Origin of the sequence: Enterococcus sp. FR204 (genome assembly GCF_031143325.1) — a bacterium.
Taxonomy (GTDB): domain Bacteria; phylum Bacillota; class Bacilli; order Lactobacillales; family Enterococcaceae; genus Enterococcus_B; species Enterococcus_B faecium.
Genome location: NZ_JAKZIW010000006.1, coordinates 1 through 57,671 on the forward strand (window position 1 = coordinate 1; position 57,671 = coordinate 57,671).

A 57,671-nucleotide genomic window follows, 5' to 3' on the forward strand; every position below is an offset into this window, starting at 1 on the left:
TGTTGTTTAATGTAAGTGTGTAGGATAAGTCTGCCGAATAACTCCCGGCAGTAGCATCAAATTATGATTTTCAATTTTAGCACTAAGAGCGTACTGCTACATCCCAAGTCAAGGATGTAGTTATTCCCAATTTAGTGTTACCAATCCAAACCGATAGTAACTTATAAATATCCGTCAAATAAATTGACACTAAACTTAGGAGACAGTTTTATGAACAGATACAGATGCTTATTTCTTTTGTGAGTCTCTTTTTGATTTGCATACAAGAAAAAAGTGTTGGCAGAAAATCGGTTTCGATTTTCCACCAACACAAAATATTATAGAACCTTGATTTCATACGCATTACTTAGCCTTGCTCCACTAAATGATACAGATTAACTAGGACACTCGTATCATTTTCTCCTGCGGTTCCCTTCCAAAAAAACCATTAAATCAATATTAATCTCAGAAATTAATACTAAAAAACCGCATCATTTATGATACGGTTCCCCATGATTGATCCACCTTACTTGGTGAATTCACTCTACCAACAATAACATCATTCACCTATTATTCTAACTTGTTTTTATTCAGAGACAATAATTCTCCAATTTCCATCATTTTGTAATTCCAATTCATACTGAAAGTAATTCGTTACTTTTGATAGAGTATCAAGGTATTTTACATCAACTCTCACTTGAATACTTTTTTCATTTTGTGTATAAATTGGATTCACTAATTCCACAAATTTAAGATTCGAATTGATTGGTCGCATAACATCATTTTCTACATAATACTCAAGTTCTTTTTCTGATGCAGTTGGATAAAGCTTGAAAAATGTCTCTAAAAATTCAGTGATTTCTTCCGCTGTTTTGGCATCAATTTCTGAATCACTTGCCACTGGTTTTTCCTCATACTTCACTTTTTCTGGTTTTCCAATCATCGTAGGCAGACTCGTCACAATATGGTTGCCTTTTTTATCTTCAAATATCCTCACTTGATATGCAGAAAAAACCTGTTGTGTCTTTTTCCCCTCTGTAATCTTTTGCTCCACTAAAAATGAAATAACAAATTCTTCTGAGTGCTTCTCAACATCTAGAATTTTTACTACTTGAACTTCGGAACTAGTGGGAATATCCGCTCGAACCATATCTTGACTTAAAGTCACCCCTTCCTCAGTCAGATATTGTTCAAGAGTAGTCATTCTCTTTTCGATGGCTTCTTTGTCATTCTTCCAAGAAAAATACTCCTTCGCAAAATCAATCGTAAAGTTCTCGACACCAGAAGTATTCACTATTTTTTCTTTCACAACCACTTTCTCATGAGTCGTGTGTCGGTCAATTGCTGTGAAATTTTTGTATATCCCAAAAGCGAGACTACAAAACAATAAAAACCAAAGGACAAGAACCATTTTTCGATGCTTGCCCACTGAAATTACTCGTTCTTTCTTCTTTTTTGGAGTCTTCTCCTTCTGACTTCGTTCAATTTTTATGTTCATTTTCCATTCCTCTTTTCTATTGTTTGTATCGACCGGCTCCGATAAGATGTTGCTGCCAATAGGGTTCGGTAAGATTCGTCCAGCCCACTGGATCTCCCGCATGGAACATCTGATTCTCTCCTGCATAAATGCCGACATGAGTCACGTAAGTACCAGCATCATAAGTTGAGTGAAAGAAAATTAAATCTCCTGGCTTGGCATCTTTTAGGTCAATATGACTCATGGCATCATACTGATCCTGTGCCACCCGTGGAAGTTTCAGACCAACTTTGGCATAACACCATTGAGTTAAGCCACTGCAATCAAAACCCGTTGCGGGACTTGATCCACCAAATACATAAGCCATTCCTTCATACTTAAATGCCTCGTCAAAAATCCCTTGGACTGTTTTATCATCAAACTGTATCGTGGTCAGATATTGTTTCACCAACAAACAATAAAACATATTTCCGTAGTTGTAGCGCCACCCGCCATTTTCTTTAATGGCGATTGGATTGGGGTAATCAACTTTTTGACCACCTGATTTTTCTTTTGAAAAGGATTCCGCCAAAGCAAAACTATGCTTCTTTCCATTTTTTGCGACATGATTTATATAGCCTCCACCATAATTATAGGCTTGGATGATACTATCTTGATCACAGCCTAACTCTTTAGCTCGTTTAACCAGAGAAGCAAAATAGAAACACCCTTGTTTAATGGATGCCTCGGTATCTAAAGAATTAGGTGGTAAGCCAGCTGATTCAGAGCTTTGCATCACGTCTTTTGCTGTACCACCCGACTCCACTTGAATAATCGCCAAAAGAATCGGTACATAATCTGAAATGTCCGATTCCTTGGCATACTTTTCTACCAGTGACCGATGTTTTAATACTTCTTCTGAGACACTACTGCCACCGGGAGAGGTACCAGAACTGTTGCTTCCTTCACTATCCTCACCAAATAATAAGCCGACACACATCAAGATGCCCATGAAAGAAATCGTCAGGATTGCCAACGAGATTGTACTCAAATTTCTTATGGTCATTTAGTCTCACCCGGCCTTAGTTTTGGAGGATGACTCACTCTTTTTTGTACTTTTCGATTGCCTGCTTTTGCAAGAATAGATCGCTTCTTCGCCTGTTGGATAGGAGTCACTTTTCTTACTGGTTGATTATTTTCTTTCGTACTCAATTTTTGATTTGAGAGTCTTCTTTTGATTTCAGGATTCGAATTCATTTTTACAATTCGATTGGCTGGTACATTCTTTGGTATCTTACTTTTCTGAGATTTGGATTCCTCTTTTATCGGAACATTGCTCCTACCTTTTCTATGACGATTTGCTGAATTTCCCAATACTTTCCGCTTTTCAGCCATTTTTTCATCTCTACGTTGTCGTTGTTTTTCTCGCAACTCCGCTCGATTCGCTTTTTCTTGGACAAGTCCACGCTTGAATTCTTCTGGTGCTTTTTTCGTCTTTTCGATTTCTTTATGCAGATTGTATTTCAAATTAGTTGGTGTATTCCTTACTTGATCCTTTACTTGTTGTGCTTTGGCTTTTACCATTGATTGGGTATCTAGTACCTTGCCGATTTTTCTTCCGGCCAAATTCATTCGAGATTGTTTCTTATTTTTTGAGATTGGATTTTCCTTATTCGGGTCAGATATTACCTCTTTATTGTTAGATAATGATGGATTCTTTCGTGGAGAACAACCAGAAGACTTCGATCTGGTTTTTGATTGATCTTTTGCTAGTTTCCCACCAACTGCTGCACCACCACCAAAAGCCAATGTTCGCCCAACATTTCGATTAAGTTGCCGTAGTTTACGATTCATCAACATTTGCGGTTTCCGCATGACACGTCTGCCCATTGACTGGCTATCATTGCTTTGGAGGTTGAACATACTCATAATGTCCCCCAATTTGAAATAAATCCCGGCAAAAGTCACAATTTGCAGAAATGCTACCATAAAGAAGGGATAGGTCGCTGAAATATTGAAAAACATGGTAGAAATACTGAATGCCGTGGTGATAACCAAGGTCACTCCCGCTCGCATCATAATCGTATTGAATAAGCGAATAATCGCCTTTTTCCCCAAACTTTCATAAGTTGGCAACATCGACAATAAAAAGCTAATAGGTAGAAACATCGCAAAGATAATGAAGAGAATTTGTGAAAACAACATAATTCCTGTCAGAAGAAAGACAAAGAAGGAAATCCCAATATTGAACAGCACCAAAAAAATCACGGTCCCTAAGCGGCTCATGGTCTTGGTTATACTTAGATTCGCATTGTCATTGTCTTCAATCTCCGCTTTGACCGCTTCTTCCCGATCCTTGCCCTTGTTTTCATCCGGACTCACGGATAGAATCTTGTTGACCCGATCTTCGCCAATTTCCTCTATATTGGAATCATCAAATTGCAAGAGTAACCAAGGCTGCTGGACTTGAATTGAAAACAAACTATCCCGAATCAAATCCACGCTATCTTTTCCTTGGCTTTTTGAATTGGGTACAACAATCTCGGTCCCAAGGCTAAGAGCCGCTTCACTAACATCTGAACTAAAGTCATTAATTTTTGTGATATAGGTAGGCGCATACGCAATAAAAGAACCCGAAAGTAGAAAAATCATCACAAAATTAATCACGGCTCGAACTGCTTTCGTGGTTTCTCGTTTTAATAATCCGGTATACGCCACATACACCCCTAGAGCTAAAATCATCAATAATAGAAACCCAAAATAAAATCCGGAGGTCTGGAGTCCATTTTCAGTAATACCAGCCAATGTTTGGATATTCTTTCCAATACTTTCAGCCGTATCCGAAATGAAATCTAGTTTATAAGCTTCTTGAACCACATAACCCGTGGCGTTCGACAAATACAAACTCACCGTCCAAATGAAATTAGTAATGGCATAAAGACCATACATTACGCTCTTTCCTAAGCCATCGCCCCAATTCCACGGTAGCCAATCCCATGAACTATCCACAAAGAAATCCAACTGATAGTTACCAAGTGAATATTGGGAATAAAGATTTCCGGCTTCAACTGTATCATCAACCAGACCAGTTGCCTCAGCTATCGTACCGACTAAACTCAATAGAACTGTCAGAGTGATGATGCTAATAAAAACGATTCCCACAATCCGAAAAAGTTTCTTTTTCATCCCCTCACTCCATTCTCTCATGAATAGGTGGACGGGTATCAAAAGCATGGAAGAGTTCTTCAAAGACTGGATGAACTTGAACCACACCTACTCGCCCATACAAATCTTGCATTAAACACTGACCGTTTTCCAAATCTCTCAGGCGTTTTTGATTGCTTTCATCTTCTCGATCCAAGCCAAAGAATTCCAAGGTTTTCTTGATTTCATGAATATCGGTACTGCGAAACGCAAACTTCAACCCGATATTATTCTTCAAGCGTTCATCCAGTAAATCATCACTATTTTGCGTAACAAAATAAACTCCGGCATTCATGGCCCGCCCAGCACGAACGAGCTTATTCGATAATGTTTTTCCTTGTGCCACTTGAAGAAAACTCCAAGCCTCATCCAAGTCCACTATCTTGAAAATTTCTCGGTTGCTATGGATGAAGTCCAAAGCAAAAGTGGAAATGACGATTAGCATAGAAACACTAAGCAACTCCATGGTGGTATATTCTTCAAAAGTGGTTTCTGCATCTGGTAAAACTAAATCCGCTACTTGAATGATATTTAACTGTTTATCTAAACTAATCGACTGGGTAATCGAACCATCTGAGAAAAGCAAATGGGCAAAATCATAATCGGTAAAGGACTCGATATGATCGGCGATATTTTCCGCAACTGTTGAGCCCTCTTTTCGAAGCTCATTAATAACTTGTAGTAACCCTCGTTGATCACTTTGAGTAACGGTTCGAATGGCTTTGCGCAAAACAGGAAACTTCTCCCCATCCCGACTAGAAATTCCTGTTAAAAAAGTCAGGATATCAATCGCTAGACTTTCTGAGTCTTTCTTTTTCTTCATGATGACATAGGGATCAAGTAAGCCTTGATTTTCTGGCTTACTAGTCAAGTTGAGAATATTAATTTCATCCGCAATTTCTGGCAAGGTTTCTTTCCATCCACCACGTTCCCCTTTTGGATCGACAATCACAGCTTGACCACCAAAAAGGACGGCATAATAGACTAAGAGATTATTACTAAAGGATTTACCTCCACCAAGAGAACCAAGAAAAGCTGCGGCAAGTGCATTGGTAACTGACCCCTTTACCCCTTGTGAAGCCAATGCCGGTTTTAGATAAACATTGCGCCCCGTATCTACATTGTAACCAAAGTAAATGCCTTCCAATTCTCCTAACATTTGAGTGGCGCCAAAACCAAGTCCTGCTAAAAAATCAGACGTAACATATTGGATATAGTCATTCATATATCGCTTACTAGAAGGTAAGAATTCTTCATGTAGACCCATCATATCGCCAAAGGGCCGGACTATTTTTACATTGGTATCGTCATAAAAATCCAAGACTTCGTCACAGCAGCGTTTTAGTTCATCAACTGATTCTGCACTCACTCGAACCACATAGCTCAATTTGTACATGGATTCCTTGGACTGATCCAAGGTGGTTTCTAGTTCATCTACTGAATCCAAAGCGTCCAAAACATTCGAATTGGTCTCATTGTCGGATTGATAGGCGTGGTTGTCTAAGTCTTTCAGTTCCTTTTTCTTGTTGCGAACGGTGGCAAGTGCCTTTTTATTGGTGACAATCTCTACATTCATACTCGTGTCGATAGGAAACGTGAATTGTTGTTGCTGGTAATAAAAAAGTTCCGAGGAAGGAAATTCCATCTCTCCCACAATCGTGTTGATTGTTAGATACGCGACATAAGACTCGTGATTTTCATGTTCAATCCGTAAGTAACGGGACTTTTCTTCAATCAAACAACGACTGGGACGTAATAAGTCATAACGTTTCACCAGCGTTTCTGATTTCAGCTTTTTCTTTGGCAGCTGAAATTCATATTCTTCAAATGGTGTACCTTTTTCACCATAGATATGTTCAATCAAGTAAGTCAGATCACTCGGTGTGACTCGTCTGACTTTAAATCTCCGAGCTAATTTACTTTCCATTAATTTTTCAAGCTTAGTATACCGGCGAATTTCTTCATTGGATAAAGAAACAAAATCCCCCATCAAATGATGATTCACCCCATAGACAAATTCTTGAATCCCAGAAAAGAAAGATTTTTTGAGACTTTTTAGATTGACCTCTTCATCTGTCGCAATCAGTTTGAAGCCAATAAAAAAGCGATAATCAATCTGACTATCGCCAATCATAGATACTAATGCATCTGTCTGTAAATCAATTCGTTGTAATGCAACTTCTTTGAGTCGCCCGGTAATCTCTTTCTTCGATCGTTCTTGCGTGGCCCGAATACTACTTTCTGTGGCAATTTGTAAGGCATGGATCTTGCCTTCTCTGTTCTGGGCAATCAATTGACGAAAGCTATCGTGTACTTGATATTTCTGTTCAGGTGATAAGAAGGAATAGTTATAAGGCACTAATTCATAGTAGGCAAAACACTCGCCTTCTTGGTTAAAGACAAGATTATTCTCGATATACTTAATCGGGTACATAGTTTACACTCCTTACCAAAGTGACAGGTTCATCCCATCGTTTCTTCTTTTCTTTGACTTTCTTTCCTGCAAAAGTAACCTTAAACCGCAAGTGATAACTGATAAAGGACCGTAAAAATCCCAATGGCTTCTTGCCGTCAAAGGTCTTTTGCGACATAAACCACATAACCGCCGCCGGTATGCCCAAGTATTTTAAAAAAGCCCCCTCTATCATAGACAGCGGAGGCACATGGGCAAATACGATGACAAACAGCAAGGACAAAACAAACCAAGCCATCTGGTTAAAGGTCACAGGAAAAGGCAGCTGAAAGTCATTAATCGCGTATATGACTTTTTCAACTGCCCAGATACTAGTATAACTTTTTATTTTCTTCATCAAATCATTCCTTTAAAAAGAAGGATAGTTTAGAAATCAACTACCCTTCAATAATTTTGTTAATATGGATACTCAAAAACACCTCGACTCGTTACCAAATAATTTCCCCCAATCTCCAAGTCTCGACCACACGCATCAAAATCAATATACGTCTTCAAGTGTTCTGGTACTTCGCCAAAATCACCATTTTCAACAATCAAGAAATACGCTACATCACTCATATCATCACAGTCCGGATAATAGACAATATCATCCACATGCTCTACCATTTCTTCAAAAGAATTAAAGAAAGCGTGTTGAATCTCTGAAGCAACTTCACCAACTGGTGTTCCTTCAAGTTCCTCCGCTAAGCCACACAACCGATTAATTTCCTCAATTGGCGTATATTCATCAATCTCAAAAGGCAGTTCATAATCATGAATCGCATATTCTTCATATTCGTCATTTAATCCAATCCGTTCTTTCACTTCATCAAAATCGATAGGTGGGGTAAACCACGCCCCCACCAACTCACCTTCATTGTATTTTCCAAGATTCGCGATATAAATACGCATCTGTTCCATCATGATTCCCCCTTATGCACCGACGATTCGATTAAACAAATTCAGTAAGACATCTTTCACACCAGAAGCATTAAAGACTAGACCTACCGCAATCAAGGCAACCACCAAAAAGCCAATCAGTTTAGAAAACTCTCGCTTAAATCCTAAAAATAAACCAATGACTACAATCGCCAGTAAGACTAAAGATTGGGCGTTGGTCAAAAACCATTGATACAAATTTTGTCCGAAATTCATTTCATCACTTTCCTTTCTTTTCCATTGCTTGACCCGCCACTACCACCAAAAACCAATAACATATCTTTCCAATTTCCATCAAAATTCCTCTTTTCATACAATCAAGTTTTCAATTGCCATACTTTGTTGTTCTAAAATCTTTTTGTGCCGTTCAGATAATTCGGCGTTTAATACCATGTCACTAATAAAAGAGGTTCCTCTAATACGATCCAATTCAATCGTCATTTTTAAAGTAGGGGCGACTTGCCTTCCTAACCAGTTGTAAGTTCGTTCTATCGTGTACGGCTTTGGCTCTGAGGTCAATTGAATTTCTTTACGATTTCGACCGACAAATCGGCCCCACTTTTCATTAAGAGGCCAGTTGGTTCTTCTTTTTCCTTGTACCTTGTCTGCAATTCGCATGTAGCGAGTAATGATTGAAAACGTAGTGCTCTCAATACTTCTCCCTTTCATCAAATCCATAATTGCGTGATAAGCACGTTCATTTTTCAACCGAATTTCAAACCGATTCTTCGTTTCTGTCTGGTCGAGAGGTATCCCTAGTTTGATATATTGCTCATAGTCTTTTTCATAGAGACAAAAATAAACCTCACTTTTGAGACTGCCTATATATAAGGTATTCCCCATGCCATCCTTTTCATCAGCTTTCAACAGCTCCCCCGACCGATAACTTTTAAAGGTTCGGAACAAGGAAATACATTCTTCGTTTTGGCATTTTTTGGTTAAATAGGGAATATTCAGTAATCCTGCACGGTCATTGATTGCCAAATCCAATCGTTTCATCACGCCGCCTAACTTTAAACTTGTCTCAAAAAAATCATACCAACTTCTTTTTTGCGCAAGTAAAAATGTTTCGAATTGCCGACAACCACGTCCTTTCATTTCAATGAGAATACCTTTGTCTTCTTCCTGAGATACCATCACTACAATATCTCCCATAACATATTGTTCTTGGTAAGAATAAAAGGCATAATCCTCATGAAGCATATAATCAAAATTTAGATGCAAAACCTCTTGTATAATTTTTCGTGCGTTTGTAGTTGGAAATCGAATGCGTACATAATCAAATAGCAAAGTTAAAGGTAAATCAGGGTTGAACGTTTCTAGCTGTTGAAAAATCTTTCTCATGACACTTTTAGCCGGAACCTTCTTTCCCGACTCAATTTTATTGAGATACTCTCGTGATAAATCACAAGCTATTGCCAATTTGTTTTGAGTGACCTTATACTCCTTCCTTTTTTCCTTCAATAGTTCTTTTGTAAAATTTCTTCTCATTGATGATTCACCACCAAATTTCAAAATGTGAACTATCCAACTTGAGTTCACATTTTCTAAAAATACTAATTATCCTTGATATACCAGCAATTCTTAATCGTTGCTTGCTTATTTTTTGTGTTTTTGTACCCCCCTGTTAGATACGGGGGGTGAGACATCATGGCCGGCTGGCGCCGTCCATGAACAGGCACAGCACCACGGAGGATTTCTGCTTCGCAAATCCTCCGCGGTCAGCGCCTATCAGTTGGTTTATTTGGCGGTTACTCCTCGGCAATGCCCCCAATTTCCAACTCTGCCTTAATCTCAAACAAGTCTTGACGGATATTCGATTCTTTTGCATGATCCGCAATCCGTTCCAATTCACTGATGACTTGATTCAGCTCAATTCGAGCATCGGTTTCCTCGTCCATTACATATGAATCACCAGGGACTTTCACCCCATTTTTGCAAATATCAAAATTGAGCCGGCGTAATTCTTCTTCTAGTTCTGAATCTGACTGAATCTTACCAATCACCCAGTAGATTTCTCCAATCAACTCATCATAAATCATGCCTATCCACCTCCTTTAATCTTCTGGCAATATCAAAAATGACCGGAACTATCACAGAGTTTCCGGCCTGTTTGTACAATTGACTATCTGAATTGACTTGAGCTGCCCGATCAAAAGCACAGTCTGGAAAGCCCTGAAGCCGCCAGCACTCTCTAGGTGTTAGCTTCCGAATCTGATACTGATTTGTGACGACTGCTTGTTGGTCTCCTGTTAATAAGGTATGCACACTTTGTTTTCCCAGACGTCCTCGGCGACTTGTGGAATTAGGAAAAGCCAGGTTCACACTGTCCCCTGGCTTCACCTCTTGATATTCTGTTTTATTTTTTCGAATCATGATCTTCGTTCCACCTTGTTTCGTTGACAAAGTGGGAGCTGTTCCGGTCACCTCGTAAACCCGATTACCTTGTTCAAAATTTCCCGGCAACATACCGGCTACTGAAATCCCCTCATTTACCGGCAATGCGATTTTGATTCCTTCATCGCCTGTTAAGGTTGGTGCTACACCATCTGAACCATAGACTTGGCCCCCCATTCCACGATTGGAAGGATTGATATTTACTAAGTTTCTGATGTTTTGATCAGATGTTGGAGACGATCCAATGATAGGAAATACCTGTTCGGTACATGCGTCTCGAGAATGTCCGATAAGGAAGACCCGCTCGCGACTTTGGGGAACGTAGGCCTTTGAGTTAAACACCTGCCATTCCACATCATACCCCAATCCATCCAGCGTTCGGAGGATTGTCTCGAACGTAGCCCCTCCTTCGTGATTGAGCAACCCTCGGACGTTCTCAAGGAATAGAAACTTAGGCGAACCGAGCGATTTCAAAGAATAAAGTACCTCGAGTATCGGAAAATCCTTGCCGCTTTCCCGCAATTGAAAAAGCTTGGCACGGAAATCCGCCGCAAAGGATGTCCACTGGTCCGAGGGATTGAATAAACTCGTCTGATATACTTGTGATGTCATGCATTTCCACCTCCTCTCTAGTATCATGAATTGCCTTATAACTACGCCTAGCAAATTCATCAATTTCACAAAAGCCGATACAGTGATGGCCCGCTTGTTCCATACCTAAGCGAAAACCACCAATCCCGGCAAATAAATCTAAAAATGTCATAAATCACCTCATTCATTGCAAAGAAAAAAGCCAAGAACATTTTTTGCTCTTGGCTACTAGGCTATTCACTTTGTCACATTTTCTATCCAAATATAATTAATTTTTTTGCTAATTAAGCAAACTCATTCAATATTTTTGCTAAAGTTTCTTTGTCATGTACGCCAACAAGCTTGTCAACAACCCGACCGTCTTTTTTTATCATTAATGTTGGAATACTCATCACACCGAATTCACTAGCCGTAACTGGATTATCATCCACATTCAATTTAAAAATTGATACCTTATCACCCATCTCAGCTTCTAATTCATCCAAAATAGGAGCCTGCATTTTACATGGACCACACCATGGAGCCCAAAAATCGATTAATGCTAATCCCTGACTTGTTTCTTCTTTAAATTGTTGATCATTAATTTTTTTCATTTCTTCACCTATTCTATACATTTATTTTTGAGTTTTCTTCAATATATTTATATGCCTCTTGACCTGCAATACTTCCATCACCTACAGCTGTTGTAACTTGACGTAATACTTTTTCCCTCACATCTCCAATAGCATAAATACCAGGAATGGTAGTCCGCATTCTCTCATCCGTTCTGATCCATCCATTATCATTTACAATTTCTAAGCTTGTAAATGGTTGGGTAATAGGATCTAAACCGACATAAATAAATACTCCGTCAGCAGTAATTTCTTTCGACTGATCGTTTTTTGGATTTTTTAATTGAACTGAGGTCACTTTCATTTGGTTTCCCTTAATTTCCTCAATTACAGCATTCCATTCAAAAGAAATTTTTTCGTTATTAAAAGCACGTTCTTGAAGTATTTTTTGTGCCCTTAAGGTATCTCTTCGATGGACAATTGTTACCTTAGAGGCAAATTGTGTTAGGTAAATAGCTTCCTCCACCGCAGAGTCTCCACCACCAACTACTAATAGTTCTTTATTTCTAAAGAACGCGCCGTCACATACCGCACAATACGATACACCCATTCCTGAATAAGAATCTTCACCTTTTACTCCAAGCATTTTATGAACTGCGCCTGTGGCAATGATTATCGTTCTGGCTTGATACATTTCATTTAAGCCATTAATAATTTTTATACTGCCACCATTCTCAATTTTCTCAACAGTATCATGCTTTAACTCGACACCAAATTTTTCTGTACCAGCAAGCATCTTCATGGATAAATCTGGTCCTAGAATAGATTCAAATCCTGGATAGTTCTCAATCTCTGCAGTATTGTTCATTTGTCCTCCAGGAAGCCCCTTTTCTAACATCAACACTGAAAGATTTGAACGTGCTGCATATAAAGCAGCGGTCATACCTCCGGGTCCTGCCCCAATTATTACTACATCATAGATCATAGGTAACCTCCTTTAAAAATTTATCACTTTAGATTCTAATTTAATCATGATTTTTTGTTCCTACGTTACCACGATTACATCTAATTCCATTTACATTCCTCCACAATTTCTAATTCAAAACCTATTCAACTAACGAGTTGAATACTAACATAAATATATTTCTCTGGCAAAATATTTGTATCAAGAAAAAAACCGCCTAATTAATAGGCAGTTTCAATTTCTTTCTATCAATGAGAGATATGATGTAAATTCCAATCATTTACACTTTCGCTAAGTCGAACAGCCTGTCGACCATGTTTTTCTAAAATCGCAATTGCCTCTTTTGCCATCAAGCAATGCGGCCCACGGCAGTAAGCAACGATTTCTTTATCTTTCGGTAAGTGATTAATCATACTTTCCAACTCTTGCACAGGCATCGAAATAGCACCAGGAATATGGGCAGTTAAGTATTCCTCTGAAGGTCTTACATCAATCAGTACAACCTCTTTTGCCTGAATCTTTTCTTCTAAATCTTCAATCGTCAAAATGTAATCGTCTTCTTTAGGATTTTCAAAATTTTGCTTAATCACATTTCGCTTAACAAGCTGATCTTGGGCGGTTTCAAAAAAGAGCGTCAACATATTCTCAATGTTCACATCAAAAACTTGATAATAAATATAATTTTTATATTTTTGATTTTTAACTAAGTGAGCTTTCAAAAGGGTCTGTAAATGTTTGGAGACATTCGCAACAGATAAATCAGTATCTTTTGCAATATTCTCAACTGTTTTTGGAGATTGCATAAGAAGGCTCATGATTTCCAAACGATTTGAATTAGCTAAAGCTTTCCCCATCAAAGAATATTGTTCAAATAACTCTTTATTAGTGTGATTCATCTCAATTTTTCTCCTTTAAGATTTTCAATCTCTTCTACTAAAATAGTTCAATTAATAAGTTGAATAGTATCCATTTAATCACGTATTGTCAATTGCTTTGAGTTTTTTACTTTCAATACTGTTCTCCTGTTTGACATAAATTTATATCTTGTTTTCTAGAAATTCATGATATTTACCTTATCTCTAAAAATAGATTAAGAAAATAAAACAGATTAAATGTCGGTTTGTATTTTAGCGTTATTCTTTAGATTTAAGATTTACTTGTATTATGTCCTGAATGGCATCTAAAAAGTTATAACTCTTTGGAACTAAAGGAGTATAAAACTCACTAATCACACTCCCGCCTGTATCCACATAACCTCGTCCTTTGATGCGTTTCATAAAGAAGTTTTTTTCAACCTCACCAAACATCATGGAATACCCGAGTTCACTCATCCTTCCCAAGGCCACACGGAAGTTAAATTGATCCCGAATCCCATCTCCTAAATATTTCGCATCCGGTCTTTGACAAGCTAAAATCAGAAAGAAACCAGATTGACGACCTAACATCACGATTTGCTTGAGCTTATTCAAAATCACCGCACTTTCCTTCGTTGTTAACATCTCCATATAAGCCACGTATTCATCAAAGATTAAAAAGTTGGGCGGAAGTCCCAAATACGCATAATTCTCTCCTGTTTTGTAGTTTGGCATTTCTTTCATCGCCACACTACGAGCCATCATGCGTTCATAGAAATCCTCCACACAAGTAGAAATTTCATCTTTTTGGGAGTATACGTGAGTCATTACCGTGCTTAAATCGGCTAAGTCCGCATTTTTTGGGTCAAGAACAAATAGTTCTGCATCAGATTTCAGCAAAGCCTCGATAATGGTGAGTAAGAAATAGGTCTTCCCACCACCAGTGCCACCTGCGATTAACATATGAGGTAAGGAATCATACGCCCACACTTGATTTTTCATCAATCGCAAAGCTCCATTTTCTGCCACCACCTCCTCAATTCCAATTCGATTGGCAATCATATCGTAAAGCAAAGTATATTCCACATAAGAATCCTTGAGTTCCTTTTCCACTAGCTCACAATACAGCCCACTCTCCAACTTCTTTTCTAACTTTAAAAGCTGATCCTGATACTTTCCTAATGATATTTGGACACGAATGGAAATCAAGCCGTTCTCCATACGGTAATAGATTTTGGGGAAGTAACTGATGGTCTCCTTCGTTCGGCTCCTATCCAAATCTTTGAAAAAGCCTTCACTCTGGGTTTGTTTCACTTCGTACCAATGATTTTCCAGAATCATCCGGGCTAGCTTTTGTCGATGCCACAGACTTCGCCAGTGATCATGAAAAAAATGAATATAAAATAACATTAGACTTCCCGAAAGCGCCAGACTTCCAAGCAGACGGACTGAATCTTTCATAGCCCAAGTGATTTCAATAGTGGAAAGTGATAGCTTAGAAATATCTAGCTGCCTAAGCTCTTGAAAACAAAAGATGCTCATCCAGCCAATGAACAAAGCGATTAACCATCCAAGAACAAAGTGATAAATTAAGTGTTGATCGCTTGCTCGTATCCGATGTCCTTTGTACAATTTGATGTTTTCCACCTCCAATCGAAAAAAGCCCAACAGAAATTTCATTGGGCTAATTTCAACAAGTTATGCTAGTCATTTACTGCTATGGGGAGTTGCTTGGTTTCAACTAATTGCTTTAAAAAACTTTCAATGGCATCCGGCATTTCCACACCAATCTCTTCTAATACGGATTCGGCTTCCCGACACAAGCGTTCATCTACTTCCACAACCATGAAGAAAGAGCCTTCTTCATCTAACCAATCCAAGACATCGAACTCTTCTTCGTCTGGTTCAAGAAAATCTTGATGCATAATCAGAAATACTTTTTCGTTCACCGTCAGAGCTTTGTTCATTTGTTCTTCGGTTAGCTCTCCTTTGCCATATTGTTCCAGACAATCCATCATATGCTCAACATCAATTTTCATCCTCTTCACCTATTTCTTCCCTTCGTTTTGATTGGTAGAAGTTCCTTGATTTTGCGGGCGTTTCAGTACCAAATCATCCGCTTTAATGAACCAGTTGACGGTGGTCCCTTCTCGGAAAACATAATTGGCGACAGTATCCACAATTGGATTCACCAAATCGACTTCTGCATCATAGGCAAACTCACGTAATGGAACATTTGCTGGAATACTGACTTGAATCATTCGACCTTGAGCCGAGGATTTCAAATTATAAGTCCGTTCTTTGATCTCATTACTAATCGTTCCATCCTCATTTTGTTTGCGAACTTCCCGGCGCAATGCGGAAAACCGCAATTTCCCAAACGTTAATCCGGAATCTACAACAATACCTTCTGTTAATCTCATATTCTTTTCCTCCTATGCTTTCACTAAATCATCGACATGCAACACGTAATCGGTAAAACCACGGTTCTCGATTTCATAACCCTTGGCAACTAAGTGGGGATTGACAGCCTTCAATGGTTGATCTTGATCAAAATCCTTTTCCCCGGCTTCCGCTGCGACCACCACTTCAATATCATCGGCGCGTTGCTTACTGGAATATAAATGATAACTACGACCAATCACCGTAGTATACCGCCCATATCCTTCTGTTAGAATTTCGCCTTCACCGGCATAACTTATCTTTCCAAAGGTTTCGACCATATTTGGTACGACAAATTTTAATTCCATATTTTTTTCCTCTTTTCATTTTTAGTTTGGATACAAAAATAGCGCGACCACTTTTTTAGGAGGCGATCGCACACATTGGTTTTTACTATTTACTTGTTTCATCTCATCACCTTAGTTTCGGCGATTCCAGAAATAATACCCAGCAGTCGCAAAGATTAAGGTAAACCTAATGAATAGGAGAACGTTGGAATTTTTCTCCCCAGTTTGAGGGAATGTCTTTACTGTGGGACTAGATTCTTGAGAGTCACTTGGAACAGTTGGTGTTTCCGGTTGGTCTGGTGTACTAGGGGTTGTCGGAACTTCTTTTGGTGTTAAGGTTTGGGATTTTTCTTTCAGATCTTCATTGTGTTTGCCATTGATATTGCCATCTTTGTCGTAATTGATTTCCGCAAAGGTAAACTTAGTTCCTTCTGGATATTTGCTGGTATCGACTTTTTCTGCAAGCACGGTTTTGGTGAATTCTTTGTCATTCACTTCATAATCAATCTTGCCAGATTTCCAAATTTCTTTGTTTGTACCATCTGGTAATAAAGCATACAAAATGGTTTCAAAGGCTTCTTTTGAGCCATCCAGAACATCATGGGTAATGGACACATCGTCAAACATATCTACCACATCACCATGAGTAAAGGTCTGAGATCCGTCTTCTAAGTGCGCTTTTGTTTGGATGGAAACATGACGTTCCACTGTACAATTGACAGTTTGTGCTTGATTATTCAAACTAGCATCTTTTGCGACTGGCTCATCGCCCGCTTCAAAAGCTTCCTTGTTTTCATACACATAGTTGAATAAGACAATGGTTTTATCCAAAACTTGTTCGGCGGTTAATTTATGCAGAATTTCCCAAGTTCCTGTTTTCTCTTTGTTCGCCAAAGTTGCGGTTGCTTCGGCAATTACGACTGGTCTCGCTTGTTCATCTTTTTCTTGGTCAGCTTTTGTGGCTTCCACATCGATTGCTTGAGCCACCACATACCAATCGTCTTTGATTTCATGCAAGTTGTAACTCAATTTATCAACTAGCTCTGTAGAATCCAGAGTTGTCAATTCTTTGTTTCCGTCTTTCCAAGTCGCTAGAGAAGTTAAGCTGTCTTCTTCCTCAGGCAAATCATAAAGCATTAAACGGTTCAGACTAACAGAGAAATTCGTATTGGTTAGCTTCTCATAAGGTACTTTCACTGTTTTAATCGGCTGCTTTTGTCCTTTTTCGGTAATGGTAAAGACATATTCGATCTTAGCATAGTCTTCTTTATTTTCTTTGAAAGTAGAATGGATTTCTAGCGGTGTAATCTTTTGGAATCCTTCTGGTGCTTCTACTTCTTCTAGTAAATAATCCCCATAAGGCAGATTTTCAAATTTGCCATAACCATCAAAGCCTAGCTGTTCATTGTAAGCTGTGGTCGCTTCATCCTTAGCACCGGTAATTTCCTCGGTTCCTTCTAACGGTGTTACCTTAAAGGTTAAATCATTAAAGCCCGTTTCGGTAGTCCCGGCAGCAGATCCGGCAAACTTGAAGAAATCAAAGCCGAAGCGGATTACTTGTTCCTTTGCCGTAACATCTCGGGTAATCACGGCATTTTTTTCGTTATCATCCACTTTTTTGATGGAAACAGGGTACTTGTTTCCATCTAAGGCGTAGCCTTCTGGCGCTTTTGTTTCTTGCCAGTAATACTCATTAATTGCTAAGTGTTTAGCAGCAATTTGATTCTTTTCATCTAAAGTCAAAGTCACTGTTTCATCAGAAGCTTTCGTTCCTTTCACTAGTTCTGGTTTAAAAGCCTCACCCCATTTAACAGTTTGACCATCTTTTGCAGTAAAGAGAGTATATTCAGCTCCTTTAAACTCCGCTTTCCCTTGGGTTTCATTACCGGCATCTTTGTCTTCTTTTGTCAAAGTGGTTTCACCAGTGATTTCTTGATTTTGCCCTTTTATGTTACTGGTCACAAGGTCCACCGTCTGATTGGCATACTTCAATTCAACTTTTACGGGTTTGAAAGTATTCACGAAACCATTAGATGCTTTGGTTTCGGTCACGTAGTAAGTTCCCAATTCCAACGCATTGGCAATCTCTTTTGGTGTTTCCGCATGGCCTTTTTCGTCAGTTGTGATTTCTTGGACAATTTCACCAGTTGGGCTATCTTTCCGTATAGCAAAAGCATTGCCAGCTAGTGAGTAATTATCGTTCCAAAAATCACTACCTGTTTCAACTCCAGTTTTATCCAGAATAATCTGACCTTTTTCTCGCGTATTTTTTGAAGTCACGGAAATTATTTCGCCCGCTTTAATGGTGGCAGTCAGTGGTGTGGTATCAATCGTATAAGGCGCCGGCACCGATTTTTCAGTAATGGTTACTTTCGTGCCATGAGGAATCCTATCCAATATCGCAATTCCTTCTTTATCCGTAGTCACGTCTTTTTCAGGAAGTACCTTGCCGAAATCTAAATGAAAAACTGTCCCAGGTACCACGTCACCAGATTCTTTATCGATTTTTTTGATCTTCAAAGAGCCCTCAGTTTCCACGTCAATTTTGATAGTGTAGGTATTGGGCTTATCAATCGCCCCCGCCATCAAAGTTTGTTGGCCAGCCATTTTATAAGCTACCGGTGTTCCTGTATTAGCGGATTTCTTTAAGGTTAACACACCGCTTTCTTTTGAATTGGCATTCGGGGTAATCACTAATTGATTGCCATTCACCCGATAATCAATGTTTGCGGTATTTTCGATAACCTCATCAAACTCCGATAAATTCAAGCCATTCGTATCGGTTACAGTCGTTGATTGACCTAACACGGTTTTCACTGTGGAATTATGAAAGCTTGGTTTCTTCTGATAGTCGGCAATTGCTTGATTAATTTTTGCCTCAATAGCCGCAATATTTACTGCACTACCATCGGAACGTTTGATAGAGTGAAGTGTATAGCCATTGACTTCTTGCCAGATCATCTTTTGAGCAACAATATGAGTATCCACATCCGTACCCGCTTCTTTCCATAAAACCGAAACTAGTTTTGCTTTTTCTGACATATCCGGTAATGGATTTTTCTCATAACCTGGAGTGAATGCATTGTAAATTGGCACTCCTGGTTCAATACAGAAAATATCTTGTTTCACACCATTGTAAACTGCATAGTGCGGAACGGTGACTTCTGACATAGGACGCCCATCACTAAACGTCCCTTCGACAGCATACTGGTGAGCCAAATCCAATTCAACCGTCACTGTTTGTGGATGCGTAACTTCCTCCGCAAAAGCAATCGTTGGCCCAAGTGATCCACCGATTGTTTGACATAATAGGCCCAGTGTTGCAAGCAACCGCCAATTCTTAAATCTTGGCTTTTTCATAAAATAAATCTCCTTTCGTTTTTGGGTAATAAAAAAAGACGTCCAAATTTCAATTTTGAACGTCTGATTTAGAGTGCTACTATTTAGTTTTCTTTGTCTTGGATAGGTTGTTTCTCTGCTTATAGATTTTGATTCTTCGATAATCAAATCCTATCTCTGTCATTAATTCCTCCCAATTTTTGTTTGTTCTTTTCATGATTGTATCAACTGACGGTAGTTTTGGGGATTGAACTAATTTTCGAAACTTTGTCATTGATAAATCATCTTGTAAGTCCAAGCGGATTATTTCATTTTTTAGTTCTAACAGCAGTTCAAAATCAGTAAAACTAGGTTTCTCATTTTTCACTTTAAAAAGAGGCCGTATATCTCCTAACCGCTTTTTAACAGTGCTAAGTGAAGGAATGTCCTTCTCTACTGATTTTTTTTCGTACATTCGCTGAGAACTTATCTTCTCACACTTAATAAAAGATTCTACTATTTCCAATAATTCTTGTTCTGACATTCTAGACCATTTTCCATAATCAGTATTTTCTTTTCCTATACTAATCAATAAATTCTCCCATGATCCATATTTTTTGTTAATGAACCACATGCTTGGTGCAGAATTTGGATTTTCTGCTAGCTTTTTCTGGTATTGACGGCTAGATTTAATTCCGTGTTTTTCGATGAATTCATTAATTGTTAAAATCAGTTTTAAATCACTTTGATTTTTCCAAATGATACGTCCATCATTTTGCTTCACGATAAAAACTCCTAAAATTTATTTAGATAGAAGCCTATCACATCAACTTTTTAGTAGAAAAGCACATGTTTTGCCTTTTTTGCTAATAGCTGACCCTTTAAGAAACTCGGGTTCAAAAGTTGCTAAATTCGGTAAATGTTTTGGTATTTTTCGTATTATATTTGTCGTCAAGCTGACTACTAAATTTTGCCCTATTTTGACGACACTGATAGTCAATGTCGGACAATCTAGGACAATTCGGGGGAATATGAGTGAAAAATGGTCCAAAACAGCCAAAAATGGCTAAAAACTGTGATAGAGAAAAAAGAAAAAGCCCTTGATATACAAGGACTTTTCACAGATTTCAGATTTCCAAGGAAGTTTTCCGTGTTTATCTTCTGATTTCTTTGATACGAGCAGCTTTTCCGTGTAATGCACGTAGGTAGTACAATTTCGCACGACGTACTTTACCGTAGCGAACTACTTCGATTTTTGCAACACGTGGTGTGTGCAATGGGAATGTACGCTCAACGCCCACTCCGTTAGAAACTTTACGTACTGTATAAGTTTCGCTGATTCCAGCACCGCGGCGTTTAATAACAACACCTTCAAATAACTGGATACGTTCACGAGTACCTTCGACAACTTTTGCGTGAACACGCACAGTGTCACCAGGGCGGAACGCTGGGATGTCAGAACGTAATTGGTCTTTTGTTAATTCTTCGATTAATGGATTCATGGTTTTCTTCTCCTTATTCCAAATATTCTTATGAGCTTCTCTCACAGCGGAATATCGTAATAGTTAAGTGCTTGTGCACTCACCATAAAATACTAACATACTATCAATCTACTGTAAAGAAGATTTTAGAAAAAGTTACTTGGCTACATCTGCTGTTTTTTCTTGCTCTTCTTTCTTGATTTCTTCTAAAAATTTCGTCATTTGAGGCGTCCATTCAAGTGTTTCCAAGAGATCAGGTCGGCGTTGATAGGTTCTTCTTAGCGACTCTTTTAATTGCCATTCTTCAATCAATTTATGATTTCCATTTGTCAATACTTCTGGTACTTTCATCCCTTTATATTCTGCTGGACGAGTATATTGGGGATGTTCTAATAGACCAGTTGAATAAGAATCGGTTTGGGCAGAAGTCTGATTGCCTAACACATCTGGCAACAGCCGAACTGTTGCATCGATCATGACCATCGCACCTAATTCTCCCCCAGTAAGGACATAATCCCCTAAGGAAACTTCATCTGTCACTAATGTGCGGATACGTTCATCATACCCCTCGTAGTGACCACAAATGAATACCAGGTGTTCTTCTTGTGAAAATTCTTCTGCCATTTTCTGATCGAATCGTTTACCAGCTGGATCAAGAAGGATGACTCGTTTCTTGACATCAGGTGCAGCTTGTTCAATTGCTTGGATATTATCATAGATTGGCTGGACTTTAAGCAACATACCTGCTCCTCCGCCATATGGATAGTCGTCTACTGTCTGATGTTTATTATCTGAATAGTCGCGGAAGTTAGAGATATTGATGTCTAATAAACCTTTATCTACAGCCTTGCCGATGATGGATTCACCCATAGGACCTTCAAACATTCGTGGAAATAAAGTCAATACATCAATCTTCATCGTCAATCAGTCCTTCTGGGATTTCTACACGGATCACTCCAGCTTCTAAATCAACTTCTTTGACGACAGAAGCGATATATGGAAGCAAGATATCAGCCTTTTTCGGACGTTGAACGACCCAAACATCATTAGCGCCTGGTGACAAGATTTCTTTTACTTTACCTAGTTCCGTTCCATCTTCTTCCACCACACGCAGACCGATGATCTCGTGGTAATAGAATTCATTTTCAGCTAGATCTACAGAGTCGTCTTTTGACACTTTCAATATGCCATCCCGATATTTTTCCACATCGTTGATGGAAGGATGACCTTCAAAACTCAATAAGTCAAAATTTTTATGTTTACGATGACTTTTGACCGTTAATTCAATAGGTGCTTTTCCATCTTGGAATAATGTCAGCACCGTCCCTTTTTTGTAACGTTCTTCTGGGAAATCCGTTGTTGAGATCACACGGACTTCACCTTTGATACCTTGTGTGTTTACGATTTTTCCTACATTCAAGTATTCAGTCAACTTATATCCCCATTTCTTTTTTGTCTGTTTTATTTTAGCATGTGCGGAGAGGCAATTCTAGTTTTCTTTTAGGGTATTAAGCCAAATTTATTGCAAAAATGTGGCGTACTGTTTTTGATGACTTCTTATTTCTTGAAGCTCAGCACTTCTGTCATGGCTTCTTCATAGAAACTGCCATCTTCAATGCAGCCATAGGGTCTTGGCGAGTGATCGTATAGACATTTTTCGGTTCTTGCCAACTTACTTCTACGGCTCGATTCGTCGTATCTCCCATATCAATAGTTATCTTACCAAATTGTTCAGGTGCTGGCAGCCTGTTTTCTTCCAAATAGGCTACGATTTCTTTAGCTAACGGCAAGGGTTCTTGACCATCAATATTATTCCCACGGATCCGAATACGCCAATTTCCTTCTTGCCATTCAAGGTAGCTTGAACCTGCTGCTCCTTGCTGATACCCCGTGATTTGATGACCTAAATCCATTTTCTGCCCATTTGTATCGATCTCAAATGGCTGCAAGACTTGTATCGTTTCTTGACTAGAAGCAAATCCATATTGATAGAGATAAGTTGCAATAGGCGTTTCTTGATTCAATTCGTCAGCATTCAACCTGAGGGGACGATCTGATCCGTAATATAAAATAGAATAACCTTGCTTTGTTTGTGCCGCTGCGACATTGAGATAGCCAGAAGAAATCGGTACATCTAAAGGCATGGGCACGTTTGGTTGTTGTTCTTTCAATTGGTTTAAAGCAGTCTTTTCCTCATTACTTGAGGTAGCCCTTGTTTGTTCAGTAGATGAAGCCATTTTAGTACTACTTTTTTCTGTACTTGCAACAGTTTCAGATGTACTGCTTGATGGTTGCGTATTGTCTGATCTTTCAGTAATCAAACTGCAGGCGCTTAACAATAAGACAAACGGAATAAATAACATAGTATTTCTCATTATCTGCTCACTCCCTCCTATTATAAGGATACGTTTTCTTGCTTCTTTTGCCAAATAATCATTTCTTCAATTAATAAAAAAACAAAAAAGCTGTACTCGGAAATTCGAGTACAGCACGTTTATTTACTTTTCCTTATCATCGATGATATTCAAACGCACTTTTTTTGGTGCATTGATCCGAACACCGTAAACGATTGTGCGGATTGCTTTGGCAACACGCCCTTGTTTTCCGATGATACGGCCAATATCTTCAGGTGCCACTGTTAGGTTGTACTCGTAAAAATCTTTCGACTCTACGACATCTAACTTGACTTGATCAGGATAAGTGACTAGCGGACGAACGATTGTTAAGACTAAGTCGCTTAAATCTTTCATATCCGGTCACCTTATTTCTTTGAGAATTTAGCTTCGTGGTGTTTTTGCATAACGCCTTCTTTTGAAAGGATATTACGTACAGTGTCAGAAGGTTGTGCACCTTTTGATAACCAGTCAAGAACTAAGTCTTCTTTTAAAACTACTTCTGCAGGGTCTTTCAAAGGATTGTAAGTACCTACAGTTTCGATGAAACGTCCATCACGAGGAGAACGTGAATCAGCTACGACGATACGGTAAAAAGGACTCTTTTTAGAACCCATACGTTTTAAACGGATTTTAACTGCCATTATTTATTTCCACCTCCATTGTTTTATTCACAAGATGTAGTGTAACAGTTTTTTTTTACCCTGTAAAGCTTTTTTTCTTTACAGCTTGATTAAATTCGATTTTTTTAGGAAATAGCAGATTTTAGACTTCTTTTTTGTTAAAAACAAGCCACCCAGCTACGATGGATATGACGATAGAACAACATGACACTGCTAATGACTGAGTATAATCTGTAAGGTGGATTTCTTTCGTAAGATAATTTGAGGAAGAAATCAAATAAGTCGGTACATATTCTGCTACTTTAGAGAACAACCCAGCACCATAACTCAGAATGACCGTTCCCCCACTAGCCAACAGAACCGCATAATTGGAAGAAAGAAAAGCTGAATAAAATAAAATCAATGAATAAAGCCAACAGCCAAAAAAATAATAAGTAAAACTGATAAATAAAGGATGGGAGATAATCGACTGGTCCCAATAATAAATCGTGTATGCTAGCGTAATACTATAACAGCACCAATAGCTGACACTCCAAAATAGTATACCCATGATCCATTTCGACAGAAATATCTTCCATCGCTTCATCCCTTTTGTCAGCAAGTTGATGATTGTTCCGTTTTGGTATTCGCTTGTCAATATCCCGCTGAATAAAAGAAGAAAGAAAATCAACAGCATCGGAATATTTTTATAAAATTGTGTCCATGAAGTCGTTGCATCAACTATGATTTTCTGAACAGAAATCCCTGACTCTGCCAGAGTTGTTGACATAGCTTGCACTAAATAAGGAGTCAATTTAGCTAGCAATGGATTCATTATACCGAAAATCACTGTGAGCGCACTTAGCGTGATGATTTTTCCAGTACGCCAGTTTTCCTTTAGCTCCTTTTTGGCGAAGGCAATGAGTTGTCTCATGATTGAACGACCTCCAAAAAGAGTTTTTCTAGCGTAGGTTCTTCCATCTGGACTGATTGGACTGGCAATTGATATTTGGCTAGCAAATCCATAGCAAAAAGCATTTCTTCTTTACTTTTTTGTGGATAAGCTATACGCAATTCACTTCGGATCATCCCTCCAGGTAAAAGCTCTTCAAATTGTTCGCGCTCTTTTTTGGAAAAAAATACGATCTCAAACCCACTAGCATTTGTTTGCTTTTTCAATTCGTCCACTGATCCAGACAACACGATTTTTCCATTATCCAAAAAAGCAACTTTGTCACAGATACGCACCACATCAGATAAAATATGAGTTGAAAATAAAATCGTCGTTTGCTCTTTCACAGAGGATAAGATACCTAAGATTTCTTTTCGACCAACAGGATCAAGAGCAGAAGTTGGTTCATCGCAAATGAGTAATTTGGGCTCGTTCAACAAGGCTTGAGCAAGCCCTAAACGTTGTCGCATCCCTCTGGAAAATTTTTTGATCCGCTTCTTTTCATTCGACAGACCGACAAGTGACAACAGTTCATTGGTTTTTTCCTTTATCCGCTGTTTAGGCATTCCTGTGAGTTCGCCGCAAAAGATCAAATACTCGGAAGCGGTCATATAATCATAAAAAACCGGTACATCAGCTAAATAGCCGATTTCTTGATTGGTCGTTGTTTGTCCGTACTCTACTTCTTTTCCGTTCACTCGGATCGTTCCGCTGTCTTTTTTGATAAGACCTAAGATCAGTTTCATAGTTGTCGTTTTTCCAGCACCGTTTTTACCGATGAAACCAAAAATCGTCTGTTCTTCTACAGAAAAAGATAAATCATCCAGCAATTTGTTTGTACCAAAAGACTTTGAGACTTTTTCAAGTGTCAAGATAGCCACTACGCATCCTCCTTGCCAAAAATCAAATAAAGGACAGGACCGATGAACTGCATACCAACAATAACATTAATCACCCATATCATTCGATTTCCATGTTTATATGCAGAATGTGTAAAGATATGATGAAGTACATAAATAAGTAATCCAAACTGTACAATGATTAAAGGAATTAAAAACGGAAGAAATTCTTTGATGCTCATATTACTCGCCCGCCAATCGTTTTTTTAGTTTTACAATTTTTGATTTCTCAATTTGTTGAAAAATCGGATTTTCTAATGCACTCAATGCCCCTTCCCTAATGATTTTCGTGTCTCTTATTTGCTGTACCCCAAGATCTGCTCCTTCAAATATCTCATTTATCTCATCAAAATACCTATCACCATGAAGGATCCTGCCTTCCTCGCTTAAAAGTATAAGTGTCAAATCCATAAACTGTTTTAAACACTTTATTACTTGTTCTTCTTTTTCATGTTTCGCATAAGCACAGGCTGCAGCGTAAGAAAATTGAGCACAACTGTTGGGATGGACCGCCGTCAGGTTGAATGCTTGGATCACAGCATCTATTCTATTGACAGTTTCTTCTATAACCGGTAATTGAATGATTTGGATCAATAGATAATGAGTGGCTGAAGATACGAGATTGATTAAATGAGAAAACATGCTGAATTGAGTATAGCTTACCGCTTTTTTTGTTTGACCAGCGGCTCGGTACGCTTGGATAAGTAAGGTGTCGCTTTGCTGGGCAAAACGATAAGGGTCCGCTTTTTCTTCGATTTCAGATAAAGCTTCTTCTGGTTTGCCTAACTGGAGCATGACCGCTACTTTTAACAAAGAAGCATTATTGCATAGAGATAATTCTGTTGATTCTTCAACGATTTTCGTACATAACGCTTCTGCTTCAGACAGAATTGCTTGTTGTTCCTCCAGATCCTTTGTTAGCATAAAATGATTCAACCACAAAACGACTACTTGTAGAAGAAAAGGATAACATGAGTAATATTGTTTGACCGCTTTTCTACAGTCCTCCATCACATATTCAAAGGGCTCTTCAGAAAAAGCGGTGGTCCACTGCTGATAAAAGTGTCTGATTTTCTCTTTCGTCAATTGAGGATGATAGCCGAGCAGTTCATCAACAGACACATCAAAAAAACTGGCTAATTTAGGCAATATGAGTACATCAGGCATACTTTGGCCTGTCTCCCATTTGGAAACAGAAGCTTTTGTCACACCTATGAATTCAGCTAGAGTTTCTTGAGTCACGCCTTTTTTCTTTCGTAAATTTGCTACATTTTTCGATAATGATAATTCTTCCATCTTATCCCTCCTTTTTCTTCATTATATAGACTTTCTAAGAGGGTTGGCAATGGAGACTAACGATACTTCGCGATCATTTGTCAACTAAAACGAAACTTTTGCCAGTAAGTGTTTTTGTTTGCTCCAATTACTTATTTTTTGTAAGATTATTATAGATAGTTTGAAGGAGGAAAAATCGTATGACAAAAAAAATTGGATTTTTTATTGGTAGTTTAAGAAAAGATTCTTACAACAAAAAAGTAGCAGAAGCTTTTGCGAAATTGCTTCCTGAAGGGTACGAAAGTGTATTTGTAAAATTCGATGATCTGCCATTTTACAATGAGGATCTTGAAACCCCAGAAAAAGCTCCTGCTGAATGGACTCGTTTTCGTGAGGAGGTGAGCGGATTAGACGGTGTCGTTTTCGTTACTCCTGAATACAACCGCTCTGTGCCAGCAGTATTGAAAAATGCTTTAGATGTAGGCTCAAGACCTTATGGACACAGTGTTTGGGATCATAAACCAGGTTTAGTCGTTACTGCATCACCAGGTGGGATTGGCGGCTTTGGCGCAAACCACCATCTACGCCAATCACTTGTCTTTTTGAATGTGCCAACCTTGCAACAACCGGAAGCATATATCGGAAACGTTGCGAATCTAATTGATGAAAACGGCAATATCGTTGAAGGAACATTAAGTTTCTTCCAAACGATTTTAGATGCGTATCTAGATTTTTCTAACAAATTAGCAGAATAAAATCAGAACAATAATAAAAAAAGAGGCTGGGACAGAAGCGTTTAACTCCAAGAATAAGAAGGAATTCACGAAAATTGCTTTTCAAATTTTTGTGAATTTCAGCTTATTTCCGAAGGAGTTGCTTCTGCTTCCGCCGTTTATATGTGTTTAGAGCGTGAGACAAAAGTAAAGAACACTTTTGTCTCACGCTTCTTTTGTTTTATTTGCTTCTACTTTCGTACATAATGTAATTCGATAAATTCACCGAATCGTGTCGTATCTAGCAATTCAAAACGTGCTTCATAGGTTCCTTTTTGGAATAAAGGGATTCCGTCCCCTAATAATACAGGGGCAATCTGGATATACCATTCATCAATCACTTGATGTTCTACTAACGGTTTGATCAATCGACCGCCACCCACGACCCAGATATCTTTTCCTTCTGTCATTTGTAGATTTTTTAGAAAAGCAACAGGCTCTTCGTGTACGACCTCAGCATCTGGTAATTGTAATTGTGCATTGGTTGAAAAAACGAAATTCTTTTTCTCTGGATAAATTGCTTCGGTTTCTAAATATTTTTTTGCTTCTTGATAAGTTTTCCTGCCCATGATGGTCGTATCGATTGTTTCATAAAAATCTTCATAAGTGGTTTGCTCACCTGTCGGAGTGTCAAAAAGCCATTGAAGGTCATCCGTTTTCGTTGCCAAATAACCATCTAAACTTACAGCGCCATAAAATATGATTTTTCGCATGCTTTATTCGCCCTTTCTTTATTTTCTGCCGATACGTACGACCTCTTCTTTGCGGAAACAACTGTCAAGGTGATCATTGATGATCCCGACTGCTTCTAAAAAAGCATAGATTGTCGTACTGCCAATAAATTTAAATCCTCTTTTCTTTAGATCTTTTGCTAATTCATCTGAAAGAGGACTTATTGTCGGGACTTCTTCTTGTGAATGATAAGAAGAATCAACGATTTTTCCATTAGAAAACGACCAAAGATACTCAGAAAAACTGCCGAATTCTTCTTGAATCTTCAAGACTGCTTTAGCGTTTTGGACAGCTGATTCGATTTTTCTGCGATTCCGAATAATTCCTTTGTTTTCCATTAGTTCGCTCATTTTTGTTTCTCCATAATTTGCGACTTTTTGGATATCGAATTGATCATATGCTTCATCGAATGCGTCACTTTTATTTAAAATCGTCTGCCAGCTCAATCCTGCCTGATTGATGTCTAGCATCAATTTTCGGAACAGCTTTTGGTCATCATATTCAGGAACACCCCAGACAGTATCATGATATTGCCGCATACTTTCTGTTTGTTCACTCCACGGACATCTCATTTGTACCACCTCTTCGTTTAGAGTAATTGTATCAGTAAAGAATAAAAATTGCTGATAGAAAAGCTCCGGCAGTAGACATTTTCAGTCTGTACCGAAGCTGTTTTTTTCATCTTATTTCCGTTTTTTCTTTTTCTTCTTATTTTTCTTGATCATTCGATTCATCGCCATTTTGCCTAGTTTTCCTTTGACGCCTGAACCAAACATTTGGTCCATACCTGGGATGTTCATATCCCCTTTGGACATTTGTTGCATCATTTTTCTTGATTCCTTGAATTGCTTGATCATTCGGTTTACTTCAACCACACTGTTTCCAGAACCGGCAGCAATTCGGCGACGACGGCTTGGATTCAACAGATCAGGATTCGCCCTTTCTGCTGGCGTCATAGAATAAACCATCGCTTTTTTGCGTTCAACGTCTTTTGGATCTACCTTGACGTTTTCGATTCCAGGGACTTGATTCATTCCGGGGATCATTTTGATTAGATCTTCCAGTGGGCCCATCCCCATCACTTGATCGAGTTGCTCAATAAAGTCATTGAAATCAAATGAGTTTTCCCGCATCTTCTGTGCAAGTTCTTCCGCTTTTTTCTCATCATAGTCTTGCTGCGCTTTTTCGATCAGTGTCAGCATATCCCCCATACCAAGGATACGGCTAGCCATACGATCTGGGTGGAATACTTCTAAGTCAGTCAGTTTTTCACCAGAACCGATGAATTTGATTGGTGCGCCTGTCACTGAGCGGATCGATAAGGCTGCCCCGCCTCGAGTATCCCCATCAAGTTTAGTGATGACGACTCCAGTAATCCCTAATTGCTGATTGAAGCTGTCAGCTACATTGACGGCATCTTGACCAGTCATGGCATCAACAACTAGCAAGATCTCATTTGGTTGAGTCAATTCTTTGATTTGTTTCAACTCATCCATCAATGTTTCATCGATGTGCAGACGTCCTGCCGTATCGATCAATACATAGTCGTTTTTCTTTTCTCTTGCTAACTCCATCCCTTGACGAACGATTTCTACTGGGCTGACTTCTGTTCCCATGTCAAATACAGGAACATCTAGCTGTTGACCTAATACTTTCAATTGGTCGATCGCTGCTGGTCGATATACGTCCCCTGCGATTAGGAGCGGACGAGCATTTTCATTTTTCTTTAAATAATTCGCTAATTTACCGGTAAAAGTTGTTTTACCTGCCCCTTGTAGACCAGCCATCATGATAACAGTTGGTATTTTTGGTGATTTATTTAGCTCTGCTGTTTCAGAACCAAGTGTGATCGTTAATTCTTCATCAACGATTTTTACGATTTGTTGTGCAGGTGATAAACTTTCCAGCACTTCTGCCCCTACCGCACGTTCGCGTACGCGTTTAGTAAAGTCTTTGACTACTTGCAAGTTAACATCGGCTTCTAGTAAGGCAAGGCGGATTTCCCGCATCATTTCTTTTACGTCAGCTTCTGATACTTTCCCTTTTTTTCTTAGTTTTCCCATCGCCTGCTGGAGACGTTCAGTTAAGCTTTCAAATGCCATATTTTCTTCATTCCTTTTATTTATTCTTCGATTGCTTGAATTTGCTGTACATATTCAAGCAGTTTTTTATCTTCCGGATACTTATCTGTAATATATGCGGTCATCTTTTCCAATATCTGTTCTCGGACAATATAATCAGAGAAGAGATGGAGTTTTTTTTCATAATCCTCCAAGATCTTGCTTGTCCGCTTGATATTGTCATATACTGCTTGTCGACTTACTTCGTATTCTTCCGCGATCTCACCTAATGAAAAATCATCTGCATAATATAACTCCATGTAGTTCATTTGTTTTTCTGTCAATAAGGTCGAATAAAATTCAAAGAGCGCGTTCATTCGATTGGTCTTTTCGATTTCCATTCTGCTCACCTCTAGTTTTCAGCCATTCTTCATCAGAGAGCACAGTCATTTTTTGCTGAATAAAATAAGCAGTGGCCACTCCGGCGCCATTTTTTGTTATTCCGGAAAAGCTTCCATCATAAATCGAATGGGTCCCGCATGAAGGGCTTTTTTCCTTCATAATGACTAGATCAATGTGTTTTTCCTGCAATTTTTGATATGCTTTGATCGCGCCGTTTTTATACGCTTCCGTTACATCTTCGCCGCTTGTCGTCCATACTTTTGCTTGATCTTTCCACACATCGAACCCATTTCCACCAATGATTTCAGCAGGATCTCTAGGGATTGGCAATCCACCGATTACTTCTGGACAGACCATGACAGCTTCGCCAGTTTCAACTAGTTCCATCAATTCTGGTACTTCTTTTTTCTGTCCATCATAGCGACAGGCTAGACCGCCTAAACATGCACTGATTCCAATCATTGACTGCTCTTCCTTTCTATTCAGCAAAGTGCCTTCCTATTATACCATTTATTTCTTTTGTAAAATAGCCCCTTGTACTGATTCTATGCTAAAATATAAACAGAATGAAACCTATTTAAAGGAGATTTGAATGAAAAAAATACTAGTTGTTGATGATGAACCTTCTATTGTGACGCTCTTGACGTTCAATTTGGAAAAAGAAGGCTATAAGGTAACCAGTGCCGCAGATGGAGGCGAAGGATTAGAATTAGCATTAGAACAATCATTTGATTTCATCATTTTAGATGTGATGCTTCCAACAATGGATGGCATGGAGATCACTCAGCGGCTGCGTCAAGAAAAAAATGAAACACCGATTTTGATGCTGACGGCTAAAGATGATCAAGTGGATCGGATCATTGGTCTGGAGATAGGTGCTGACGACTATTTGACCAAACCATTTAGTCCACGTGAAGTATTAGCCCGTATGAAAGCCATATTCAGACGGATCGAACCTCGTAAGCAATCAAAAGATGAAGCTGAACCTGAATATCTATCGATTGGACAAATCACTGCTGATTTGACCAATTATCAAGTCACCGTAGACGATCATCTGATTGAACTCACACCGAAAGAATTTGAATTACTCGTTTATTTCATGAAACGAAAAGACCGTGTGATCGATCGCGACACATTGCTAGACCGCATTTGGAATTTTGACTTCGCAGGACAAAGCCGAATCGTAGATGTGCACGTTAGTCATTTGCGAGAAAAAATCGAGCGAGATCCAAAACATCCAAAGTACTTGGTGACTGTTAGAGGATTTGGCTATAAGTTTCAGGAACCAAAACGATGAAATGGAAAAAAGTTTATGAACGTCTCTTCTTTCTTATTCTTTTGATTAGTTTATTTTTTGGTGGTTGGCAATTGATCTCCCATTATTTCCAACAACAGATCGTCGAACAGCAAGAAAGCTACCTGACAAAAAAAGCACAACTACTGATCCGGCAATTAGATGTCGAAAACCTCCAAGCGGCGCAAAACAAAACTGCTTTGGAAGAATTCGTCCATCAGTCGAACGAACGGATCACTTTAATGGATACTACTGGAAAAATCTTATTTGACACAAACAATGAAACATTGAATGAACAGCGAAGTTCTCGTCCAGAAATAAAAGCTGTATTGAATGGTGGGAACCTAGGTAGCGCTTTGCGCAAAAGTACTACTTTGAATGAGGATCTTTTATACGTCGCATTACCAGTCAAAAAAGGAGGCCAGTTAGAAGCCATTTTACGTATCGCAGAACCGACAAGCGGATTTTTACCGAGAACGGAAAGTTTTCGCCGTTGGGTCTTTTTCTTCTTTCTGTCTTTCTTCCTTGTTCTTGCAGGAATGATCTATTACCTGATCTACCAAAAAAATCAGCCTTTGAAAACTGTCCTGCCTGTTCTTAGAAAAATGGTACAAAATCCAAACCAAGCAGAAGTAATCATGCAGACACCTGACCAATGGGAGGAATTGTATCAGACGATCAATGCGCTGAGCGAACAAATGAGTAAGATGTATCGAGCGTATACTACAACAGAAGAACAATTGTACACATTATTAAACGAACTGATGATAGGCGTATTCCTGATTGATGATGCTGATTCTCGTTTACTACTGCTTAATCCAAAGATGCAGTTGCATTTAAATGTGACCAGCTATGAACCTGAACAACGGTACACAGAAGTCATCCAAGAGCCAAAACTCATTCAGCTGATTCACCAAGTGACTCCTGAGCATCCGCTGATCCATCAGGAGATCACCATCACTGAAGGACGACAGACATTAGACTTGAGTTTGCGCTACTTTACTAATTCAGAAGGTACCGGACAGATTCTAGGGGTGGCGTATGACTTAACGAAAGTGCGACGTTTAGAAAAGCTACAAAAGGATTTCGTTGGCAACGTCTCTCACGAATTAAAAACTCCTGTGACTTCATTGATTGGTTTTACCGAGACTTTATTGGATGGTGCAAAATATGACCCGCAAACTCTGACTTCTTTTCTTGAGATCATGCAAAAAGATGCGATTCGGTTAGATAAATTGATTCGGGAAATCATCCAGCTGTCAAAAGACGGTGAGAATTCTTACGAAATCCAGACGATTTATACAGAACCTTATTTCCACCAAATCGTTCAAAATTATCAGCCAATCATCGAAAAGAAACGGTTGACGATTCGATTGATTGGAAAGAACGAACCATTTACTACTAAAACAGATATCCTTTATCCAATCCTCAAAAACCTGATTGAAAATGCTGTCCAATATTCAAAAAACGACAGCGAGATCATTATCCGTTATCAGGCAACAGATGAATTATCGTTTTCTGTCCAAGACTTTGGTATAGGTATCGACATTGAGGATCAGGAACGGATCTTTGAGCGTTTTTACCGTGTAGACAAGGCGCGAAGCCGGCATTCAGGTGGGACCGGACTAGGGTTAGCGATTGTAAAAGACTACGTGCAACTCCTTCATGGGACGATTACTGTAGACAGTCATCTTGGAACAGGCTCGACTTTCACCGTTACCATTCCGAAAAGCAATTAAATAAGGCCTGCTTGCAGCAATGTTTAGATGTCTAACGATCATCTACTACGCTGAAAAGCAGGCTTTTTATTAGCTAAAAACGCTGAGCCACATGTTATAAATCTTTGTCATGATGTGTAGCTGTCTTTTCTGACATCTTTACAATCAGCTCCTGGTTCATTTTCTGATAAGCATCTATAGCATAATCAGCAAAACTTTGTGTTTTTTGATTCAAATAATCCGTTAATTTTTCGGGATGATTTACTATTAATTCTCTTGCTTGTTGGTCTGTACTTGCTAACTCTTTCGATAGATGGTCTCGAACTTTTTGGCGAGTTGGTAAAGTAATATTTTTCTTGAAATCACTATAGTATGGCTTCGTCAAGATGTTCGTCAACCGATATGTCCAGTAAGCAGAAATATCATCTGGCATATCTGTTCCTTTTTGATAAGCTTCGGGTGTCTCGCTTATAGTGCTATAAAATGGTATATAATTGCTTGTATCAGGAATCCCCAACGCTAACCAATGGATACCACTGATTTCTTCTGGTACATTGTTTCTTATCTGTAGAATATGAGATTCCATCGTATTCGGCACAGAGATTGGACGATACTTATCTGGCTTTGTCCCTTCGATGGTATCATATTCAGTACCATTAAAGTGTAATGTCATGATATAAGCTGTTTCTGCAATTGAAATAGGTTTATCTGGTTTGATGAACATCTCAAATGAACGGTCTGTTATTTTTTGTTTCTTTGAAGGTGTCAGTTTTCTCTGTGCATCCCATATCCTAGGAAGATTGTATTTTTCATCCTTTGACTTATCTGCAAATATGTCTCTTAAAGAAATATCCCGTTTCGTATTTATCAGTTGATTCTTTTCTAAAAAAGAATCTAAATCTGCTGAACAAAGATAAGAATCTTTGTCCTTCAAATCAAATGAATCAATTGACAACATATTAGGAATAACTGCATAACAGTCATCTGGAACTTTGACAGCTGCCCACTGATGACCACTAAGTATCTCCATATACCAGATTTCATTTTTATCAGAGAAAATCACACCATTTGTCTCCGCAGCTCCTTGCTTAGCAACGATTTTTCCTAATCGTTCTACTCCTGCTCTTGCTGAATCAATATAAGGAAGGGTCACTGTCAACATAGAGTCTTCTGCGATACCATGCGCATTATATGGATCTTTTTTCAATATCTCTTCCTTTGTCGTAGCTGATTCAGTAGCGCTCATTGCAACGTTCTTGCTATTGATACCATCTTCTTCAAATAATCCTTCTGACGTATCCCATTCTGGGGTCGCTGTGTACTTCAGCTGTTCTTTCGGAAGATCAAGGGTAAATCCATTCCCTTTTGATACAAAATGTGAAGGATTCGTATTTTCTTTTCTGACAACAAAGTGTTTGGACCAAGCCGTGTTCAGATCTTCATTTCTAGCAATCATCGTTGATCCATCTACTGAAGCATTTTTTCCTACTAAAATCGTCGTACAAGCATCAATGGAAACGGATAAGAAAATCCCATACAGTACACCTAAAAATAAACTAAATTGAAGCAATCTTCTATTTTTCATTTGAAGCATCCCTCCTAATTTTATAAAAACGCTTTCAAAATGATTATAGGACACCTGAAGTAAAGATTTAATTGGTTTTCTATAAGTTCTAGATAAAAATTTGCTTTGTTTTTTATACAGAAAGAAGCTTAGAAAATACAATTTTTTGGTTAATGTATTTTTTAAGCTTCTTTTATCTTATTAGTCATTTATTTCTTTTGAATAATCGAAGGAACCGAGGCAATTTATTTATTATCTCCGGCTCTTTTTCATTTTTACGTTCAAACAAATATTCTACCAATGTAGTCAAATGCCTAAAAATCGAATCTGCCGAGAAAAATAGAATGCTCAACAACAAAAGCGATACAGCTGAGATACCGGTGATTGAAAAAAGTTTATGCAAAAAAACCACCGAAAAAAAGATACCGCTAGCACAGAAAAGAATGATCTGACTTCTGAATTTATTCAGCGGTGAACAGATTTTATAGAGAACGAGAAATCCTACTGCAATCAAAAGCATAGTAGATGCTGTAGAAACATCTGTTTTATTTAGATTCAAAGTCACCCCGCAGATCACCAACGCACCGACTACGATCATATCTGTCAGTCCACCTGGCACAGCCTTTTCCATCACATTCATGATGAATTTCCCTTTGATTCGCTTTTTGTTTTCTTCTAGAGCAAGCAAGAAAGATGGGAGTCCGATCGTAAACAAACTAATCAATGTGATCTGTGATGGTTCTAAAGGATAGGTCAAAGCAAAGATGACTGAAAACAGCGAAAGCAAAAAGGAAAAAATATTCTTCACTAAAAACAAGCTGGCTGATCGCTCAATATTGTTCACGACGCGCCGTCCTTCTGCAACAACTTCCGGCATGCGTGAAAAGTCAGAATCAAGCAAGACCACTTGTGAGGCCTGCATGGCGGCTTCATTGCCAGAAGCCATCGCTATACTGCAGTCTGCTTCTTTCATGGCTAGAATGTCATTCACGCCATCACCTGTCATAGCTACTGTATTGTTACGCTTTAGCAATTGAACGAAGATTTTCTTTTGTTCTGGCTTGACGCGTCCAAAAACTGTATATTTTTCGACAGCTGCTTCATATTCTTCTTCTGATAATTTAGACGCATCAATGTACTGATCAGCATGTGAAATCCCTGCTTGGACAGCTACATTAGATACGGTGAGCGGATTATCTCCAGAAATCACTTTGATGGCTACTTGCTGTTTTTTGAAGTAATCGAATGTGGCTCTTGCTTCTTTTCTGATAGGATTAGCGATCAGGATATAGCCTAATGGTGTGACTGCCTCCGTCAATACTGGTTCTTCAAGAATCCCATCGTACACACCAAAGACCAACACGCGATAGCCTTTTTCAGCAAAAGAAACAAACTCTTCCGCATATTCCGGCAACTGATCTCGCAAAACCATTTCGGGTGCTCCTAAAACATACACCTTGTCTTCCAACGCTACACTGCTGAATTTTTGGACAGAAGAAAAAGGAATGACCTGGTGATAGGATTGATCAGTGGTTTTTGTAAAGTATTCTTTGACGGCTTCCATTGTTGCATTGTCTCCTGCCATCGCTTTTGCATAGTCAGCAATGCGCTCTTCCAGTTGATCTGATTGGCTGATTATTTCTTGTTTTTTAGAGACAATCACTTTTTGGACAGACATTTTGTTTTCTGTGATCGTTCCTGTTTTATCTACACAAAGGACATTTACTCTTGCCAATGTCTCAATGCTTTTCATATTGTGTAAAAGAACTCTTTGCTTTGCTAGTTTAGTCGCACTTAATGCTAATGCGATCGTCGTTAGCAAGTACAGTCCTTCAGGTATCATACCGATCAATGCTGCTTCCATTGCGACGACACTTTCTTTCATCGTGTTTCCATTAAAAAAGTAACTTTGAGAAAAAAGCAGAATACCGATAGGAATAATGATGATCCCAATCCATTTGATCAATTGATTAAGAGAAGCAATCATCTCCGACTGTTCTCCTTCTCCCATTGTCTTGGCTTTGACTGTCAATTGGGAAATATACGAATCCGCTCCGACTTTGTCTAATCGGGCGTAAGCTTTTCCGGAAACAACGAAACTGCCGGACATCAATGGATCACCTATTTCTTTGGTTATCTCATCTGCTTCACCTGTTAATAAAGCCTCGTTGACTTGCAGTTTTCCTTCCACGACCTCTGCATCTGCTGGAATCTGATGTCCAGTCTCTAGAATAACAATGTCATCTAATACAAGGTTTTCTATAGCTACTGTTTGCTCTATCCCCTCTCTTATGACATTGACTTTTGCTGTATTCAATACATTCAATTCATCCAAGATTTTTTTGGATCGAATTTCCTGAAAGACAGCGATTCCTGTATTGGCTATGATAACTGGTAAAAAGGTCAAGTTTTTATAAGATTCTACTAGGCAAAGCAAAATGGCTAAGATAAGAAAGATCAAATTGAAATACGTAAAAATATTTTCCAATATAATTTGTTGGTTTGTTTTGAATGTGGGATCGACTGAATCGTTTGCTGCACCTTTTTCTATTCGTTCCTTGACTTGTTCTGCTGTCAATCCTTCTTTGTACGAGGGAAAAAGACGGATAACTTTGTCAGATGATTTTTGTGTTCTTTTCTTTTTTTTACTTCGATTTGTCCATTTATTCTTCATGTGGCTACCTCGATCAATTTCGTTTTCTGGATATTTACAAACTTCTCCTATCCAGTATAGAACAGATATGAAAAGTGTTCCTCTTATTAAGCTTGCATACACCTTTCATTCCTGTCATATAGCAAAAAAAGAGAGACGACAGTTCTATGTCGTCGTTCTTTTTCTCAATTATAGGAAAAATCTATATGCGGGGAAACATAGTTGATTTTTCCTTGATAGTCACGATAACTGTAGCATATTTATCTGCTAGTTATTTGATATTTCCTTCGTGGTCACGTTCTACTTTCATCATTGTGATTGGTAAATAGCCCAATTCTTTGACAGGTCCTTCTTGGATTTCTTCTGTCATCATGTAGTCTAAGAATTTTTGGACTTCAGGGGAAGGTTTTCCGTTCGTGTACATATGTTCATAGGACCAGATTTTCCAGCTGTTATCTGCTACATTCTCTTCTTTTGGTTCTACACCGTCGATACTTAGTGCTTGTGTGGAATCATCGAGATATGAGAAGGCTAAATAGCTGATTGCTCCTGGTGTTTGACTTACAAGCTGCCGAACAGTTCCTGATGAGTCTTGTTCTTGGGACTGTATAGGTGTGGCACCATCTAATCCCCATTTTTCAAATGTCGCACGGGTACCGCTGCCGTTTGCACGATTCACAACGTTGATCTTTTGATCTTTCCCGCCAACTTCATTCCAATTAGTGATTTTTCCTGTAAAGATATCAATCAATTCCTGTTTTGTGATATCTTTGACACCTGTATCTTTGTTGACGATGGGTGCCATCCCAACTACTGCTACTTTATGATCCACTAGTTTAGAGGCATCGATCCCGTCTCTTTCTTCTGCAAATACATCAGAGTTTCCGATAGTAACTGCTCCAGCTTCGACTTGGCTCAAACCAGTTCCGCTTCCTCCTCCTTGTACAGAGATTTGATAATTCGGATTTTCTTGTACAAAGCTTTCTTGCGCTGCATCGACCAAAGGCTGCAATGCTGTCGAACCTACCGCAACGATTTTTACTTGTTCATTTGAGTCACTTGAATTATTTTGTGTGGCAGAGCCATCTGTATTTCCTGATCCTGAGCCGCATCCGGCTAAAAGAATTCCCATCATACCTAGAGTAAACAATACTTTTTTCATTTTATTGCTCCTTTCTTATTTACAACTAAAGTTTATCAGTCGACTGTAAATCCCTCGTATGGTTGCTGTAAAAATATAGTTAAGTTATGTAAAAATCATGTAAACGTTTTTTAGAATCTTTACACGATAATAAAAAAGCATATGAGAAACAGGCGTTTTACGCCGCTCATATGCTTGTTACCGATGATCCACCATCAACGGTTATTTTTTATAGATACAGATCGTTCACTTTTTATCCGGATCTCTGTCCAGAAGTAAAAGAATGTCGCAAGAATAAATGAGACAATGACTAAATAGAAACACGGTTTAATGGTCAAGAAATACATGGAGGGATATGCTGAATCCTTCAGTCCGCTCTCGCTCAAACCATTAGGACCGATGATCATGCGAGGCAACAAGGAAAACATAGATGTGAATATGAGTAAACAAGAAAAATAAAGCAGCTGCCAATTATAATGATTGATCAGAGATTTTGGCAGTAATAGACCTACACTTATCACTAAGTAAAAAACAGTCAAAGCTGGAAAATTTCTAGAAACCACAAATCCACTTCCTTGGATCAGCCCTAATATCTCGGCCCCTTGCACAACAGCATTTACCCATGTAAAAGGTAGCAAAACGATAGGAAAAAACCAAAAAAATAAATAAAGCCGATCGATTACTGCTTTTCTTCTCATCAATGTTCCCCCAAACCAATTTTTCTTTCATCATACTATACAATTTTCTATCTAAAAAAATTAGGGGGAAAAACTTTTTTTTTAGAGATAATGGCATGAGAGTTTATTCATTTAATCTAGAAATAATGAAAAAGTAATTGATTATTATATGATTCAATTTACAATAAAACTAACAAAATAATAACACTTGTTAGGTGGTGACAAAATATGATAAAAACGTGTTGGAAGAATCTTCCATTGCTTTTATCTTTTGTTCCTTATGTGCATTTCGCTTTACTGCTTGATTTCCATTATCATTCCGTAAGCGGATTCATCACGTTGATATTTTTATCTCTTTTTGCTGGGTATTATTTCCAAAAAAGCAGGCGTATTTTATCTTTATTTATCGCCAATATTATATCTACTGTCACTTCCTATTTGTTTTGCGTCAATTTTGCTGAATGGCGGTACTTTTATCATCCTTTAAAACCGACCCAACTGATTTTGATTCTAGCTGGCATTTACTTAATTCCACAAATCCTTGGATCGTTATGGGCGGTAGCCTTATCTTATAAAAAAGCACGGCATCCCTAAAAAAACAAACCCTATATGTACAAAGAGAAGCTGTTTTTCTTCTTTTTGTACATATAGGGTTTTCTTATAATTCATGTAGAAAAATTTTTTTGATAATGATCTTATCCATCAATTGGGACTGACTGTTTTGCTCCCCTATGATTTCAGCGATGATGGTCCGATTTTGCGGTTTTCTTCTTAGCTGGTAATTGATTTTCCCGGTTTTCATCAATTCGCTGAGCATATCCACGACCCCGCCAAATCCGGTTTTTTTCGTAATAAAACCAAGTGCGACCATTCGTTCATCTAGATTTTTTGCTGTAATCGTCACACCCGTAATAAGCGAATGCTGTAATGTTTGAGCCAACTCTTCCATCCCTTCAGCATTGGATACGATGGAAGCTGTTTTATTGACAGATTCTTCATGTATTTCTTTTTCCTTTGGTTCTTTCAGTTCCTCTTTCACTGTTTGACGAAGGACATCTAGTTCTTGCAAGAGCGTTTCGTATTGTTCTTGGGTCAGCATCACACCAGCTACTTTTTCCCGATTAAATATATATACGCCAGTTCCCGCGTCTCGCGCTTGAGCAAATACATCCATCGGCGATCGTTTCACTTCTGTGATCGAAGATGTGGGAACTTCTAATTTCTTTAATTCCAATGGATTTCCTCCTTTACTAATCGCTTTTTATTATAGCATAGACTGACTTGTTTTGATCTGTTTTCCAAAGGTTTTATCAGTTTTTCCCTAACCAGTAATTGATATCCGTAAGTAGTCTTTCAATACCAAATGAAGGATGGTACAGATACGTTTTTTGATCTTCATTATGGTCTAATGGAAAAAAATGATCCGTAATCACTAGATCTGCATAACGAGGTGGCTTATTTCGAGTGCAAACATGGATCGAGATCCGTTTTCGATGTCTTAGGGTTTTGTTCAGTACCCCGGCAAGTCTTCTTGCTTCCTGATGTTCATAACGAAAAAAAAAGACGATTTTCACTTCAGGAGGATGGACATCTAAATACCCCCGTTCTTGGAGTGTCTTAAGTAAAAGCATTCCCCATTCAACTGCGGGGTGTGCAAGTGCTTGTTGGATTGCTAGACGAAATTGATAGAGTTTATCTTTGGAATTAGGAAACTTTTCTAATGTTTCCTGATAATAACGAACTTCTTCTTCCACCAGTCGGTCATGGATACCAATCACATAACGAAGCCATTCTTGGTAAAGTACTTTTGTCAGTTTTGACTTATTTCCACTTTCAAACTCACTATTCAGCCAAAACAGCGAGTCAAGCTTTTCAGTTACGATCGTCAATTTCCGATAGTCTTGTGTCTCTTCTATCCGTTCCCACCGTTTTTCAGTAATCTGATTACAGCTCAAGCGCAAAATCGCTAGATAATTTTTTTCTTTTATTGGCAAAATCTGCTCTTCTCTAAAAAGCAATTCTGGAAACAACTCAAAGAAAAGGGTTCGACTGTCTCCTAAAATCTCGATTTCTGCCGGATCCTTTCGTTGCTTCAATAATTGGATGAATGTCTCTGAAAAGGATTGCTCTCCATCGTCTGCAAAAAAATGGGAGAAATCTTTCAAGAAACAAAATAGCAGGTACCGTATTTTTCTTTCTGAACCAAAGATCCGCGCTTTTTTATAAGAAAATGAAAGGTGATACTCACCAAACCATTTTCTCAACCGCTCTTGTGTCGAACGATCATACTCCTGTTCATAAGGTTCATTCAACAGCAGATTTTTCAGTAGACAAAAAGGTGGTGATTGGATCAGAAAAACAAAAAGGAGGTAAGGTTCGCTATATCCTTGATCATAAACTAACTGAACGGTTTTCTTATGAAGAATCAGTTGGATTGGACAGTCGCTTTCTGCCAAACGTTTTAGATGCCGATCAACTGTTTTGACATCGATTTTCAGTTCTTCAGCTAAATCCGTTTTTCGCCAGATCAGATCTTTCATTAGGTTGATTAGTGAAAATAAATTCTGTGCATTTTTTGATAATAGTTTTTGCCATCTCATTGATCATCTCTCACCTAGTTTCTAAACATATTGTTTGATCAGAAAGGGCTCTTTTCTAAAAAGATAAAAAGTCCCTTTCTATTTACTTAATTACGCAAATTTCTCTCATTATTTTTTATTTTACTTAATTTAATTGTATTCTCATTTTAAAACGAATGTACTTTAAAAAAACATAATAAAATCACTTTGCTTGTAGGATGTATCCCCTTCCATTACAATTAAAATAAATAGTGATTTCATGAGAAGGTGATGTGAAAATGGAAGCTAAAATCGAAGAATCCAAACAAAAAATCGATCAGTTGATACAAGAATTAGAAAAAGCGGTCATCGGTAAACGTTCCACTATCCAATTGATGATTGTTGCCCTGCTAGCAGGTGGTCATGTCTTGTTCGAAGATATTCCCGGTGTAGGTAAAACATTACTAGTCAAAGCACTAGCAAAGGCTGTGCAAGGAACCTTTAGCAGAGTCCAATGCACACCCGATCTTCTTCCTAGTGATATTTTAGGCTTTTCTGTCTATAACTCACAATCAAAAGAGTTTGAATTTCGTCCGGGGCCAATCTTTACAACGATCTTGTTAGCAGATGAAATCAATCGTACGACTCCTCGCACTCAGTCAGCACTTTTAGAAGCAATGGCAGAGAATCATGCAACGATCGACAACAATACATACCCCCTAGACAATCATTTTTTTGTCTTAGCTACACAAAATCCAATCGAGTATGAAGGAACATATCCTTTGCCGGAAGCACAGCTCGATCGTTTTTTATTCCGACTACAAATTGGTTATCCTTCTTTTGACGACGAACTTCTGCTACTTTTGGATAAATTTGAAAAAGTGTTGAATAATTTGAAGGTCGTCTTGAACAGTCAAGAAATAGAAGAAATAAAAACAAGTGTGGCGAATGTCTTTGTCAGTCCAGAAGTGGCATCTTATGCCTTGCAGTTAGTATCCGCAACAAGAACCCACTCTGCTATCCAGCTTGGCATCAGTCCACGAGGAAGCCTTGCCTTTATTCAGGCAGCAAAAGCCTATGCGTTGATCCATGGGAGAAATTATGTCACGCCCAAAGATTTGCAGGAGTTAGTTCCTTTCGTTTTTTCTCACCGCTTGATTTTTTACGATCGTTCATTGAAGGAAGACGAAAAGACACAAATGATCCATACCCTTGTTGCACAAATCCCAATTCCCGTGAGGTAGATAATGGAAAAAGCCAAAGATTATTTCATTAATTTTGTGTTATTTCTGATATATTTCGTCATTGTCTTTTTTGCTCTTGTATTCAACAATTCTTTAGGGTGGTTCTTATTGGCCTTTTTTACTCTTTATGTATCATGGAGTGTGTTTTCATTAAGCACCTTTCTAAAGAAACTTTCTGTTACTTGCACAGTCCAGCCAGTCGTTTATCGTAAAAAAAGTATACAGGTTATTTTTTCTATAGCCAAAAAGAGAGCTTTTTCTTTCCCTCTCCCTCGTTTACAGATCGTCTTTCCAGAGATCTTTACAGAAAAAAAACAAGAAATATTGATCCTTACAAATAAACCGCAAGAAGTCCAAGTACTTTGGCAACCAAAAGAGAGAGGGTTCCATGAAGCATTAACCGTCATTTTTACAGCCTATGATAGTCTAGGACTTTTTAGAAAAAGGACAAGAAGAGAGCTTTCTTTTCCTGTGACTGTTCTTCCAGCTTTTCATAAGACTCAAGCAGAAACATTGCAGAGAGTTCTGGAAAAAAACAACAGCTGAACGCGTATCAAAAAGGTCTTGATTTTCGAGAACATCGCTCTTATCGCCCCGGCGATTCTTTTAACCGAATCGATTGGAAATTGTCTGCTCATAGTCAAGAGTGGTTATACCGCGAATACGAGTATCAAGAAGAAGAATATTCTCCGCTTCTTTGCTTTTGGGGTTCACCTAGCTTGAAATTTGACCATCTGCTAGATTTGTATTTTTCTTTATGGCATCTGAGAAAAGAAAAGCAGCCGGAACTTCTGATATTAGGCGACCGTACCTTTCATGGCAAAGATCCTGGATATACCTATTTTGCTTCTTTGAACGCTGGAGATGAGAAAACTTTTTTGGCACACTTGAAAAAACAGGCAAAAAAACAAATCGTCCTCTTTATTCCTGCGCATTCTCCTGAAGTCTCAGAAGCTGTCGAAACATTGTCGAAAGATCGGACGGTCTATCTTGTTTATTTCGCAGAAAAACAAATCATGATCCAAGAAAAAGACAAGGTATGTTCATTGCCAGGAGGTGAATGGATTGACGATTAAATGGGAAAAATACCTGCGCGGCGTTTACTCCTTTATGATACTAAGTGTAGGTGCTCCGATATTTGTAGCAGCTAATCAATTGCAAAACAGCTCCCCTCTTATCCTAACTATTGGTATCCTATGTCTTATTGTCTGCTGTATTTCTAAAAAATGGGTACGATTGCTACTTTCTTTGCCAGTAATGATTGGCTGTTTGTTTGCCTATTTTCCTTCAAAGACATTTTCTTTATTATGGGTCGTACAGTTTTTTTCGTCAGTTACAGAGGAATTCTTCCATCTATCCCAAGGTAAACTTCATTATTTACCAGAAAAGACAGCTTTTTTTCTCATATTGTTGTTGATCTATTTATTTATTACTTTGACCGTGGATTACGACTATTGGTATGCACCCTTTCTTGCGTTGATGGCTTACTTCATGATGCTTACCGTTTTTCGGGAAAAAGAACTATTGTACGAAATGATTGCGGTAGTAGCTGTTTTATGCGTATATTTGGCAGCAAGGCAATTTTTCGCCATCCGATTGTTGTCGGGAAACGCTCGATTCCAGTCGTTTACTACGATCCTGCTTATTTGTTTGTTCACTTTCAGCGCCATCTTGCCTTTATATCTCCCAAAAGTACACCAATCTCTTGAGGAAACGAGTGAACCGATCCGAGAATATCTTAATGATGAAGGGCTTTATGATACACTCCATGAGTACCAATTAACCGGAAGTGCCAGAACGGGTTTCAGTGAAAATGATGAACAACTTGGTGGTCCATTGTATGATAATGGTGAAGTTGTTTTTACAGCGAACCAGAAAGTAAACGGCTATTGGAAGATAGAAAATAAGAATCATTACACCGGTTCTGGATGGGTAGAAGATCCGGATGCACCCATCCAACCAATCCAAGAATTTCCTGTTGATATCACAAGCTACCAAACAGTTATGGAAGAAAAAGAAAACATTACATTGACGCTAAAAAACCAAGCTTTCTTACCTTATCCTTATGGAAATACTACCTTGACTGATTTTTCATTAGCCAGTGGACAAACGCTTTACTATTTGCCTGAAAGCCAACGATTCATCCCTGTCCCGAATGAATCGACGCGATTGGCGTCCTTACAAACAGAAAGATTAGCTTTTACGAGAGAAGAATTAAAAAGCAGTCAGTTAGCGGCCGATGATTTAGAAAATCAACAGACAAATCTTCAGTTGCCGAAAGGGTTGCCTCAACGGATTGAGGACTTGGCGATCGAATTGACCAAAAATGAAGCAACTTTAATTCGTAAAGTCGAAGCTGTCGAACAGTATTTGAAAACAAGCGGGAGTTTTCGCTATTCCAAAACGGATACCGGACATACGCCTAAAGAACGCGATTATGTAGATTATTTCCTCTTCGATTCAAAAGTCGGCTATTGTGACAACTTTTCAACTTCTATGGTCGTCCTTCTTCGCACACTAGGCATCCCTGCTCGGTGGACAAAAGGTTTTACGGATGGGATTAGAACAGGTACAGATGAGCAAAGAAATGAGGAATACAGCATTCTCAATAGTCATGCTCATTCTTGGCCAGAGGTGTACTTTCCTGGGTTTGGCCGGCTTCCATTTGAACCAACCCCTTCATTTGCCAATCCAACTGTTTCACAACCAGCCGCTGAAACAACAGAAACCGTCCAATCTGCTGAAGAACAACCAAAAGAAAGCGAAAATATAGCAGAAACTATTACCAGTGAGAGACCTGCGACTATTTCGTCAGATAACACGACGCTCACACCGTCTTATAAAATCGTCTTATTCAGCCTTGGGGTGTGTTTATCCGTCTTGTTGTTCTTTCTATTGTTATTTAGAAAATCTCTGCGCTGGACAAGTTATCTTATCTATCTTCATTTTTTTGCTTCTACTAATGCGGTTGCGTATCAAAAACTTCTCCACCATTTGGAAACACTGGTACCGCGCACCCTCGCAGAATCTTTGCAGGCATACAGCCAACGAATAGAACAAACATTCAATCTAGATCAACGTTTCATTCGATTAACTGCTCAATATGAAGCTGAAATATATGGGCGACAAGCAAATCCGGTAAAATTCGATAAAAAAACCTATTTAGAACTAACGCATATAATAAGAAAAATGGTATACAAAAAGGTTATGACAAAAGGGAGCAGCTTCAAAAAATAAGATAAAATTCCTGGAGAATCTACTTCTGGAATGCCGAGAACCAGCTGATTGAGCATCGATTATTCGTAAAAAAAGGTTGTGACACGTTTTTTGTCACAACCTTTTTTCATTATTATTTGATTTTCAATGTCAAAGCATTCAGCGCTACGACTACCGTACTTAACGACATCAAGACAGCACCAACTGCTGGACTTAATAGGATACCAATTGGTGCAAGTATTCCGGCTGCTAGTGGGATTGCGAGAATATTGTACCCTGCTCCCCACCAGAGGTTCTGGATCATTTTCTTTCGCGTTTGCTTAGCTAAATCAAGGAAATGCAAAATATCTTTTGGATCGCTGTTTGTCAAGACGACATCCGCAGAATCGATCGCGATATCTGTTCCTGCACCTATTGCCATCCCAATAGAAGCACGGGCTAAACTTGGCGCATCATTGATCCCATCACCCACCATGATTACTTTTTTCCCTTGGTCAAGATATTTCTGGACAACAGCTTCTTTATCATCTGGTAATAAACCGCCGTAATATTCTTCGATTCCTAAATAATCTGCTACTGCTTGAGCAGCATTTTTATTGTCGCCAGTAAGCATGACTGGAGTGATTTTTCTTTCCTTCAATGTTCGGATAAACTCTTTTGCTTCTGTTTTTACTACGTCACCTAAAGCAACGATTGCAGCTAGATGATTTTCTAAAATCAGGAAGCTGATGGTATTCCCTTGTTCTTGGTAAGGTTTCAATAATGCTTGTTCTACGTTTAATCCGAGACGCTCAACTTCTTTTTCATTAACTATTTTCACTTGTTGGTTTTTGACTGTTGCCTCTAGCCCAACTCCTGAAAGATTTTTTAGATTTTCGGCTTGATAAGGCTTGATTTCATGTTCTTTCAAATAATTCATAATGCCAACAGCCAATGGATGATTGGCATTCGCTTCCAATGCTCCTAAATATTGAAGGATTTCATTTTTATTGAACGCATCATCAAGAACTTCGACACCCGTTACCGTAAATTTTCCTTCTGTCAGTGTCCCGGTTTTGTCCAGCATGATCACATCTAGATCATTGGCTTGCTCTAGTGCGTTGCGGTTTTTCAAAAGCAATCCGTTTTTAGCGGCGATCGATGTGGAACGAGCAACAACTAATGGGATAGCTAAACCTAGAGCATGGGGACAGGCGATGATAAAGACAGTGACCATACGTTCCAATGCATTAGGAAGATCTGTCAAGAACAGCCATGCGATAAATGCCAAGATACCGACAATTAAGGCAACATAAAACAGCCATTTTGCCACTTTGTCTGATAATGACTCTAGCTTGGATTTTTCTCCTTGTGCTTTTCGCACCATTTCCATAACCTTCGCTAGATACCCATTTTCACCAGTTCCAGTTACTTCGATTTCGATCGTTCCATCCCCATTGATAGAACCGCCGATTACTTTGTCATTGGCTCGTTTTTTGATTCCTTTTGATTCGCCAGTCACAGCTGATTCGTCAACGATTGTTTCACCTTTCAAGATAACACCATCTGTTGGCATTTTGTCACCGGAACGGACGATCAAATGATCGCCTTCCTTTACTTCTTTTAGTGAGACTGTCTCTTCTTTTCCTTCTTTCGTCAAGCGTTTCACTGATTCTGGCAGTAATTCTGCTAGTTTTTGTAAAGCATTGCTGGCATTCGAAACAGCGTTCATTTCGATCCAGTGACCTAGCAACATAATGACGATCAATGTAGCTAATTCCCAGAAGAAATCCATGACGTGCGTATGAGGATTGATCAGATTCGCGATAAACGAATAGACACTATAAATATATGCAACTGTAATCCCCATCGCGATCAGCGTCATCATAGCAGGACTTTTTTGTTTCAATTCCATTTTTGCTCCGCTTAAAAATGGCTGTCCGCCATAGATAAATAGTATAGTTGCTAAGATCAGTACGAGCCAATCCGAACCAGGAAATGTTATTTGGAAGGGAAATTCCATTCCCATCATCGGTGAAAAAAGAATGACTGGGATAGCTAGGATAAGCGATAGCCAAAATTTTTGTTTGAAATTCCCCATGTGCATGGAATGATCCATACCGCCATGTTCGTGATCCATGTGCATCGAATGGTCCATACCGCCATGTTCGTGATCCATGTGCATCGAATGGTCCATTTCTTTGCTGTCCGCTATATCTCCATGGTTATGTCCCATATGCATTGAATGGTCCATCTGGCTATGGTCATGCTTCATCTCCATCTGTTTTTCGTTTGAATGAGCACTTTCTTTGTTTCCTGCTTCTTTTTTATGCTCCTGTTTTTTCTCCATATCGTTCCCGTTCATTTTTACTCCATCCCTTCTCTTACTTTTTCATGTGCCGATTTAAGCTCAGGGAGTTCAACAATACACTGACGGAACTAAACGCCATCGCTCCTCCTGCAATGATTGGATTCAAAAAGCCTAATGCAGCAAAAGGAATGCCAATCGTATTATAGACAAAAGCCCAGAAAAGATTTTGTTTGATTTTTCTCAATGTCATTCTAGACAACTCGATTGTTTGAGCAATGGACGCCAAACTACTATTCATCAGCGTTACATCTGCTGTTTCCATCGCGATGTCCGTTCCACTTCCCATTGCCATACCAACATCAGCTAATGCGAGAGCTGGCGCATCATTGATTCCATCACCTGCCATACCGACTTTTTTGCCATCTTTCTGCAGTTTTTCCACATAGGCTGCTTTATCCTCTGGAAGTACTTCGGCAAAGATGTGCATTGGATCAATACCCACTTGTTTACCGATCGTTTCGGCTGCCAGTTTGTTGTCTCCTGTCAGCATAAAGACATCTAATCCTTTATCCTGTAACTGCTTGATTGCTTGTTTGGCTTCTTGTTTGATTTGATCTGCCACGGCAATCAGCCCGATCACTTGCTTTTCATCAGCTAAAAACATGACTGTTTTTCCCTGCTGTTCTAATTCTAACGCGTGTTCTTGGTATTCATCAAATGATAGGTTCAATTCAATTAATCGTTTACGTGTACCCGCAAAATAGCGTACTCCGTTAATCGTACCGCTGATTCCAGCACCTGGATGAGCTGTAAAATCAATCATATCGTATGTTGCTGCTTCTTGCAGTTTTCCGTATTCCACGATTGCTTTACCTAGTGGATGTTCAGAAGCTTGTTCTAAAGTATAAAAAATAGATAGGACTTCTTTAGAACCGACTAGATCTGTAACTTTGGGCTTTCCTTCTGTAATCGTTCCAGTTTTATCCAAAACAATGCTGTCTAAGTGAGCAGCTGCTTCTAATGCTTCTCCGCCTTTAATTAAGATTCCGTTTCGTGCGCCAACACCCGTTCCTACCATGATAGCTGTTGGAGTTGCTAAACCTAATGCACATGGACACGCAATGACTAATACAGAGACACTATGGATCAATGCAAGTTGCCAATCACCCGTGATCAATCCTGTCGCCACTAGCGTGATGAATGCAATGACTAAAACGATCGGAACAAAAATTCCTGAGATTCGATCCGCGATTTTTTGAATTGGTGCTTTGCTTCCTTGAGCGTCTTCCACCATTTGGATGATTTGAGCTAAAACTGTCTGCTTATCAACTTGTGTGACTGCCATATGAAGCAGACCATTCGTATTGATTGTTCCGCCAAAGAGTGTGTCATCTGGATTCTTTTCTACAGGAAGACTTTCGCCAGTAAGCATACTTTCATCGATCGCACTACTTCCTGAAATGATTCGACCATCTGCTGGGATCTGCTCACCAGGACGGATGACTAGCTGATCGCCAACGACGACTTCTTCAATCGCTAACGTTTCTTCTTTACCGTTTCTTATTACTTGAGCTGTTTTTGTTTGAAGAGACATCAATTGTTTGATTGCATTACCTGTTTTCGTTTTTGCTGTATGTTCCAAATATTTGCCGAGCAAAATCAACGTGATGATCATACTGCTGCTTTCAAAATAAAGATCTTGGGGATGTCCACGGAAAAATCCGTTGTAAATGCTCAATGCAAAAGCAGCTGATGTTCCGATTGCTACCAGTACATCCATATTTGGTGCTTTCGTCTTGATTGCATGATATGCCCCTTTATAAAAACGAGCACCAACATAAAATTGGACAGGTGTAGACAGAACTAACTGAACGATTGGCAGATGAAAAAAGTGAACAATTGCCGCATGGCTCCCCAACATCATGGCAATCATTGACAGCATCAATGGCAAAGTCAAAATCGTACTCAATACAAGATCGAATAGCATTTTTTTCAAATATGCTTGCTTTTCTTCCGCAATTTTTTGTTTATGGGCTTCATCGTACAAAATCGCACCATAGCCGATATTCTCTACGCTTTGGATTAATTTTTCAGTGGTCGTCCCTTCATATTTGACACTTGCTTTTTCAGTGGCCAAGTTGACTGTGGCATTGACAACACCAGGTTGTCCGTTCAGCTCTTTTTCGATCCTAGCAGAACAATTTGCACAAGTCATACCTGTAATGACGAATGTGTCCATTTTGGTTTCTGCTGCTGCCATCAAATCACCTCTGCTTTATATCCCAATCCATTGATTGCTTGACAGATCTTTTCGGATTGGACTTTTGTTTCATCAAACTTGACTGTACCGTTTGCTTTTTTCAAGTTCACTTTTACTTTCTGTACGCCGTCAAGTGCGCTTACCGCTTCTTCGACTCTTGCAACACAATGATTGCAGCTCATACCTTCGATTGAAAATTGTTGTTTCATTTTTTCTTCCTCCTATTGATGTTGTTTACATTCACATTGACCTGGGATACAGTTACATTCGATTGTTTCGACTGGTTGCTTTTGTTCTAATTGTTTCAAGATTTCATTGATATCTTCTTGAGTCAAAGTAGCTTCTTCTACTAGATCCGCAATCGTCTCTCCAATCCTTTTTGCACAGATATGGGAAAAAAGATTTTCCGTCGCACTACGAACTGTTTCCATCTCTGAGACAGCTGGATGATAAATGAATTTTTTTCCTTCTTGTTCTGTCCAGATCACTTCTTTTTTTACCAAACGTCCCAACAAAGTTTTGATCGTTGCTGGTTTCCAATCCATCGAATCAGCTAAGATCTGCGTGATTTCTTGAGCAGTCGTCTGTCCAAGTGTCCAAATAACCCGCATGATCTCCCATTCTGAATCGCTGATTTTTACCGGCGTTTTGACTTTCTCCATTTATTTCACACCTTTCGTTTACAAATGTAATCAATAACTTATGAATACAGATTACACTTGTAAACAAAAACTGTCAATTATTTTTGCTCTCTATTTTCAATTTAGTTAAAAATTCTTGTTTTTCCCCTCTTGTTTTAAGGATGATCAGTTTGTTTCGTGCATGGTTTTCTTGGATCAGCTGCTGTATTTTCGGTTCATTGTTTTCTTCAAAATGCCAGATAAAAGATAAAAATTCTACGTATTCCCTATTTAGTTTCTCTGTAAATGCTTCAGGCATATCTGGCCGTGTTTTTTTGTTTATCTTTCTTTTTAAAGAACGCCAAACTACTCGGTAGATGGCGACATAACGCGGCACTTTAAGCCAAATGATTTTATCTGCTTCTTTGATTCTCTCTTCTAACGTAGAAGTATAATTTCCTTCAACGATCCATGACGGATTAGATACCATAAACGTTTGTTGTTCTTGCAAAAACCACTGTTTTGCCTGAATACTGTAATCTGTTGTATGCCATAAAAGGTCTAGCGGCAGTAGCGGAAAGCCCGTGATTTCTTTGATATTCCTTGCGAGGGTCGATTTTCCCGACCCACTTTGTCCAATCACGATGATCTTCATTTTCCTCCCTCACTTCTCTTTGGAATTTGGTTCGATCATACCATTTATAACGCCACAAAAAAACAAGAGTTGGCTCTACACGCCAACTCTTGCAAGAAGTAATTTTATTTTAAGGCTGAACCACAGTTTCTGGCTCAGTGATTTCTTTATTTTTGTCTCGACGAGCGATGGCCGGCAAGATCATGCCTAATAAGATCAAGACGATTGGTGTGATGATATTCGTGAATAGCTGGAACCACCATGCTTTAGGATCCGCAGTATAATCTACTTTTGGTACCATTCCTAAGATACAGGCGAACGCAGTGAAGGCAAAGCACCAAGCACCGAAGATAAACCCGATTTTTGGATTTTTGACAAATTTATATTCAGAATTGAATTTCTTATAAGCTTTATTCAACATCATATACGCCAAGAATACCCATAGGTAACGCATTGGCATAACAACTGAGTTCAAGTTCGTCAACCATTTAACTAATTCATTCATATCTTTGATACCGAAGATTGGCAGCAAAATAATGATTCCTACTAGGATACCTGTCAAAAGATAGCCGTTTACTAATGTACCTTTATGACTACGTTTACGTAGCCAGTTTGGTACGAATTCTGGATCTGCATCTGCTAACAAGATTTTTAACGGTGCATCGATTGAAAAGGCTAATGCGGAGATTTGCCCGATCATATTTGTCAATGCGTAAATAATCATCAATGAGTTACCGATACCATAGTAATTACCTAAAATTTGAAAAGCACTGTATGCCCCATTTGCCATCAAGTCTTTAGGGATATTATCGCTAGCAAACAGCATGCCCATTGCGACTGAACCTAATACAGCACAAATCCCTACCATTGCTGCTAAGAAAATCATCCCTTTAGGAAATTCTTTTGCAGGGTTTCTTGTAGAGTTGACATAAGGGGATATTTTTTCCGCTCCTCCAACTGCAAACACTAACATAGAGACGGTTGTGAAATAACTGAAGTCAAAGGTTGGAATATATGTTTTCACTTGATTCATATGCGGTGTGGCAAATTCCATCGTTGGGTTGATGAACGGTGCCGTTACTGCTAAAAGAATAAATAGGATCGACATAACGAACATCGCTGTTCCGGCTAATCCGCCGATCACTTTCAACGTAGAAAGTCCTTTTGTTGATAAATATAAAAAGGCAAGAAATATAATAAGTGAAATAACTGCTACCATTTGGACTGACATCGTATTTACGATATTTCCGTTTCCTTGGACCGCCCAACCCCCTGCAATCAGGATGGCTTGAGGTTTTTGTGCCAAATAAGGAATATGCACGACCCAGTAAGTCCAAGCAGCATAATATGCCAGCCGTTTATTGGATGTCGTATTTTCGACCCATGAACTGACGCCTCCTTTACTATCCTTGAAGGCTGATCCTAATTGTCCAACGATCAATGCGTATGGAATGAAATAAATGGCTAGAATCAATAGCCAAGAGGTGACAACTGATACTCCTTGCTGGGCATAGTTATTAACTACATTCCCCATGCCCCAAACCATGTTGAATGCAATTAACGCAACAGTGAACCAGCGTAATTGTTTATTGTTCATTCGTTCTCTCCTTTATAATAAAAATTTGTTAACCAAATGTAATCATATTCAATTTTTAACAAACTTACAAGACAGCGTTATTTTATGTGTGTATTCTTTTATTTAATACACATCATTTTTTCATATTTTTTCCATCAAAAAAAGGAGTTGTTTTCTTTGATTTCATTGATTTTATTGTATTTAAAGCAATTTTGAATTTTCTGCAAAATTAAAAACATCAGTTATTTTATAATCTTAGCCATTTTCTTTGTATTCTTTTATTAAGAAAAAGGTATAAAAAAAGAGGACGTTCATTCGTCCTCTCTACTGGTCAATATTTATTTTTTACATGTAAGCTTCGCATGGCATTCAAAACAGCTAGGACTGTTACCCCGACATCTGCAAATACTGCATCTCCCATTGTTGCAAAACCAAAAGCACCTAAGGCAAGTACCAATATTTTTATCCCAATAGCAAAAACAATGTTCTGCTTGACGATCTTCAATGTTTTCTTTGCTAACCGGATCGCATCTGCAATCTTCGATGGTTGATCGTTCATGATGACTACATCTGCTGCTTCAATTGCAGCATCGCTTCCTAATCCACCCATTGCGATCCCTACATCTGCTCTTGCTAGCACCGGTGCATCGTTGATTCCGTCTCCGACAAAGGCAGTCTTTTTATTGCTTCTTTGTAAGATTTCCTCTAACCGCTGTACTTTATCTTCTGGGAGTAGTTCACTGTATATCTTGTCCACGCCAACTTGCTTCCCGATATGATCAGCGATTTTTTTCGAGTCACCTGTCAACATGACTGTGTGCTTGACACCAGCCTGTTTTAGTTGAACCAATGCGTCTACAGCATCTTCTTTCAAGGTATCCGCAATGACAAGATAACCACTATAACTTTGGTTGATTGCTATATAAAGCAATGTACCGATTTCTTGACTTGAAGGAAAAGAGATTTCAAACCTTTCCATCAATTTGTGATTACCTACTAATATTTGTTTGCTGTCAACTTCAGCTAAGATCCCTTCACCTGCAAATTCTTGGATATTTGTTGCCGGTAAAAGCGGACCTTCGTAACCTTCTAAAACGGATTGCGCAATCGGATGTGTAGAAAACTGTTCTGCACTTGCAACATATTGCATAAATTTCTTTGGATCAATTCCTGTTGGATCGATCGTCTGGATCGAAAAGTCGCCCTTCGTTAATGTGCCAGTTTTATCGAATACCACTGTCTCAGTTTGTGCAAGCAATTCCAAATAATTTGAACCTTTTATTAATACACCAATTTTACTTGCTCCTCCGATCCCACCAAAGAAACTAAGTGGTACGGAAATCACTAATGCACATGGACATGAGATCACTAAAAATGTCAACGACCGATAGATCCATTCAGAAAACGCCGCTCCAGAAACTATTGGAGGTAAAACAGCCAATAAGACGGCCAGCCCTACAACGACTGGTGTATAATATCGCGCGAATTTGGTAATGAAATTTTCAGCTGGTGCTTTTTTGCTGCTGGCATTTTCTACTAATTCTAATAATTTACTGATGGTAGAATTTTCATAGGATTTTTCTACTTGAACTAAAAATGGTTTATTTTTATTGATAAATCCACTTAATACTGTTTCGCCAACATATACAGATTTAGGAACGGATTCACCTGTAAGTGCGGATGTATCAACTAATGATTCTCCTTCGATGATCGTTCCATCTAACGGTACACGTTCACCAGGCTTAACAAGTACATACTGACCAATCTGCACATCTTCAGGATTCACGGTCATCAATCCTTCTGCTGTCTGTATGTGCGCTGTTTCTGGACGGATAGCCATCAGTTCACGAATCGATTTTCTTGAATGATTGACTGCCAATCCTTGGAAATATTCGCCGATTTGATAAAATAGCATCACTGCTACGGCTTCTGGATATTCACCGATCAACATAGCGCCGATTGTAGCAACAGACATGAGGAAATTTTCATCAAAGATTTGTCCTTTGACGATATTCATCACCGCTTTTTTCACTACATCATATCCTATCAGCAGATAAATCAATAAATACCCTATCAAACGAACTGGTTCATTAAAATCAAATAATAGCAAGACAGCGATACCTGCAAGTGAAAATAAAATCCGGATCAGCGTGTTTCTCTCTTTTTCATTTCCATGTTCAGATACTTTTTCCTTGTCTATTTCTGTTACCTTGACATCTGGTTCTAATTCCCTCACTACTTTTTTTGTTTCCTGTTCAACCGCAGCTAATCGGTCTTCCTCTACGTCAATCGTTAGTTTTCCAGAAGTGAAATTTACCGTTGCTTCCTTGACTCCATCGATCTGCTGGACTCCTTTTTCGATTTTCATCGCACAGTTCGCACAGTCTAAACCTTCTAATCTGTAACTTTTCATTTTAATGACCTCCTCGCTTTAACATATGAATATCTCTTCATAACTGATTATAAATGAATGGTTATTCATATGTCAAGGTATCCGAAAGAAAAAATGAGTTTTCAAAACATAAAAAGAACCAGATCAAACACGTGATAGTTGTGTTTCATCCAGTTCTCTCGTTCATATAACATGTTTAGGACACTCTTTTAGAACATCCTGACTTATATAATCTCTGCACCAAATGGCATCAACGCCAATCGAGCAAGTTTGAAAGATTGCTTTGCAAATGGTATCCCTATAATCGTGATACATAGAAGGATGCCGCTGACGACATGTCCAAGAGCAATTGGGAGACCTGAAACGATCAGCCAGATGATGTTGACAATCAATGACATGCCGGACTGGTGGTAAATTACTTCTTTGCCAAAAGGCGCAAAAGAAAGGGAGGCGATTTTAAAACACTGCATACCGATAGGGATACCAATGATCGTGATACACCAAAGTACCCCTGCTGCTAACCAGCTAAGACCCCCAATTAGTCCGCCAAATATGAACCAGATGACATTTCCTAAACAACTCATTGTATTTCTCCTTTTATTACTGTTTTTAATTAGAACTAGAACTGGACAAAAAACGATTTGATTTTTCGTTTTTTAGCTTCCAGCATCAAGTATTCCGCAAATCTTTTTTGGATTTCTTCCGTTTTTTCTTTTGTTACTAATGTGTGTTGGATTAGTTTTCCTGCTGGTCGCTGATCCACCCGTTCTTCTGATTGCTGTTCATCTGCTTGCGCAAAACCGATGATCCGGTTTTCTTTTGTTACAGCAA

The 57,671-nt window shown here is 38.7% G+C and carries 54 protein-coding genes and 2 pseudogenes (1 of these 56 running past the window's edge); 7 read left to right on the top strand and 49 right to left on the bottom strand.

The annotated features are described in order from the left end of the window. Positions 1–565 precede the first annotated feature (565 nt). The 29 genes and pseudogenes from RG571_RS02680 to RG571_RS02820 all read right to left on the bottom strand — a co-directional run bounded on the left by RG571_RS02680 (position 566) and on the right by RG571_RS02820 (position 27,057). Positions 566–1,477 (bottom strand): conjugal transfer protein, encoded by a 912-nt coding sequence (locus tag RG571_RS02680; protein WP_010718205.1) that lies wholly within the window; start codon positions 1,475–1,477, stop codon positions 566–568. A gap of 16 nt (positions 1,478–1,493) precedes the next feature. Further along, positions 1,494–2,501, bottom strand: coding sequence for a lysozyme family protein (locus tag RG571_RS02685; RefSeq protein ID WP_010754258.1), 1,008 nt, complete (start codon positions 2,499–2,501; stop codon positions 1,494–1,496). Then, positions 2,498–4,621: an FUSC family protein gene (locus RG571_RS02690; RefSeq protein WP_208773252.1), complete on the bottom strand. Its 2,124-nt coding sequence runs from the start codon at positions 4,619–4,621 to the stop codon at positions 2,498–2,500. Before RG571_RS02690 ends, RG571_RS02685 begins: the two co-directional genes overlap by 4 nt. Positions 4,622–4,625: 4 nt before the next feature. Beyond that, the gene (locus tag RG571_RS02695) at positions 4,626–7,073 is read right to left on the bottom strand and encodes an ATP-binding protein (protein WP_195193599.1); all 2,448 of its coding nucleotides are present in this window, start codon (positions 7,071–7,073) and stop codon (positions 4,626–4,628) included. Continuing rightward, positions 7,060–7,449, bottom strand: a complete 390-nt coding sequence (locus tag RG571_RS02700; protein WP_081185903.1) for a conjugal transfer protein — start codon at positions 7,447–7,449, stop codon at positions 7,060–7,062. Before RG571_RS02700 ends, RG571_RS02695 begins: the two co-directional genes overlap by 14 nt. Positions 7,450–7,508: 59 nt before the next feature. Then, the gene (locus RG571_RS02705) at positions 7,509–8,012 is read right to left on the bottom strand and encodes an antirestriction protein ArdA (protein WP_010718210.1); all 504 of its coding nucleotides are present in this window, start codon (positions 8,010–8,012) and stop codon (positions 7,509–7,511) included. A 12-nt stretch (positions 8,013–8,024) separates the two neighbouring features. Continuing rightward, complete coding sequence (locus RG571_RS02710; RefSeq protein ID WP_010718211.1) at positions 8,025–8,246, bottom strand: hypothetical protein; 222 nt, start codon at positions 8,244–8,246, stop codon at positions 8,025–8,027. Between the two features lie 93 nt (positions 8,247–8,339). Then, complete coding sequence (gene mobT, locus RG571_RS02715; RefSeq protein WP_010718212.1) at positions 8,340–9,521, bottom strand: MobT family relaxase; 1,182 nt, start codon at positions 9,519–9,521, stop codon at positions 8,340–8,342. A gap of 260 nt (positions 9,522–9,781) precedes the next feature. Beyond that, complete coding sequence (locus RG571_RS02720) at positions 9,782–10,072, bottom strand: hypothetical protein (RefSeq protein ID WP_010739401.1); 291 nt, start codon at positions 10,070–10,072, stop codon at positions 9,782–9,784. Next, a pseudogene (dcm, locus tag RG571_RS02725) lies at positions 10,062–11,190 on the bottom strand (DNA (cytosine-5-)-methyltransferase). The gene RG571_RS02720 and the pseudogene dcm overlap by 11 nt, the downstream one beginning before the upstream one ends. Positions 11,191–11,302: 112 nt before the next feature. Then, a complete protein-coding gene (gene trxA, locus RG571_RS02730; protein ID WP_010718215.1) occupies positions 11,303–11,611 on the bottom strand; it encodes a thioredoxin in 309 nt (102 codons plus the stop codon). 13 nt (positions 11,612–11,624) lie between these two features. Next, the gene (gene trxB / locus RG571_RS02735; protein WP_308947501.1) at positions 11,625–12,551 is read right to left on the bottom strand and encodes a thioredoxin-disulfide reductase; all 927 of its coding nucleotides are present in this window, start codon (positions 12,549–12,551) and stop codon (positions 11,625–11,627) included. 230 nt (positions 12,552–12,781) lie between these two features. After that, the gene (locus tag RG571_RS02740; RefSeq protein ID WP_010718217.1) at positions 12,782–13,429 is read right to left on the bottom strand and encodes an ArsR family transcriptional regulator; all 648 of its coding nucleotides are present in this window, start codon (positions 13,427–13,429) and stop codon (positions 12,782–12,784) included. 237 nt (positions 13,430–13,666) lie between these two features. Beyond that, on the bottom strand, positions 13,667–15,019 hold the full coding sequence (locus tag RG571_RS02745; protein ID WP_258430259.1) for an FtsK/SpoIIIE domain-containing protein: 1,353 nt from the start codon (positions 15,017–15,019) through the stop codon (positions 13,667–13,669). A 71-nt stretch (positions 15,020–15,090) separates the two neighbouring features. Next, positions 15,091–15,426, bottom strand: a complete 336-nt coding sequence (locus RG571_RS02750; RefSeq protein WP_010718219.1) for a type II toxin-antitoxin system RelB/DinJ family antitoxin — start codon at positions 15,424–15,426, stop codon at positions 15,091–15,093. A 9-nt stretch (positions 15,427–15,435) separates the two neighbouring features. Then, positions 15,436–15,810: a YdcP family protein gene (locus RG571_RS02755; protein ID WP_010718220.1), complete on the bottom strand. Its 375-nt coding sequence runs from the start codon at positions 15,808–15,810 to the stop codon at positions 15,436–15,438. A gap of 12 nt (positions 15,811–15,822) precedes the next feature. Further along, positions 15,823–16,137: a YdcP family protein gene (locus tag RG571_RS02760; RefSeq protein ID WP_010718221.1), complete on the bottom strand. Its 315-nt coding sequence runs from the start codon at positions 16,135–16,137 to the stop codon at positions 15,823–15,825. A gap of 111 nt (positions 16,138–16,248) precedes the next feature. Continuing rightward, positions 16,249–19,476 (bottom strand): fibrinogen-binding MSCRAMM adhesin Fss3, encoded by a 3,228-nt coding sequence (fss3, locus tag RG571_RS02765; protein WP_308947497.1) that lies wholly within the window; start codon positions 19,474–19,476, stop codon positions 16,249–16,251. Positions 19,477–19,555: 79 nt separating this feature from the next. Further along, on the bottom strand, positions 19,556–20,218 hold the full coding sequence (locus tag RG571_RS02770) for a hypothetical protein (RefSeq protein ID WP_010718223.1): 663 nt from the start codon (positions 20,216–20,218) through the stop codon (positions 19,556–19,558). Between the two features lie 370 nt (positions 20,219–20,588). Continuing rightward, positions 20,589–20,936, bottom strand: coding sequence for a 50S ribosomal protein L19 (gene rplS / locus RG571_RS02775; protein WP_002290284.1), 348 nt, complete (start codon positions 20,934–20,936; stop codon positions 20,589–20,591). A 135-nt stretch (positions 20,937–21,071) separates the two neighbouring features. Beyond that, entirely contained in the window at positions 21,072–21,833 is a 762-nt protein-coding gene (gene trmD / locus RG571_RS02780; RefSeq protein ID WP_002313567.1) for a tRNA (guanosine(37)-N1)-methyltransferase TrmD, read from the bottom strand. Further along, complete coding sequence (rimM, locus tag RG571_RS02785) at positions 21,823–22,347, bottom strand: ribosome maturation factor RimM (RefSeq protein ID WP_047928236.1); 525 nt, start codon at positions 22,345–22,347, stop codon at positions 21,823–21,825. Before rimM ends, trmD begins: the two co-directional genes overlap by 11 nt. Positions 22,348–22,498: 151 nt before the next feature. Then, on the bottom strand, positions 22,499–23,290 hold the full coding sequence (locus tag RG571_RS02790; protein WP_002290279.1) for a hypothetical protein: 792 nt from the start codon (positions 23,288–23,290) through the stop codon (positions 22,499–22,501). Between the two features lie 123 nt (positions 23,291–23,413). Further along, on the bottom strand, positions 23,414–23,665 hold the full coding sequence (locus RG571_RS02795; protein ID WP_002290277.1) for a KH domain-containing protein: 252 nt from the start codon (positions 23,663–23,665) through the stop codon (positions 23,414–23,416). Between the two features lie 11 nt (positions 23,666–23,676). Then, the gene (gene rpsP / locus RG571_RS02800; protein WP_002290274.1) at positions 23,677–23,952 is read right to left on the bottom strand and encodes a 30S ribosomal protein S16; all 276 of its coding nucleotides are present in this window, start codon (positions 23,950–23,952) and stop codon (positions 23,677–23,679) included. Between the two features lie 121 nt (positions 23,953–24,073). Beyond that, entirely contained in the window at positions 24,074–24,844 is a 771-nt protein-coding gene (locus tag RG571_RS02805; protein ID WP_002290271.1) for an ABC transporter permease subunit, read from the bottom strand. Further along, positions 24,841–25,743 carry an ABC transporter ATP-binding protein gene (locus RG571_RS02810; protein WP_002290269.1) on the bottom strand — a complete coding sequence of 301 codons (903 nt, stop codon included), beginning with the start codon at positions 25,741–25,743 and terminating at the stop codon, positions 24,841–24,843. The genes RG571_RS02805 and RG571_RS02810 overlap by 4 nt, the downstream gene beginning before the upstream one ends. Next, positions 25,743–25,943 (bottom strand): PLDc N-terminal domain-containing protein, encoded by a 201-nt coding sequence (locus RG571_RS02815; protein WP_308947494.1) that lies wholly within the window; start codon positions 25,941–25,943, stop codon positions 25,743–25,745. The genes RG571_RS02810 and RG571_RS02815 overlap by 1 nt, the downstream gene beginning before the upstream one ends. Position 25,944: 1 nt before the next feature. Further along, positions 25,945–27,057 carry a helix-turn-helix transcriptional regulator gene (locus tag RG571_RS02820; protein WP_308947493.1) on the bottom strand — a complete coding sequence of 371 codons (1,113 nt, stop codon included), beginning with the start codon at positions 27,055–27,057 and terminating at the stop codon, positions 25,945–25,947. Between the two features lie 179 nt (positions 27,058–27,236). Here RG571_RS02820 and RG571_RS02825 point away from each other — a divergent pair, with 179 nt between their 5' ends. Continuing rightward, on the top strand, positions 27,237–27,791 hold the full coding sequence (locus RG571_RS02825; protein ID WP_002290264.1) for an NADPH-dependent FMN reductase: 555 nt from the start codon (positions 27,237–27,239) through the stop codon (positions 27,789–27,791). A gap of 209 nt (positions 27,792–28,000) precedes the next feature. On the opposite strand, the gene RG571_RS02830 is transcribed toward RG571_RS02825, so the two are convergent. From RG571_RS02830 to RG571_RS02850, 5 genes are all read right to left on the bottom strand, one after another. Next, positions 28,001–28,522: a dihydrofolate reductase family protein gene (locus RG571_RS02830; RefSeq protein ID WP_195193630.1), complete on the bottom strand. Its 522-nt coding sequence runs from the start codon at positions 28,520–28,522 to the stop codon at positions 28,001–28,003. An 18-nt stretch (positions 28,523–28,540) separates the two neighbouring features. Further along, positions 28,541–29,113, bottom strand: coding sequence for a DNA-3-methyladenine glycosylase I (locus RG571_RS02835; protein ID WP_002291600.1), 573 nt, complete (start codon positions 29,111–29,113; stop codon positions 28,541–28,543). 111 nt (positions 29,114–29,224) lie between these two features. Continuing rightward, positions 29,225–30,643: a signal recognition particle protein gene (gene ffh / locus RG571_RS02840; RefSeq protein ID WP_002291602.1), complete on the bottom strand. Its 1,419-nt coding sequence runs from the start codon at positions 30,641–30,643 to the stop codon at positions 29,225–29,227. A gap of 20 nt (positions 30,644–30,663) precedes the next feature. Continuing rightward, on the bottom strand, positions 30,664–31,002 hold the full coding sequence (locus RG571_RS02845) for a putative DNA-binding protein (RefSeq protein ID WP_002291603.1): 339 nt from the start codon (positions 31,000–31,002) through the stop codon (positions 30,664–30,666). Then, positions 30,962–31,465, bottom strand: a complete 504-nt coding sequence (locus RG571_RS02850) for a DUF523 domain-containing protein (RefSeq protein WP_002291604.1) — start codon at positions 31,463–31,465, stop codon at positions 30,962–30,964. Before RG571_RS02850 ends, RG571_RS02845 begins: the two co-directional genes overlap by 41 nt. A gap of 130 nt (positions 31,466–31,595) precedes the next feature. On the opposite strand from RG571_RS02850, the gene RG571_RS02855 reads away from it, so the two are divergent. Together RG571_RS02855 and RG571_RS02860 are read left to right on the top strand one after the other, a co-directional pair. Beyond that, positions 31,596–32,300: a response regulator transcription factor gene (locus tag RG571_RS02855; RefSeq protein WP_002291606.1), complete on the top strand. Its 705-nt coding sequence runs from the start codon at positions 31,596–31,598 to the stop codon at positions 32,298–32,300. Continuing rightward, complete coding sequence (locus tag RG571_RS02860) at positions 32,297–34,036, top strand: ATP-binding protein (RefSeq protein ID WP_195193631.1); 1,740 nt, start codon at positions 32,297–32,299, stop codon at positions 34,034–34,036. The genes RG571_RS02855 and RG571_RS02860 overlap by 4 nt, the downstream gene beginning before the upstream one ends. A gap of 94 nt (positions 34,037–34,130) precedes the next feature. Here RG571_RS02860 and RG571_RS02865 read toward each other — a convergent pair whose 3' ends face one another. From RG571_RS02865 to RG571_RS02880, 4 genes are all read right to left on the bottom strand, one after another. After that, the gene (locus RG571_RS02865; protein ID WP_308947492.1) at positions 34,131–35,600 is read right to left on the bottom strand and encodes a C69 family dipeptidase; all 1,470 of its coding nucleotides are present in this window, start codon (positions 35,598–35,600) and stop codon (positions 34,131–34,133) included. Positions 35,601–35,784: 184 nt separating this feature from the next. Next, positions 35,785–38,253, bottom strand: coding sequence for a cation-translocating P-type ATPase (locus RG571_RS02870; RefSeq protein WP_002291612.1), 2,469 nt, complete (start codon positions 38,251–38,253; stop codon positions 35,785–35,787). Between the two features lie 250 nt (positions 38,254–38,503). Beyond that, the gene (locus tag RG571_RS02875; RefSeq protein ID WP_002291614.1) at positions 38,504–39,394 is read right to left on the bottom strand and encodes a phosphate ABC transporter substrate-binding protein PstS family protein; all 891 of its coding nucleotides are present in this window, start codon (positions 39,392–39,394) and stop codon (positions 38,504–38,506) included. 194 nt (positions 39,395–39,588) lie between these two features. Then, positions 39,589–40,071 (bottom strand): hypothetical protein, encoded by a 483-nt coding sequence (locus tag RG571_RS02880; protein ID WP_002291615.1) that lies wholly within the window; start codon positions 40,069–40,071, stop codon positions 39,589–39,591. 207 nt (positions 40,072–40,278) lie between these two features. On the opposite strand from RG571_RS02880, the gene RG571_RS02885 reads away from it, so the two are divergent. Beyond that, positions 40,279–40,644, top strand: a complete 366-nt coding sequence (locus RG571_RS02885; protein WP_002291616.1) for a hypothetical protein — start codon at positions 40,279–40,281, stop codon at positions 40,642–40,644. Between the two features lie 64 nt (positions 40,645–40,708). On the opposite strand, the gene RG571_RS02890 is transcribed toward RG571_RS02885, so the two are convergent. Both RG571_RS02890 and RG571_RS02895 read right to left on the bottom strand, forming a co-directional pair. Continuing rightward, on the bottom strand, positions 40,709–41,284 hold the full coding sequence (locus RG571_RS02890; protein WP_308947491.1) for a type II toxin-antitoxin system Phd/YefM family antitoxin: 576 nt from the start codon (positions 41,282–41,284) through the stop codon (positions 40,709–40,711). A gap of 76 nt (positions 41,285–41,360) precedes the next feature. Beyond that, a complete protein-coding gene (locus RG571_RS02895; RefSeq protein ID WP_002329447.1) occupies positions 41,361–42,650 on the bottom strand; it encodes a hypothetical protein in 1,290 nt (429 codons plus the stop codon). Between the two features lie 257 nt (positions 42,651–42,907). Here RG571_RS02895 and RG571_RS02900 point away from each other — a divergent pair, with 257 nt between their 5' ends. From RG571_RS02900 to RG571_RS02910, 3 genes and pseudogenes are all read left to right on the top strand, one after another. Next, positions 42,908–43,852: a MoxR family ATPase gene (locus RG571_RS02900; RefSeq protein WP_002291623.1), complete on the top strand. Its 945-nt coding sequence runs from the start codon at positions 42,908–42,910 to the stop codon at positions 43,850–43,852. A gap of 324 nt (positions 43,853–44,176) precedes the next feature. Beyond that, positions 44,177–44,928 (top strand): annotated as a pseudogene (locus RG571_RS02905) (DUF58 domain-containing protein). Next, positions 44,918–47,089, top strand: coding sequence for a transglutaminase domain-containing protein (locus RG571_RS02910; protein ID WP_308947490.1), 2,172 nt, complete (start codon positions 44,918–44,920; stop codon positions 47,087–47,089). The pseudogene RG571_RS02905 and the gene RG571_RS02910 overlap by 11 nt, the downstream one beginning before the upstream one ends. Before the next feature lie 112 nt (positions 47,090–47,201). On the opposite strand, the gene copB is transcribed toward RG571_RS02910, so the two are convergent. The 9 genes from copB to RG571_RS02955 form a co-directional block, all read right to left on the bottom strand. Next, a complete protein-coding gene (copB, locus tag RG571_RS02915; RefSeq protein WP_002329451.1) occupies positions 47,202–49,412 on the bottom strand; it encodes a copper/silver-translocating P-type ATPase CopB in 2,211 nt (736 codons plus the stop codon). Between the two features lie 19 nt (positions 49,413–49,431). Next, positions 49,432–51,618, bottom strand: coding sequence for a cation-translocating P-type ATPase (locus RG571_RS02920; protein WP_002335957.1), 2,187 nt, complete (start codon positions 51,616–51,618; stop codon positions 49,432–49,434). Next, on the bottom strand, positions 51,618–51,827 hold the full coding sequence (gene copZ / locus RG571_RS02925) for a copper chaperone CopZ (RefSeq protein WP_002291786.1): 210 nt from the start codon (positions 51,825–51,827) through the stop codon (positions 51,618–51,620). The genes RG571_RS02920 and copZ overlap by 1 nt, the downstream gene beginning before the upstream one ends. 12 nt (positions 51,828–51,839) lie before the next feature. Continuing rightward, complete coding sequence (locus RG571_RS02930) at positions 51,840–52,280, bottom strand: CopY/TcrY family copper transport repressor (protein WP_002291784.1); 441 nt, start codon at positions 52,278–52,280, stop codon at positions 51,840–51,842. Positions 52,281–52,353: 73 nt separating this feature from the next. Further along, complete coding sequence (locus RG571_RS02935; protein WP_002329453.1) at positions 52,354–52,893, bottom strand: DNA topology modulation protein; 540 nt, start codon at positions 52,891–52,893, stop codon at positions 52,354–52,356. 109 nt (positions 52,894–53,002) lie between these two features. Further along, positions 53,003–54,469, bottom strand: a complete 1,467-nt coding sequence (locus RG571_RS02940; protein WP_002291780.1) for an APC family permease — start codon at positions 54,467–54,469, stop codon at positions 53,003–53,005. A 310-nt stretch (positions 54,470–54,779) separates the two neighbouring features. Continuing rightward, the gene (locus RG571_RS02945) at positions 54,780–56,861 is read right to left on the bottom strand and encodes a heavy metal translocating P-type ATPase (RefSeq protein WP_024636069.1); all 2,082 of its coding nucleotides are present in this window, start codon (positions 56,859–56,861) and stop codon (positions 54,780–54,782) included. Between the two features lie 203 nt (positions 56,862–57,064). Further along, positions 57,065–57,424, bottom strand: a complete 360-nt coding sequence (locus RG571_RS02950; protein WP_002291778.1) for a YccF domain-containing protein — start codon at positions 57,422–57,424, stop codon at positions 57,065–57,067. Between the two features lie 35 nt (positions 57,425–57,459). Beyond that, positions 57,460–57,671, bottom strand: the 3' portion of a protein-coding gene (locus tag RG571_RS02955; RefSeq protein WP_002316395.1) for a hypothetical protein. It continues 130 nt past the right edge of the window; only the last 212 of its 342 coding nucleotides appear in the window; its start codon lies beyond the right edge, outside the window; the stop codon is at positions 57,460–57,462.

Coding starts and splice junctions, on each gene's coding strand:
- RG571_RS02680 (WP_010718205.1), bottom strand. CDS start 1,477: ATGAACATAAAAATTGAACGAAGTCAGAAGGAGAAGACTCCAAAAAAG.
- RG571_RS02685 (WP_010754258.1), bottom strand. CDS start 2,501: ATGACCATAAGAAATTTGAGTACAATCTCGTTGGCAATCCTGACGATT.
- RG571_RS02690 (WP_208773252.1), bottom strand. CDS start 4,621: ATGAAAAAGAAACTTTTTCGGATTGTGGGAATCGTTTTTATTAGCATC.
- RG571_RS02695 (WP_195193599.1), bottom strand. CDS start 7,073: ATGTACCCGATTAAGTATATCGAGAATAATCTTGTCTTTAACCAAGAA.
- RG571_RS02700 (WP_081185903.1), bottom strand. CDS start 7,449: ATGAAGAAAATAAAAAGTTATACTAGTATCTGGGCAGTTGAAAAAGTC.
- RG571_RS02705 (WP_010718210.1), bottom strand. CDS start 8,012: ATGGAACAGATGCGTATTTATATCGCGAATCTTGGAAAATACAATGAA.
- RG571_RS02710 (WP_010718211.1), bottom strand. CDS start 8,246: ATGAATTTCGGACAAAATTTGTATCAATGGTTTTTGACCAACGCCCAA.
- mobT (WP_010718212.1), bottom strand. CDS start 9,521: ATGAGAAGAAATTTTACAAAAGAACTATTGAAGGAAAAAAGGAAGGAG.
- RG571_RS02720 (WP_010739401.1), bottom strand. CDS start 10,072: ATGATTTATGATGAGTTGATTGGAGAAATCTACTGGGTGATTGGTAAG.
- trxA (WP_010718215.1), bottom strand. CDS start 11,611: ATGAAAAAAATTAATGATCAACAATTTAAAGAAGAAACAAGTCAGGGA.
- RG571_RS02740 (WP_010718217.1), bottom strand. CDS start 13,429: ATGAATCACACTAATAAAGAGTTATTTGAACAATATTCTTTGATGGGG.
- RG571_RS02750 (WP_010718219.1), bottom strand. CDS start 15,426: ATGAAAATTGATGTTGAGCATATGATGGATTGTCTGGAACAATATGGC.
- RG571_RS02755 (WP_010718220.1), bottom strand. CDS start 15,810: ATGAGATTAACAGAAGGTATTGTTGTAGATTCCGGATTAACGTTTGGG.
- RG571_RS02760 (WP_010718221.1), bottom strand. CDS start 16,137: ATGGAATTAAAATTTGTCGTACCAAATATGGTCGAAACCTTTGGAAAG.
- fss3 (WP_308947497.1), bottom strand. CDS start 19,476: ATGAAAAAGCCAAGATTTAAGAATTGGCGGTTGCTTGCAACACTGGGC.
- rplS (WP_002290284.1), bottom strand. CDS start 20,936: ATGAATCCATTAATCGAAGAATTAACAAAAGACCAATTACGTTCTGAC.
- trmD (WP_002313567.1), bottom strand. CDS start 21,833: ATGAAGATTGATGTATTGACTTTATTTCCACGAATGTTTGAAGGTCCT.
- RG571_RS02790 (WP_002290279.1), bottom strand. CDS start 23,290: ATGAGAAATACTATGTTATTTATTCCGTTTGTCTTATTGTTAAGCGCC.
- RG571_RS02795 (WP_002290277.1), bottom strand. CDS start 23,665: ATGAAAGATTTAAGCGACTTAGTCTTAACAATCGTTCGTCCGCTAGTC.
- rpsP (WP_002290274.1), bottom strand. CDS start 23,952: ATGGCAGTTAAAATCCGTTTAAAACGTATGGGTTCTAAAAAGAGTCCT.
- RG571_RS02805 (WP_002290271.1), bottom strand. CDS start 24,844: ATGAGACAACTCATTGCCTTCGCCAAAAAGGAGCTAAAGGAAAACTGG.
- RG571_RS02815 (WP_308947494.1), bottom strand. CDS start 25,943: ATGAGCATCAAAGAATTTCTTCCGTTTTTAATTCCTTTAATCATTGTA.
- RG571_RS02820 (WP_308947493.1), bottom strand. CDS start 27,057: ATGGAAGAATTATCATTATCGAAAAATGTAGCAAATTTACGAAAGAAA.
- RG571_RS02825 (WP_002290264.1), top strand. CDS start 27,237: ATGACAAAAAAAATTGGATTTTTTATTGGTAGTTTAAGAAAAGATTCT.
- RG571_RS02830 (WP_195193630.1), bottom strand. CDS start 28,522: ATGCGAAAAATCATATTTTATGGCGCTGTAAGTTTAGATGGTTATTTG.
- RG571_RS02835 (WP_002291600.1), bottom strand. CDS start 29,113: ATGAGATGTCCGTGGAGTGAACAAACAGAAAGTATGCGGCAATATCAT.
- ffh (WP_002291602.1), bottom strand. CDS start 30,643: ATGGCATTTGAAAGCTTAACTGAACGTCTCCAGCAGGCGATGGGAAAA.
- RG571_RS02845 (WP_002291603.1), bottom strand. CDS start 31,002: ATGGAAATCGAAAAGACCAATCGAATGAACGCGCTCTTTGAATTTTAT.
- RG571_RS02850 (WP_002291604.1), bottom strand. CDS start 31,465: ATGATTGGAATCAGTGCATGTTTAGGCGGTCTAGCCTGTCGCTATGAT.
- RG571_RS02855 (WP_002291606.1), top strand. CDS start 31,596: ATGAAAAAAATACTAGTTGTTGATGATGAACCTTCTATTGTGACGCTC.
- RG571_RS02860 (WP_195193631.1), top strand. CDS start 32,297: ATGAAATGGAAAAAAGTTTATGAACGTCTCTTCTTTCTTATTCTTTTG.
- RG571_RS02865 (WP_308947492.1), bottom strand. CDS start 35,600: ATGAAAAATAGAAGATTGCTTCAATTTAGTTTATTTTTAGGTGTACTG.
- RG571_RS02870 (WP_002291612.1), bottom strand. CDS start 38,253: ATGAAGAATAAATGGACAAATCGAAGTAAAAAAAAGAAAAGAACACAA.
- RG571_RS02875 (WP_002291614.1), bottom strand. CDS start 39,394: ATGAAAAAAGTATTGTTTACTCTAGGTATGATGGGAATTCTTTTAGCC.
- RG571_RS02880 (WP_002291615.1), bottom strand. CDS start 40,071: ATGAGAAGAAAAGCAGTAATCGATCGGCTTTATTTATTTTTTTGGTTT.
- RG571_RS02885 (WP_002291616.1), top strand. CDS start 40,279: ATGATAAAAACGTGTTGGAAGAATCTTCCATTGCTTTTATCTTTTGTT.
- RG571_RS02895 (WP_002329447.1), bottom strand. CDS start 42,650: ATGAGATGGCAAAAACTATTATCAAAAAATGCACAGAATTTATTTTCA.
- RG571_RS02900 (WP_002291623.1), top strand. CDS start 42,908: ATGGAAGCTAAAATCGAAGAATCCAAACAAAAAATCGATCAGTTGATA.
- copB (WP_002329451.1), bottom strand. CDS start 49,412: ATGAACGGGAACGATATGGAGAAAAAACAGGAGCATAAAAAAGAAGCA.
- RG571_RS02920 (WP_002335957.1), bottom strand. CDS start 51,618: ATGGCAGCAGCAGAAACCAAAATGGACACATTCGTCATTACAGGTATG.
- copZ (WP_002291786.1), bottom strand. CDS start 51,827: ATGAAACAACAATTTTCAATCGAAGGTATGAGCTGCAATCATTGTGTT.
- RG571_RS02930 (WP_002291784.1), bottom strand. CDS start 52,280: ATGGAGAAAGTCAAAACGCCGGTAAAAATCAGCGATTCAGAATGGGAG.
- RG571_RS02935 (WP_002329453.1), bottom strand. CDS start 52,893: ATGAAGATCATCGTGATTGGACAAAGTGGGTCGGGAAAATCGACCCTC.
- RG571_RS02940 (WP_002291780.1), bottom strand. CDS start 54,469: ATGAACAATAAACAATTACGCTGGTTCACTGTTGCGTTAATTGCATTC.
- RG571_RS02945 (WP_024636069.1), bottom strand. CDS start 56,861: ATGAAAAGTTACAGATTAGAAGGTTTAGACTGTGCGAACTGTGCGATG.
- RG571_RS02950 (WP_002291778.1), bottom strand. CDS start 57,424: ATGAGTTGTTTAGGAAATGTCATCTGGTTCATATTTGGCGGACTAATT.